The 56505-nt window shown below is 71.6% G+C and carries 51 protein-coding genes and 1 pseudogene (1 of these 52 only partly in view); 18 read left to right on the top strand and 34 right to left on the bottom strand.

The features are described from left to right. Together ACFYNO_RS20550 and xseA are read left to right on the top strand one after the other, a co-directional pair. On the top strand, window positions 1-355 hold the 3' portion of the coding sequence (locus ACFYNO_RS20550) for an APC family permease (RefSeq protein WP_388014057.1). 1043 nt of this gene lie to the left of the window's left edge; the window shows 355 of its 1398 coding nt (coding positions 1044-1398); its start codon lies beyond the left edge, outside the window; the stop codon is at window positions 353-355. A gap of 10 nt (window positions 356-365) precedes the next feature. Then, window positions 366-1583: an exodeoxyribonuclease VII large subunit gene (xseA, locus tag ACFYNO_RS20545; protein ID WP_388013966.1), complete on the top strand. Its 1218-nt coding sequence runs from the start codon at window positions 366-368 to the stop codon at window positions 1581-1583. Between the two features lie 7 nt (window positions 1584-1590). Here xseA and ACFYNO_RS20540 read toward each other — a convergent pair whose 3' ends face one another. Further along, entirely contained in the window at window positions 1591-2073 is a 483-nt protein-coding gene (locus tag ACFYNO_RS20540) for a GNAT family N-acetyltransferase (RefSeq protein WP_388013963.1), read from the bottom strand. Window positions 2074-2143: 70 nt separating this feature from the next. On the opposite strand from ACFYNO_RS20540, the gene ACFYNO_RS20535 reads away from it, so the two are divergent. Together ACFYNO_RS20535 and ACFYNO_RS20530 are read left to right on the top strand one after the other, a co-directional pair. Then, complete coding sequence (locus tag ACFYNO_RS20535) at window positions 2144-2398, top strand: exodeoxyribonuclease VII small subunit (RefSeq protein WP_388013960.1); 255 nt, start codon at window positions 2144-2146, stop codon at window positions 2396-2398. Window positions 2399-2521: 123 nt separating this feature from the next. Next, window positions 2522-3130: a malonic semialdehyde reductase gene (locus tag ACFYNO_RS20530; RefSeq protein ID WP_388013957.1), complete on the top strand. Its 609-nt coding sequence runs from the start codon at window positions 2522-2524 to the stop codon at window positions 3128-3130. 78 nt (window positions 3131-3208) lie between these two features. Here ACFYNO_RS20530 and ACFYNO_RS20525 read toward each other — a convergent pair whose 3' ends face one another. Then, on the bottom strand, window positions 3209-3691 hold the full coding sequence (locus ACFYNO_RS20525) for a DUF4245 domain-containing protein (RefSeq protein ID WP_388013954.1): 483 nt from the start codon (window positions 3689-3691) through the stop codon (window positions 3209-3211). A 269-nt stretch (window positions 3692-3960) separates the two neighbouring features. Here ACFYNO_RS20525 and glpX point away from each other — a divergent pair, with 269 nt between their 5' ends. Then, window positions 3961-5001, top strand: coding sequence for a class II fructose-bisphosphatase (gene glpX, locus ACFYNO_RS20520; protein ID WP_388013951.1), 1041 nt, complete (start codon window positions 3961-3963; stop codon window positions 4999-5001). A gap of 64 nt (window positions 5002-5065) precedes the next feature. Here the strand turns inward: glpX and ACFYNO_RS20515 are convergent, their stop codons facing one another. Both ACFYNO_RS20515 and ACFYNO_RS20510 read right to left on the bottom strand, forming a co-directional pair. Next, the gene (locus tag ACFYNO_RS20515; protein ID WP_388014054.1) at window positions 5066-5434 is read right to left on the bottom strand and encodes a WhiB family transcriptional regulator; all 369 of its coding nucleotides are present in this window, start codon (window positions 5432-5434) and stop codon (window positions 5066-5068) included. 351 nt (window positions 5435-5785) lie between these two features. Beyond that, window positions 5786-6520 carry a DUF1707 domain-containing protein gene (locus ACFYNO_RS20510; protein WP_388013948.1) on the bottom strand — a complete coding sequence of 245 codons (735 nt, stop codon included), beginning with the start codon at window positions 6518-6520 and terminating at the stop codon, window positions 5786-5788. Between the two features lie 99 nt (window positions 6521-6619). On the opposite strand from ACFYNO_RS20510, the gene ACFYNO_RS20505 reads away from it, so the two are divergent. Continuing rightward, on the top strand, window positions 6620-8287 hold the full coding sequence (locus tag ACFYNO_RS20505; RefSeq protein ID WP_388013945.1) for a fumarate hydratase: 1668 nt from the start codon (window positions 6620-6622) through the stop codon (window positions 8285-8287). On the opposite strand, the gene ACFYNO_RS20500 is transcribed toward ACFYNO_RS20505, so the two are convergent. From ACFYNO_RS20500 to ACFYNO_RS20485, 4 genes are all read right to left on the bottom strand, one after another. Then, a complete protein-coding gene (locus tag ACFYNO_RS20500) occupies window positions 8256-9512 on the bottom strand; it encodes a hypothetical protein (protein ID WP_388013942.1) in 1257 nt (418 codons plus the stop codon). The two genes, ACFYNO_RS20505 and ACFYNO_RS20500, sit on opposite strands and share 32 nt — an antisense overlap. Next, entirely contained in the window at window positions 9509-9832 is a 324-nt protein-coding gene (locus tag ACFYNO_RS20495) for a nuclear transport factor 2 family protein (RefSeq protein WP_388013939.1), read from the bottom strand. Before ACFYNO_RS20495 ends, ACFYNO_RS20500 begins: the two co-directional genes overlap by 4 nt. A 61-nt stretch (window positions 9833-9893) precedes the next feature. Further along, window positions 9894-11321: an ATP-binding protein gene (locus ACFYNO_RS20490; protein WP_388013936.1), complete on the bottom strand. Its 1428-nt coding sequence runs from the start codon at window positions 11319-11321 to the stop codon at window positions 9894-9896. 342 nt (window positions 11322-11663) lie between these two features. Further along, window positions 11664-11936, bottom strand: a complete 273-nt coding sequence (locus ACFYNO_RS20485) for a hypothetical protein (RefSeq protein ID WP_388013933.1) — start codon at window positions 11934-11936, stop codon at window positions 11664-11666. A gap of 213 nt (window positions 11937-12149) precedes the next feature. On the opposite strand from ACFYNO_RS20485, the gene ACFYNO_RS20480 reads away from it, so the two are divergent. The 3 genes from ACFYNO_RS20480 (at window position 12150) to ACFYNO_RS20470 (ending at window position 18317) form a co-directional block, all read left to right on the top strand. Further along, on the top strand, window positions 12150-15128 hold the full coding sequence (locus ACFYNO_RS20480) for a BTAD domain-containing putative transcriptional regulator (protein WP_388013930.1): 2979 nt from the start codon (window positions 12150-12152) through the stop codon (window positions 15126-15128). A 487-nt stretch (window positions 15129-15615) separates the two neighbouring features. Continuing rightward, window positions 15616-16377 (top strand): class I SAM-dependent methyltransferase, encoded by a 762-nt coding sequence (locus tag ACFYNO_RS20475; protein ID WP_388013928.1) that lies wholly within the window; start codon window positions 15616-15618, stop codon window positions 16375-16377. A gap of 56 nt (window positions 16378-16433) precedes the next feature. Beyond that, a complete protein-coding gene (locus ACFYNO_RS20470; RefSeq protein ID WP_388013925.1) occupies window positions 16434-18317 on the top strand; it encodes a SpoIIE family protein phosphatase in 1884 nt (627 codons plus the stop codon). A 10-nt stretch (window positions 18318-18327) separates the two neighbouring features. Here ACFYNO_RS20470 and ACFYNO_RS20465 read toward each other — a convergent pair whose 3' ends face one another. The 5 genes from ACFYNO_RS20465 to ACFYNO_RS20445 all read right to left on the bottom strand — a co-directional run bounded on the left by ACFYNO_RS20465 (window position 18328) and on the right by ACFYNO_RS20445 (window position 23734). Next, window positions 18328-19101, bottom strand: coding sequence for an SDR family NAD(P)-dependent oxidoreductase (locus ACFYNO_RS20465; RefSeq protein ID WP_388013922.1), 774 nt, complete (start codon window positions 19099-19101; stop codon window positions 18328-18330). Next, on the bottom strand, window positions 19092-20393 hold the full coding sequence (locus tag ACFYNO_RS20460) for an FAD-dependent oxidoreductase (RefSeq protein ID WP_388013917.1): 1302 nt from the start codon (window positions 20391-20393) through the stop codon (window positions 19092-19094). Before ACFYNO_RS20460 ends, ACFYNO_RS20465 begins: the two co-directional genes overlap by 10 nt. 18 nt (window positions 20394-20411) lie before the next feature. Further along, entirely contained in the window at window positions 20412-21353 is a 942-nt protein-coding gene (locus ACFYNO_RS20455) for a decaprenyl-phosphate phosphoribosyltransferase (RefSeq protein WP_388013914.1), read from the bottom strand. Then, window positions 21350-22582, bottom strand: coding sequence for a hypothetical protein (locus ACFYNO_RS20450; protein ID WP_388013911.1), 1233 nt, complete (start codon window positions 22580-22582; stop codon window positions 21350-21352). Before ACFYNO_RS20450 ends, ACFYNO_RS20455 begins: the two co-directional genes overlap by 4 nt. Before the next feature lie 189 nt (window positions 22583-22771). Then, the gene (locus tag ACFYNO_RS20445) at window positions 22772-23734 is read right to left on the bottom strand and encodes a LysR substrate-binding domain-containing protein (RefSeq protein WP_388014051.1); all 963 of its coding nucleotides are present in this window, start codon (window positions 23732-23734) and stop codon (window positions 22772-22774) included. Between the two features lie 166 nt (window positions 23735-23900). On the opposite strand from ACFYNO_RS20445, the gene ACFYNO_RS20440 reads away from it, so the two are divergent. Together ACFYNO_RS20440 and ACFYNO_RS20435 are read left to right on the top strand one after the other, a co-directional pair. Next, window positions 23901-24452, top strand: coding sequence for a peroxiredoxin (locus ACFYNO_RS20440; RefSeq protein ID WP_388013908.1), 552 nt, complete (start codon window positions 23901-23903; stop codon window positions 24450-24452). Window positions 24453-24457: 5 nt separating this feature from the next. Beyond that, window positions 24458-24994: a carboxymuconolactone decarboxylase family protein gene (locus ACFYNO_RS20435; protein ID WP_388013905.1), complete on the top strand. Its 537-nt coding sequence runs from the start codon at window positions 24458-24460 to the stop codon at window positions 24992-24994. A 6-nt stretch (window positions 24995-25000) separates the two neighbouring features. On the opposite strand, the gene ACFYNO_RS20430 is transcribed toward ACFYNO_RS20435, so the two are convergent. The 6 genes from ACFYNO_RS20430 to ACFYNO_RS20405 form a co-directional block, all read right to left on the bottom strand. Next, complete coding sequence (locus tag ACFYNO_RS20430; RefSeq protein ID WP_388013902.1) at window positions 25001-25702, bottom strand: HNH endonuclease; 702 nt, start codon at window positions 25700-25702, stop codon at window positions 25001-25003. 26 nt (window positions 25703-25728) lie between these two features. After that, window positions 25729-27051, bottom strand: a complete 1323-nt coding sequence (locus tag ACFYNO_RS20425) for an AAA family ATPase (RefSeq protein WP_388013899.1) — start codon at window positions 27049-27051, stop codon at window positions 25729-25731. A gap of 9 nt (window positions 27052-27060) precedes the next feature. Further along, complete coding sequence (locus ACFYNO_RS20420; RefSeq protein ID WP_388014048.1) at window positions 27061-28452, bottom strand: AI-2E family transporter; 1392 nt, start codon at window positions 28450-28452, stop codon at window positions 27061-27063. A gap of 181 nt (window positions 28453-28633) precedes the next feature. Continuing rightward, complete coding sequence (locus ACFYNO_RS20415; RefSeq protein ID WP_388013896.1) at window positions 28634-29425, bottom strand: transglycosylase SLT domain-containing protein; 792 nt, start codon at window positions 29423-29425, stop codon at window positions 28634-28636. Between the two features lie 361 nt (window positions 29426-29786). Beyond that, on the bottom strand, window positions 29787-31121 hold the full coding sequence (locus tag ACFYNO_RS20410; RefSeq protein WP_388013893.1) for a PhoH family protein: 1335 nt from the start codon (window positions 31119-31121) through the stop codon (window positions 29787-29789). Between the two features lie 182 nt (window positions 31122-31303). Further along, window positions 31304-32098: an isoprenyl transferase gene (locus tag ACFYNO_RS20405; protein ID WP_388013890.1), complete on the bottom strand. Its 795-nt coding sequence runs from the start codon at window positions 32096-32098 to the stop codon at window positions 31304-31306. Between the two features lie 410 nt (window positions 32099-32508). Between ACFYNO_RS20405 and ACFYNO_RS20400 the strand changes: the two genes are divergently transcribed. Next, window positions 32509-34152 carry a chitinase gene (locus tag ACFYNO_RS20400; protein ID WP_388013887.1) on the top strand — a complete coding sequence of 548 codons (1644 nt, stop codon included), beginning with the start codon at window positions 32509-32511 and terminating at the stop codon, window positions 34150-34152. Window positions 34153-34261: 109 nt separating this feature from the next. Here the strand turns inward: ACFYNO_RS20400 and ACFYNO_RS20395 are convergent, their stop codons facing one another. Further along, entirely contained in the window at window positions 34262-34957 is a 696-nt protein-coding gene (locus tag ACFYNO_RS20395) for a prepilin peptidase (protein ID WP_388013884.1), read from the bottom strand. A gap of 73 nt (window positions 34958-35030) precedes the next feature. Between ACFYNO_RS20395 and ACFYNO_RS20390 the strand changes: the two genes are divergently transcribed. After that, entirely contained in the window at window positions 35031-36245 is a 1215-nt protein-coding gene (locus ACFYNO_RS20390; protein ID WP_388013881.1) for a pyridoxal phosphate-dependent aminotransferase, read from the top strand. A gap of 204 nt (window positions 36246-36449) precedes the next feature. On the opposite strand, the gene ACFYNO_RS20385 is transcribed toward ACFYNO_RS20390, so the two are convergent. Continuing rightward, window positions 36450-38276 (bottom strand): phosphoenolpyruvate carboxykinase (GTP), encoded by a 1827-nt coding sequence (locus ACFYNO_RS20385; protein ID WP_388013878.1) that lies wholly within the window; start codon window positions 38274-38276, stop codon window positions 36450-36452. Between the two features lie 266 nt (window positions 38277-38542). Between ACFYNO_RS20385 and ACFYNO_RS20380 the strand changes: the two genes are divergently transcribed. Continuing rightward, window positions 38543-39298, top strand: a complete 756-nt coding sequence (locus tag ACFYNO_RS20380; protein ID WP_388013875.1) for a hemolysin III family protein — start codon at window positions 38543-38545, stop codon at window positions 39296-39298. Here the strand turns inward: ACFYNO_RS20380 and ACFYNO_RS20375 are convergent. The 3 genes from ACFYNO_RS20375 to ACFYNO_RS20365 all read right to left on the bottom strand — a co-directional run bounded on the left by ACFYNO_RS20375 (window position 39194) and on the right by ACFYNO_RS20365 (window position 41310). Next, a complete protein-coding gene (locus ACFYNO_RS20375) occupies window positions 39194-39628 on the bottom strand; it encodes a hypothetical protein (RefSeq protein WP_388013872.1) in 435 nt (144 codons plus the stop codon). The genes ACFYNO_RS20380 and ACFYNO_RS20375 overlap by 105 nt on opposite strands. Window positions 39629-39814: 186 nt before the next feature. Further along, complete coding sequence (locus tag ACFYNO_RS20370; RefSeq protein WP_388013869.1) at window positions 39815-40633, bottom strand: hypothetical protein; 819 nt, start codon at window positions 40631-40633, stop codon at window positions 39815-39817. Window positions 40634-40644: 11 nt separating this feature from the next. Further along, complete coding sequence (locus tag ACFYNO_RS20365; RefSeq protein ID WP_388013866.1) at window positions 40645-41310, bottom strand: papain-like cysteine protease family protein; 666 nt, start codon at window positions 41308-41310, stop codon at window positions 40645-40647. A 257-nt stretch (window positions 41311-41567) separates the two neighbouring features. Between ACFYNO_RS20365 and ACFYNO_RS20360 the strand changes: the two genes are divergently transcribed. Next, window positions 41568-42503, top strand: coding sequence for a hypothetical protein (locus ACFYNO_RS20360; protein WP_388013863.1), 936 nt, complete (start codon window positions 41568-41570; stop codon window positions 42501-42503). Here the strand turns inward: ACFYNO_RS20360 and ACFYNO_RS20355 are convergent. After that, a complete protein-coding gene (locus ACFYNO_RS20355; RefSeq protein WP_388013860.1) occupies window positions 42500-43378 on the bottom strand; it encodes a GNAT family N-acetyltransferase in 879 nt (292 codons plus the stop codon). The two genes, ACFYNO_RS20360 and ACFYNO_RS20355, sit on opposite strands and share 4 nt — an antisense overlap. Window positions 43379-43411: 33 nt before the next feature. Next, window positions 43412-45442 carry a thioredoxin domain-containing protein gene (locus ACFYNO_RS20350; protein ID WP_388013857.1) on the bottom strand — a complete coding sequence of 677 codons (2031 nt, stop codon included), beginning with the start codon at window positions 45440-45442 and terminating at the stop codon, window positions 43412-43414. A gap of 231 nt (window positions 45443-45673) precedes the next feature. Between ACFYNO_RS20350 and ACFYNO_RS20345 the strand changes: the two genes are divergently transcribed. Further along, entirely contained in the window at window positions 45674-46240 is a 567-nt protein-coding gene (locus tag ACFYNO_RS20345; RefSeq protein ID WP_388013854.1) for a Uma2 family endonuclease, read from the top strand. A 303-nt stretch (window positions 46241-46543) separates the two neighbouring features. Here the strand turns inward: ACFYNO_RS20345 and ACFYNO_RS20340 are convergent, their stop codons facing one another. From ACFYNO_RS20340 to ACFYNO_RS20320, 5 genes and pseudogenes are all read right to left on the bottom strand, one after another. Next, window positions 46544-46855 carry a hypothetical protein gene (locus tag ACFYNO_RS20340; RefSeq protein ID WP_388013851.1) on the bottom strand — a complete coding sequence of 104 codons (312 nt, stop codon included), beginning with the start codon at window positions 46853-46855 and terminating at the stop codon, window positions 46544-46546. Between the two features lie 293 nt (window positions 46856-47148). Beyond that, the gene (locus ACFYNO_RS20335; RefSeq protein ID WP_388014045.1) at window positions 47149-47736 is read right to left on the bottom strand and encodes a transposase; all 588 of its coding nucleotides are present in this window, start codon (window positions 47734-47736) and stop codon (window positions 47149-47151) included. After that, window positions 47736-48221 carry a winged helix-turn-helix domain-containing protein gene (locus ACFYNO_RS20330; protein ID WP_388013848.1) on the bottom strand — a complete coding sequence of 162 codons (486 nt, stop codon included), beginning with the start codon at window positions 48219-48221 and terminating at the stop codon, window positions 47736-47738. Before ACFYNO_RS20330 ends, ACFYNO_RS20335 begins: the two co-directional genes overlap by 1 nt. A 512-nt stretch (window positions 48222-48733) precedes the next feature. After that, window positions 48734-48883 (bottom strand): hypothetical protein, encoded by a 150-nt coding sequence (locus ACFYNO_RS20325; protein ID WP_388013845.1) that lies wholly within the window; start codon window positions 48881-48883, stop codon window positions 48734-48736. A gap of 88 nt (window positions 48884-48971) precedes the next feature. Beyond that, a pseudogene (locus ACFYNO_RS20320) lies at window positions 48972-49127 on the bottom strand (DUF255 domain-containing protein); the annotation flags it as partial. Here ACFYNO_RS20320 and ACFYNO_RS20315 point away from each other — a divergent pair. Beyond that, on the top strand, window positions 49080-49712 hold the full coding sequence (locus tag ACFYNO_RS20315; RefSeq protein WP_388013842.1) for a trypco2 family protein: 633 nt from the start codon (window positions 49080-49082) through the stop codon (window positions 49710-49712). The pseudogene ACFYNO_RS20320 and the gene ACFYNO_RS20315 overlap by 48 nt on opposite strands. Continuing rightward, a complete protein-coding gene (locus ACFYNO_RS20310) occupies window positions 49636-52905 on the top strand; it encodes a trypsin-like serine protease (protein ID WP_388013839.1) in 3270 nt (1089 codons plus the stop codon). Before ACFYNO_RS20315 ends, ACFYNO_RS20310 begins: the two co-directional genes overlap by 77 nt. A 26-nt stretch (window positions 52906-52931) precedes the next feature. Here the strand turns inward: ACFYNO_RS20310 and ACFYNO_RS20305 are convergent, their stop codons facing one another. Genes ACFYNO_RS20305 through ACFYNO_RS20295 form a run of 3 tightly spaced genes read right to left on the bottom strand, consistent with a single transcriptional unit; the run spans window position 52932 to window position 56132 of the window. Next, entirely contained in the window at window positions 52932-53888 is a 957-nt protein-coding gene (locus ACFYNO_RS20305; protein WP_388013836.1) for a hypothetical protein, read from the bottom strand. Then, a complete protein-coding gene (locus ACFYNO_RS20300) occupies window positions 53869-54981 on the bottom strand; it encodes a DUF3696 domain-containing protein (RefSeq protein ID WP_388013833.1) in 1113 nt (370 codons plus the stop codon). The genes ACFYNO_RS20305 and ACFYNO_RS20300 overlap by 20 nt, the downstream gene beginning before the upstream one ends. Beyond that, window positions 54978-56132: a DUF262 domain-containing protein gene (locus ACFYNO_RS20295; RefSeq protein WP_388013830.1), complete on the bottom strand. Its 1155-nt coding sequence runs from the start codon at window positions 56130-56132 to the stop codon at window positions 54978-54980. Before ACFYNO_RS20295 ends, ACFYNO_RS20300 begins: the two co-directional genes overlap by 4 nt. Window positions 56133-56505 lie beyond the last annotated feature (373 nt).

Raw genomic sequence — 56505 nt, 5'->3', positions numbered from 1 at the left:
GCTGCTGGCGGCCCTGGTCACGCTGGGCGCGGCCGGCTGGGCGGCCGCGCGCAGCAACGGGCTGGACCAGCTGACCTCGGTGGTGGACATCGGCGCGCTGACCGCCTTCGTGCTGCTGCACGCCTCGGTGATCGGCTGGTACGCGGTGCGCAACCGCTCCCGGGACCGGCTGCGCCACGTACTGCTGCCGGTGGTGGGGATCGCGGTGCTGGTGGCGGTGATCTGGCGGGCGAGCCACGCGGCGCAGCTGGCGGGGGCGCTCTGGCTGCTGGTCGGGCTGGCGGTGCTTTGGCTGCAGGGCGCGGGGCCGGTGGCGCCCGGACGGCCGGGGGGCGCTGTCCGGCGTCGGCGCTAGCCTCGTACGCATGGCCAACCCCAGCTCACCCGAAGCCCCGATTCCGGTCGGCAAGGTCTCCCAGCTGATCGGCGGCTGGATCGACCGGCTCGGCGCGGTCTGGGTGGAGGGCCAGATCACCCAGCTCAGCCGCCGCCCGGGGATGCAGTTCCTGACCCTGCGCGACCCGGAGCAGGACGTCTCCCTGGTCGTCACCTGCTTCCGCTCGGTGATCGAGCCGCTGGCCGACACCCTGCACGAGGGCTCCCGGGTGATCGTGCACGCGAAGCCGGAGTGGTACGCGGGCCGCGGCACCCTCTCGCTGCGGGCCGCCGAGATCCGGCTGGTCGGGCTGGGCGAGCTGCTGGCCCGGCTGGAGCAGCTGAAGCGCCGGCTGGCCGCCGAGGGCCTGTTCGACGCCGAGCGCAAGCGCCCGCTGCCGTTCCTGCCGCAGTGCGTGGGCCTGGTCACCGGCCGGGCCTCGGCGGCCGAGCGGGACGTGCTGGAGGTGGCCCGGCGGCGCTGGCCGGCGGTCCGCTTCGAGGTGCGCAACGTGCCGGTGCAGGGCCCGCAGGCGGCCGCCCAGGTGGCCCGGGCGGTGCGCGAGCTGGACGGGCACCCCGAGGTGGACGTGATCGTGGTGACCCGCGGCGGCGGCAGCGTGGAGGACCTGCTGCCGTTCTCCGACGAGCAGCTCTGCCGCACCGTCGCCGAGCTGCGCACCCCGGTGGTCAGCGCGATCGGCCACGAGCCGGACCAGCCGCTGCTGGACTTCGTCGCCGACCTGCGGGCGGCCACCCCGACCGACGCCGCCAAGCGGGTGGTGCCGGACGTGGGCGAGGAGCAGGCCCGGGTCCGGCAGCTGCGCGACCGGGCCCGGCGCACCGTCACCGACCTGGTGCGGCGGGAGCTGTCCGGCCTGGCCGGGGTGCGCAGCCGACCGGTGCTGGCCGCCCCGCACCGGCTGCTGGACGAGCGCTCGGCGGAGCTGACGGCGCTGGCGGAGCGGGCCCGGCGGACCCTGGGGCACCGGCTGGACCGGGCCGAGTCCGACCTGGGCCACCTGGCCGAGCGGGTGCTGGCGCTCTCCCCCGCCGCCACCCTGGAGCGCGGCTACGCGGTGCTGCAGCGGGCCGACGGGCACGTGCTGACGGACCCTTCGGTGCTGGCCCCGGGCGAGGCGCTGCACGCCCGGGTGGCGGGCGGCGGCTTCGAGGTGACGGTGGCGCGGCTGCCCGAGCAGGGCTGAGGGCGGGTCAGCTCCCGCTTCCGCCGCGCTTGCGGGAGAGCGGCACCGAGTGCTCGGTGAAGCCCAGGCTCCGGTAGAGCGCCTGCCCGTCGGCCGTGGCGTGCAGGTCCACCCGGGAGGCCCCGCGCTCGTCGAACCAGGCCAGCAGCGCCTCGGTGCAGGCCCTGGCGTAGCCGCGCCGGCGGGAGGCCGGGTCGGTGCAGATGTTGAAGACGAAGCCGAACAGCCCCTCCGGGTGCCCGGGGGCGGGCAGCCGCTGCTCCAGGGTGCCGACCGCGCAGGCGGCCAGCCGGCCGGGCGCGGCCGGGTCGTCCACCACGAAGACGCCCATGGTGGTCTCCGGCCCGCCCAGCCGCTCGCGCAGCACCCGCTCGGCCGTCCGCTCCCAGGGCCCGGGCCGGGCCTCCCCCTGCATCGCCTCGAACATCAGCAGCCGCAGCCTGACCAGCTCGGGCGCGTCCTGCGCGGTCCCCTGTCGCACGATGATCATGGACCGCACCCTAGGGCCGGCCGGCCCCGGCCGCACCGGGTTTGTCGGGTCCACCCCCTACCCTGGCCCCATGGCTGACGAGGACGCGAAGACCACCGCAGGGACCAGCGCGGAGCTGGGCTACGAGGAGGCCCGCGACGCCCTGCTGGACGTGGTGCGGCGGCTGGAGGCGGGCGGCACCGGGCTGGAGGAGTCGCTGGCACTCTGGGAGCGCGGCGAGGAGCTTGCCAAGGTCTGCCAGCGCTGGCTGGACGGCGCCCGGGCCCGGCTGGACGCCGCACTGGCCGCCGAGGAGGCCCCGGCCGGTGCCGCCGAGGGCGAGTAGGCGCTCGAAGTGTGGCGCACGCCACACCGCCTCCCGGGAATCGTTGAAAATTCACCCACGTTCGATCCCGGTGGACGCGGCAGCCGCGCCCGCACCGAGCCCGAACCCCGGAGGCACCGCAGCATGAGCACCAACGAGACCCTCGCCCTCGACGCCGCCGCCCAGGACCTGCTCTTCCGCGAGGCCCACACGGTCAGCGCGTTCACCGACGAGCCGGTCTCCGACGAGCAGATCCAGGCGATCTACGACCTGGTCAAGTACGCCCCGACCGCGTTCAACCAGCAGCCGCTGCGCGTCGTCCTGGTCCGCACCCCCGAGGCCCGCGAGCTCCTGGTCGGCCACCTGATGGACGGCAACAAGGCCAAGACCTCGGCCGCCCCGCTGACCGCCATCCTGGTCGCCGACAACGAGTTCCACGAGGAGCTGCCGACCCAGTTCCCGGCCTTCCCGGGCGCCAAGGACGCGTTCTTCAGCGAGCGCTCGGTGCGCGAGGGCTCGGCCCGCCTGAACGGCGCCCTGCAGGCCGCCTACTTCCTGGTCGGCGTGCGCGCCGCGGGCCTGGCCGCCGGCCCGATGACCGGCTTCGACGCCGAGGGCATCAACAAGGAGTTCTTCCCCGAGGGCGACCACTCGGTGCTGCTCGTGGTGAACATCGGCAAGCCGGCCGCCGAGGACGCGTGGTTCCCGCGCGGCCCGCGCCTGGCCTACGACGAGGTCGTCACCACCGTCTGACCGCCTGTCGCGCGAAACGGCCGAGGGCCCGCCTCCGTGGGGGAGGCGGGCCCTCGGCCTTGTCCGGGCGGGCGGCGGTCAGGGCTGCAGGGCAGCGGCCAGCTGGTCCAGCTCGTCGTAGGAGGCGCTGCCGGCCACCACGGTGGTCGCCTTGCCGCTGGTCTCGGCCACCGAGCGGTAGTGGTCGCCCTGGTAGCGGGCCCACGGCTGCCCGCCGATGGTGGACCTGCCGTCCGGGGCGTAGCCGGAGACCACCTGCTTGAGCAGGTCGGTCTGCGAGGCGTCGCTCTGCTCCACCGAGGCGTACTTGCCGTCGGGGGTGACGAAGCCCAGGTGCCAGCCGGCGTGGCCGTCGGCGTCGGTCTGGTAGCTCACCGAGGTGGCCCGCCACTTGTCGGAGAGCCCCTGCGGCGCCAGCAGCGGGTAGGGGGCGGCGCGCTTCGCCGAGGCGAAGGCGGCGGAGTAGTCGACCACCTTGACCGGGTCGCCCTTGCTGCTGTGCGGGATCGTCACGTACGCCACCACGGCCACGCCCATGACGGCGAGCATGGACAGCACCATGTCCCGCACCGTCTGGCGCCCTCTCGAACCACTGTTGCCTGCCACCCCGCCATGGTGACCCATCGGGCCGCCCGCCCCGCGCACCGGGGTGCCGTTCCCGGCGTTCCCGGCCGAAAAGCACCCGTACCAGTGCGGAACCGCAGGTCGGCGGGACCCGCGCCACAGACACCCGTCGGGGGCCCGGATACGATCGGGGGACCCTCACTTGCAGCGATCGACCCTCCGTGGTCGTCCGCTGACTGGCCGTCGCGTACAGAGAGGTAACGACGATGACCACGCAGCACCCCTCCCACCTGCCCCGTTCGCTGGAGGTGGCCCCGGAGGCACCCGACCGCAACCTGGCCCTGGAGCTCGTCCGGGTCACCGAGGCGGCCGCGCTGGCCGCCGGCCGCTGGGTCGGCCGGGGCGACAAGAACGGCGCCGACGGCGCCGCCGTCCGGGCCATGCGCACCCTGGTCTCCACCGTCTCGATGAACGGCGTCGTCGTCATCGGCGAAGGGGAGAAGGACGAAGCCCCGATGCTCTACAACGGCGAGCGGGTCGGCGACGGCACCGGCGCCGAGTGCGACGTCGCCGTGGACCCGGTGGACGGCACCACGCTGACCGCCAAGGGCATGAACAACGCCGTCGCCGTGCTCGCGGTGGCCGACCGCGGCACCATGTTCGACCCGAGCGCGGTCTTCTACATGGACAAGCTGGTCGCCGGCCCCGAGGCCGCCGAGTTCGTGGACATCACCGCCCCGCCGGCCGTCAACATCCGCCGGGTCGCCAAGGCCAAGGGCATCGCGGTCGAGGACGTCACCGTGGTGGTGCTCGACCGCCCCCGGCACGAGCGGCTGGCCGTGCAGATCCGCGAGGCGGGCGCCCGGATCAAGTTCATCTCCGACGGCGACGTCGCGGGCGCCATCATGGCGGCCCGCGAGGGCACCGGCGTGGACCTGCTGATGGGCATCGGCGGCACCCCGGAAGGCATCATCGCGGCCTGCGCGATGAAGTGCATGGGCGGCGTCATCCAGGGCCGGCTCTGGCCCAAGGACGAGGCCGAGCGGCAGAAGGCGCTGGACGCGGGCCACGACCTGGACCGGGTGCTCAGCACCGACGACCTGGTCAGCGGCGAGAACGTGTTCTTCGTGGCCACCGGCATCACCGACGGCGAGCTGCTGCGCGGCGTGCACTACCGCCAGGAGACCGCCACCACCAGCTCGCTGGTGATGCGTTCCAAGAGCGGCACGATCCGTCAGATCGACTCCACCCACAAGCTGTCCAAGCTGCGGGCCTACAGCGCGATCGACTTCGACCGCGCCAACTGACCGGCGCGGTGGCCGGCCGCCGCCCCCGCTGCGGCGGCCGGCCCGCCACGCCGGCCGTCGGGTCTCATCCGGCTATCCGGTTGCGGCCGCGGCGGGCCGGCACCAGCTGCGCCGTCTCGGCGCGCAGCTCGGCCGCCCGCCGGCGCCGGCGGGCCAGCACCACCCGGCGCTCCGCCGCGGTGAGGCCGCCCCAGACGCCGTAAGGCTCCGGCTGGGCCAGCGCGTGCTCCCGGCAGGAGAGCAGCACCGGGCAGCCGGCGCAGACCTGCTTGGCGTGCTCCTCGCGGGCCAGCCGGGCCGCCGTCGGCTCCTTGGAGGGGGCGAAGAACAGCCCGGCCTCGTCCCGCCGGCAGGCCGCCGCGGTGTGCCAGGGGTTCTCCTCCAGCGGATCGAGCCGCAGCGCAGCTGACCCGTCGGTGGGCGCCGGCCGCAGGTCGCGCCGGCCGGCGGCGCGCCCGGCAGCAGGGGTGCGAGGGCGCACGGCAGCGGTGGTGCTGGGCTCGATCGGGTGCAGCACGGCGACTCCTGGGACTGCTCGGGGGTTGGCCCTCGCCACCCGCCGGCCGCCGCCCCGCAGGGCGCTCCGCGTGCTCCGCGGCGGTCGTTTCTGACCGCAGCCGTTCAAGTGACGACGTGCCCCAGGAATTACCCAGCGGATTCCGGGTTCATGCACACCGTGGTCGTCTGGCGACAGCCTGCACTCGGACCAACCATCGGTGCGGGTGCGGCAGTTGATGCAGCGTCCAATCCGGTGTCGGCGCAGGTCAGCGGCGTCCGAACCGGTTCAGCGGCGCAGCTGGTGGCGCGTCCACTCCTTGAGCTTCTTCCCCTTGCGCGCCTTGGCGTCCGCACCGCCGAAGATCGCCGAGCCCTTCACCCGCACCACCGGCGCGTGCGGGTCGGGGGCGGTCTGCTCGCGCACGTCGAAGCCGCCGAAGATCCCGAAGCCGGTGCCGACCAGGGTGACGTTCTCCGGCACCCGGACCGAGACCCCGCCGAAGAAGGCGTTGACCGTGATCTCCACCTCGGGCGACTCGAAGACCGCGTCGGTCAGGTCGATCTCGATCCCGCCGAAGATCGCGGTGGCCCGGATCACCGAGCCCACCCGCCAGCGGCCCTTGCGGGTGGCCCCGCCGAAGACGGCGACCATGTCGGTCGGCTCGTTCCGGGCCGGCGGCAGCGGCACCGGCGCCGGGCGCGGAGCGGGCGCCACGACCGCCTCGCCGGCCGCCACCGGGTGGCTGGGCAGGTCGCGGGTGAGCGGGACCAACTCCCCCAGGGTCTTGGCGCCGTAGGCGGCCTCGATCCGCTCCGCGTGCTCCTCCACGGTCAGCCGGCCCTCGGCGTAGGCGTCGCGGAGCAGTTCGGCGATCCGCTCGCGGTCCGCGTCCGAGGCCCGCAGCTCGGCCTCGGCCACCCGGGTGACCGGCACCGGCGGTTGCTCCGGCTTCGCCAGCTGCACGGGGCGGTCGGACGGCGGCTGCGGCTGCTCCGGCTGCTGCGGAGAGGAAGTGTCCACGGTCACAGCCTAGGGGGTGTGCCCACGGGACCGGGAGGCAAGTCCTACGCTGGAGGGCGCTTCGCCGACGCAGCACCACCACATCGTGAAGGACCTCAGATGGCACCCACGCCGGACTTCGCCTACTCCGACCTGCTCCCGCTCGGGGCCGACCCGACCCCGTACCGCAAGCTGACCTCGGAGGGCGTCAGCACCTTCGAGGCGGACGGCCGGACCTTCCTCAAGGTCGAGCCGGAGGCGCTGCGGCTGCTCACGGCCGAGGCGATGCACGACATCTCGCACTACCTGCGCCCCGCGCACCTGGCCCAGCTGCGGCGGATCCTGGACGACCCGGAGGCGAGCCCCAACGACCGCTTCGTCGCCCTGGACCTGCTGAAGAACGTCAACATCTCGGCCGGCGGCATCCTGCCGATGTGCCAGGACACCGGCACCGCGATCGTGATGGGCAAGCGCGGCCAGCACGTGCTGACCGCCGGCGGCGACGAGGCCGCGATCGCCCGCGGCGTCTTCGACGCCTACACCAAGCTCAACCTGCGGTACTCCCAGATGGCCCCGGTGACCATGTGGGACGAGAAGAACACCGGCTCCAACCTGCCGGCCCAGATCGAGCTCTACGCCACCGACGGGGACGCCTACAAGTTCCTCTTCATGGCCAAGGGCGGCGGCAGCGCCAACAAGTCGTACCTGTACCAGGAGACCAAGGCGATCCTCAACGAGTCGTCGATGCTCTCCTTCCTGGAGCAGAAGATCCGCTCGCTGGGCACCGCCGCCTGCCCGCCGTACCACCTGGCGATCGTGGTCGGCGGCACCAGCGCCGAGTTCGCGCTGAAGACCGCCAAGTACGCCTCCGCGCACTACCTGGACAACCTGCCTACCGGCGGCGACGCCAGGACCGGCCACGGCTTCCGCGACCTGGAGCTCGAGCAGAAGGTCTTCGAGCTGACCCAGAAGATCGGCATCGGCGCCCAGTTCGGCGGCAAGTACTTCTGCCACGACGTCCGGGTGATCCGTCTGCCGCGGCACGGCGCCTCCCTGCCGGTCGCGATGGCCGTCTCCTGCTCGGCCGACCGCCAGGCGCTGGGCAAGATCACCGCCGAGGGCGTCTTCCTGGAGCAGTTGGAGACCGACCCGGCGAAGTACCTGCCGGAGACGACGGACGAGCACCTCGACGACTCCGTGGTGCGGGTCGACCTCAACCGCCCGATGGCCGAGGTGCGGGCCGAGCTGTCCAAGTACCCGGTGAAGACCCGCCTCTCGCTCACCGGCACCCTGGTGGTGGCCCGCGACATCGCGCACGCCAAGATCAAGGAGCGCCTGGACGCGGGCGAGGGCATGCCGCAGTACCTGAAGGACCACCCGGTCTACTACGCCGGTCCGGCCAAGACCCCCGAGGGCTACGCCTCCGGCTCCTTCGGCCCGACCACGGCCGGCCGGATGGACTCCTACGTCGACCAGTTCCAGGCGGCCGGCGGCTCCATGGTGATGCTCGCCAAGGGCAACCGCTCCAAGCAGGTCACCCAGGCCTGCGCCACCCACGGCGGCTTCTACCTCGGCTCGATCGGCGGCCCCGCGGCCCGGCTGGCCCAGGACTGCATCAAGAAGGTCGAGGTGCTGGAGTACCCGGAGCTCGGCATGGAGGCGGTCTGGCGGATCGAGGTGGAGGACTTCCCGGCGTTCATCGTGGTGGACGACAAGGGGAACGACTTCTTCGCCGAGGTCACCGACGGCCCGCTGATCACGGCGATCCGGGTCCGCTCGGCGCAGTAGCCGCCGGCTGGGGCGGCAGCCAGGACGCGGTGACCTCGCCGGCCCCCGTCCCCTTGTTCGAGGGGTCGGCGGTGTCGGTGACGGTCACCGTGACCGGGTAGTCGCCCTCCGCGCGGTAGCGGTGGCTGCCGCTGACGGCGAACGGGCCGCTCCCGCTCACCCGGCCCTCGGCCGCCGGTGTGCCGTCGCCCCAGTCGATGGTGGCGGTGTACCGGTCGGCGGTCACGGTCGGGTCGGGCACGGTGAAGGTCGCCACCGGCCGGCGCACCGCCAGCAGCGGAAGGACCCTCAGCTCACGTCCCGTCACCGTGATCGGCGGCGCGGTCCACTCGACCGTGGCGTCGGTCAGGTGCTCGATGCCCAAGGGGTCGGTCCAGCTGGTCCGCACGGTGTCGGCGCCCAGGGCCGTGCTCCGGTAGCCGAAGGCCGCCGTGCCGTCCGGCTGCAGTGCCGCGTTCCCGCCGCGGCCGGCGTTCGGACCGGTGAGCACGTTGAACGCGACGGTGCCGCCGCCGGTGTAGCGGGTGCCGGTGGCCGCGTTGCCGACGGTCGCGGTGATGGTGGCCGTCCGGCCCGTCTGCACGTGCTGGTCCCCAGGGGCCAGCACCAGCACGAAGGGCGTCTGCCAGTCGACGGTGACGGCGGCCTGGTCCGTGACGCACGCCGAGTCCTCGACCTCGGCGGTCACACTGTCGCGGGTCAGCGCGAAGCTCGTGTACTGGAAGTCGGCATGCCCGGCTCCGGGGCCGTCGGCTGTGACGGGCACCGACCCGCTCGCCGCCCCCTTGAACTCCACCGTCCCGGGCAGCACCCCGCCGTCCGGCACGGTCACGGTCGCCCGCAGGGTCGCCGGGTAGCCGGCGTAGGCCGGACCCACGAGCGCGAGCGCGACGGTGGCGGCGGGCAGCCAGGTCACCGTCACCGGAGCCGCCCGGTCCTCCCCCACGCTCGCCTGCACCTGCTCGGTGACCCCGCGGTCCTGGGAGAGCTCGAGGTCGGCGTCCCCGGCGGCATCCGTCCAGCTCGACGCCACCTGTCCCTGGCCCACCACCGTCCAGTCCACCTTCACCTGCGCCGCCGGCTGCCCACCGGCCGCCACATGCGCGTGGAAGGTCGCCCACCGCCCGGCGATCACCGTCTGCGCGGCGGGCGTGGTGGCCACGGTGTACTGCTGCGGCGCGGCGGGGACCACCAGGAGCACCGCCGCGACGGCCGCGCCCTTCATGCCTGCCCGGTCTCGAACCGGGTCACCTTCCCGCCGTCCACCTGGAACCGCCAGGCGGTCCGCATCTCCCCCCACACCTCGTTCCGGAAGTTCGCCACCAGCGCCCGCCCGCCGTCCCCCTCCGACTGCACCTCCATGTGCCCGCGCGCCGCGAAGATCTCCCGCTCCACCCAGTCGTCCAGGTCCCGGTCCGACCCGTCGTCCGCCATCGTCGCCCCGGGCGCGAGCAGCGAGTCGAACGCCTCCCGGTCATTGGCGTTGATGGCGGCGACGACGGCCCGCACGGTCGGATCGGTCAGCTTGGCGACGGAGATGGTCATACGAGTGCTCCTCAGGTAGGCCCCCTGCCATGACACCGCGTCACGACTCGGGGGGCGAGGATCACCGCGCTTGCCAGGCTGCGATCAACTCCTCCGGCCCAACCCGGCGGACTTCCTGCGCCGTGCAGCCGCTCCGGGTCACGGCGATCAGCGGAGTGTCGGACTCCGCCCCGGGCAGGCGGGACCGGTGCACCATCAGCTCTGCGAGGTCATGGGAGTCGAAGGGCCGCCGTTCCAGCCACTTGATCGAGCCGACGGCCGTGACCCGCCCCGCGACCGGCGCACGGTCAGCCGCCACCAGGTCGATCTCCACGTCATTGGTCCGCGTCCAGTAGCCCCCCACGGCACCCGTCCCTTCCGGCAGGACGTCGGGCCCCAACCGGAGCAGCGCCTCGCGCACCACGGGTTCGATCGCCCGCCCGCGCCATGCCGTCCAATCGCGCTCGATCCGGTCCAGTACCAGGTCCCCGCGGCGCCGTTCGATCTCCGGGAGGTGGGGCCCGAGGAAGCGCAGCCAGAACCGCAGGTGCGGATCGGACACCTGGTAGCGCGATTCCCTGGCCGGTCGGGTCGACAGGGGGGCCGCCACCGACACGATCCGTTTGTCCGCGAGGATCTTGAGCGAACGGTTCAGCGACCCGGCCGCCAGCCCGCCTGCCGCGCGCCCGATCATGGAGAAGGTCCGCTCGCCCGAGCCCACGGCCGTGAGCACCTGCCGCGCCTGCACCTCGGCCGGGAACTCGGCCGCGAGCGAGCGCTCCGCGCTCACCAGCAGCGCGGACGTCGGGTCCCGCACGGCGTCTGCCAGGTACTCGTGCACGGTCGCCCCGGTCGGCCACTCCTCCAGGATCAGCGGCAGGCCCCCGCTCACCAGGTAGGCGTCGAACGCCTCGGCCGCCGGCAACCGCAGTATCCCGCCGACGGCTGCCGGGCTGAGCGGAGCGACCACCATCTCGGTGGCGCGCTGGTGGAACGGGCGTCCGTACTCGTTCAGCGCCTCCATCATCGCGAGGTCCGAGCCGATCCCGATCAGCAGCACCTCGCGCCTGGCGAACTCCCGGTCGAAGAGCTTCTGCAGGGTGCCCTCGAAGCCGGGGTCGTTGGCGATCAGGTAGGGCAGTTCGTCGATGACGACGACGGCGGGACCGTCGGCCGGGAGCGCGTTGGCGAGCAGGGTCAGCGCCGCATCCCAGCTGCGGGGCGCCTGCTGCTGGAAGATCGCGGCCCCGGGGAGCGTGGAGCCGGCCGCCGCCTCCGTGAACAGCCGCAGGTCCTCGTCGGCGCTGGGCTGTGCCGATGCCGTGAAGAACAGGTACGGCACCCTGGCCTGCTCGATGAACTCCTCGGCCAACCGGGACTTCCCGACCCGCCGGCGCCCCCGCATGAGCAGGGCCCGCCCGGGGCGGCCGGCCCGGCCGCCTTCCCGGACGCGCTGGAGGATGCGGGAGAGCTGCTGGAGCTCGTCGTCCCGGCCGAGGAAGTCGTCCATGGGAGAGCCTAAGGTCTCAGGGAGGATAGTTTCATCAGTGATAGTATCATTGATGAGAGTGACCTGGGTCGCTTCTTCTTGTGCACATCCTCGAATCCAGTCGGCACAGTAGGCGTGCGGGCTCGTCCGAGGCGTCCCGCCTAGACCGGTGGCAAATGCATTCCCGGAAGTGGAATGCCTTCGTCAATCCATGTCGTGAAAAGTCGGATTCAGGGCAAAGCACCGTGAATCGTCGGACCACTGACATGTAATTGGCAGGCCCCAAGAAACAACCGAGCCCCCCGGGGCCGCGCGCCGGGGGGCTCTGTGTTCACAGCGTCGTCGGACATCCGACTGACGGATTCAGGCCAACTTCGGGAGGCCTTCGGAGGGCGCGGACTGCTGGTTGACGATCGAGCCGTGCGGCGTGGTGCCGGTCGGGGCACCCGTGGTGTTCGGGGTGAGGGTCGGCTCGGCGACCGGGGCGTTCGGGTCGACAAGAAGGTCCGGGGTGGTCGCTCCCGGCTCTATGTGCTGGTCGGCGGCCTCTGCCCCGGCGTGGATCGCGTTCTCCAGAGCAGCGTTCGCCTCGGCGGTCTGCTCGGGGGACTCAACCGGAGTCTCGATGTCGGCCATTGCCGCACCACCTCTCAGGGGTGTCTGTTACTGAACCGCCCCGGTCGGTCTAGCCGCGGCGTGGGGACAGTATCGTAGGGGTCGTTAAATGTCTTATAAACGGCCCTCAGGGTGCACACGCTGCCCCTTTTGCCCTTCCTGACCTGGCATCACGGCCAGAGCATGGGGGCCAGCACTTCGAGGTTCGTAGTGACAGGCCTTCGGGGGACCCTCATGGAGCTTCAGGCAACGCCGCACAGTGCCGTGCTGCGCTTCCAGGTGCTCGGACCCGTCCAGGCATGGCGCGACGACCACGTCCTCGCGCTCGGTTCACCGCAGCAGCAGGCCGTCCTCAGCGCACTGCTGCTGCACCGCGGACGTCCCGTCACCACCCAGGAACTCGTGGACGGTCTATGGGGCGACCGCCCGCCTCCCCAAGCCGTGGCGGCGCTCCGGACGTACATCTCCCGGCTGCGGACCGTCATCGAGCCGGATCGGGAGACCCGTGCGCCGGCGCGACTCCTGGTGTCGGTGCGCGACGGGTACGCCCTGCACATCCCCGACAGTTCGCTCGACGCCTCGCGTTTCGACACTCTGCTCGCCGAAGCGGGCCAGAACCGTCAGGACGGCGATCTGGAGCAGTCGCACCAGTTGCTCAGCTCCGCCATCGGGCTGTGGAGCGGCCAGCCGCTCGCCGGACTTCCCGGTCCGTTCGCCGAGGCGCAGCGGCTCAGCCTGATCGAGCTCCAGATCGCGGCTCGCGAGGAGCGCTGCGCGGTGGCCCTGGAGATCGGGCTGCACGCCGAGATCGTCTCCGAGCTGAATCACCTGACCGCCGAGCACCCGCTGCGCGAACGCCTTCGCGAGCTGCTGATGTTGGCGCTCTACCGAAGCGGCCGCCAGGCCGAGGCGCTCAACGTCTACGCGGCGACGCGCAAGCTGCTGATCGAGGAACTCGGTGTGGAGCCCGGGGCCGGGCTGGCCGCAATGCACTCACGCATCCTGTCGGCGGACCCGGGTCTGATGACCTCCGTCGCTGAGCCCCGCGGTCAGTCCTCCGAAATCGTCACTCCCGCCCCTCCCGCCCAGCTGCCGGCCGACGTCTCCGACTTCAGCGGCCGCTCCGACCTGGTCACCGACCTGCGCGGGCTGCTCAGCAGCGCCTCCGGCCAGGCCGTCGTGGTCACCTCGCTGGCCGGCATCGGCGGCGTCGGCAAGACCACCCTCGCCGTCCACGTCGCGCACAGCGTGCGCTCCGAGTTCCCGGACGGCCAGCTCTACGTCGACCTCCGTGGCGTCAGCGCCACCCCCGCCGACCCGGCCGTCGTCCTGGGCGACTTCCTCTTCGCCCTCGGCACCACCGAGCCGCCGGAGTCCTTCGAGCAGCGCGCCGCGCTCTACCGTTCGACCCTGGCCGAGCGGCGCATGCTGATCCTGCTCGACAACGCGCACGACGTGCAGCAGGTCACGCCGCTGATCCCCGGTGTGGCGGGCTGCGCGGTGCTGGTCACCAGCCGCTCCCGGCTGGCCGGCATCCCCGGCGCGCACCTCTTCGACGTCGAGGAGCTGACGCCCACCGAGGCGCTGCAGCTCTTCGGCGCGATCGCCGGGCAGCACCGGATCGAGGCCGAGCCCGACGCCGCGATGGCCGTCGTCACCTCCTGCGGCTTCCTCCCGCTCGCCGTCCGGATCGCCGCCGCCCGGCTGGCCAGCCGTCCGCGCTGGACGGTCGCCGACCTGGCCCGCCGGTTAGCGGACCAGCGGCGCCGGCTGGACGAGCTGCAGCTGGGCAACCTCGCGGTGGAGACCACCCTGGGCCTCGGATACGGGCAGTTGAGCCCCGCCGAGGCCCGGGCCTTCCGCCTGCTCGCGCTGGTGGACTGCCCCGACCTGCCGCTCTCTGCCGTAGCCGCGCTGCTCGGCACCTCCGAGGACGAGGCCGAGGACATCGCCGAGGCGCTGGTCGAGGCCAACATGCTGGAGTGCTTCACGCCCGGCCGCTACCGGTACCACGACCTGCTGCGGCTGTTCGCGCAGAAGCAGCGGGAGAAGGTCGCGGACCTGGCGGACACCCAGGCGGCGCTACTGCGGCTGCTGATGCTGCTGGTATCCACGGTGCGCAATGTGGCGCAGGTGCTGGAGCCCGACGACCAGTTGATCGAGCCGCTCCAGGTGGCCGCCGTCACGGCCGAACAGCTGACCGAGCCGGAGGCGGCCCGTGGTTGGCTCCGCTCCGAACTCGACCTGGTGCTCGGCGCGATCGACCAGTCCATCGAGCGCTCACCCGAGCACCTGCGTCTCGCGATCGACCTCCTGGTCAGCCTGAACACGGTGGTCGAGGAGCCGACCTACGCGAAGCAGATCCGTCAGGCCATGGCCTCCGCCGACACGTTGGCGACCGAGTGCGGTGACGACCGGGCGCTGGCCAGGGTCCGCTACGTCCTCGCCTTCTTCGCCTACCTCACGGGCGAGTTCTCCGACTCCGAGGCCTCGCTGCGGGAGTGCCTGGCACTCCTCGGTGACCGGGAGCCGGGGCTGCGCTCCGCGGCGGGGAGTCTGCTCGGCGCCATCCTCAACACGACCAGCCGTCCCGCCGAGGCGCTCCCCTTCCTCGAGCAGGCCCGCGACCTCGCCGCCACGCTCTCCGCCATGGGCAGCGCGGCCCGCATCCAGGGCAACATCGCCCGCAGCCACATGACCCTCAAACAGTGGGACTCCGCCGTCGAGTCCGCCACCTCCGCCGTGGCCATCGCCCGCACCTCCGGCAACGTGCGCTGCCTGGCCGACACGCTCTACCAGTTCGGCGTCGTCCTGCGCGCCACCGGTTCGCCGGCCGAGGCCTCCGTCCAGCTCCGCGAAGCCCACCAGCTCTACCAGGAGCAGCAGCAGCGCCTCTGGGAAGGCCTCTCCCTCGCCCGCCTCGCCGGCTGCCTGCTCGCCGACGACCAGCCCGCCGAGGCCTGCGCCGCCGCCGAGGAGGCCGTCCGGATCGCCGTGGAAATGGATGCCGCCTACTGCCAGGGCCTGGCCAGCGCGGCACTCGGCGAGGCGCTGTTGCGGCTGGGCACGCCCGAGCGCGGGCTGGCCTGCCTGGGCGAGGCCCACGAGGTGTTCACCAGGCTCGGTGTGCCCGAGGCCCACGCAGTCCGGAACCTCATCGACGAGCAGCACACCGAGCCCCTCACCCCTTCCCCCGTACCCCCCGCGCCGTGACCACCGGTCCGGTGCCGCGGGCCCCCCGGAAGCCCGCGTCCCCCCGTACCCCGGTGTCCCCCCGTTCCCCCCGGAAGCGCACCCATCCCCTGGTGAGTGGAGCCCCCGCAGCCCCCCGGCTGCGGGAGCACCGCTCTGCGCTTCCCCGGCGCTGAGATGACTGTCGCACCCGGGGATTGACGTTCGATAAACGCCGGTGGGGGCGCGCGACAATCTCCCGCACCACCCCCGGCCGCCCCGCTGTGACCCCGTGAACGCGGCGTGCCGGGGCCCGATTCGTCGGATCGCGCACGAGTTGGCCGGAAACGGCCTCCACTCCACCGTGATCGCGCATATTCTCAGAGGCCAGGTGGCACGTGCGGCTGACCCGTGCCAAGCACAGGCGCCCGGCCATGCCGTGGCGCGACCGGACGGGCCGGCACATGGAGCGGGACGGAGCGGGCGAGGGTCCACAGGCGGTGCAGCGCGGGAAAGGTGCCTCTCAATCGTGACGACGGGACAGATATCGGACCCCGCCCGGGGCGAGCAGGGCGGCGCCCGGGCCGAGGCCGGGTCGGCTCCCGGCCGCCGCCGGACCGCGCGGGCGCTGCAGGCGGTGGCCTTCGACGCGATCGGCGACCGGTACAGCGAGGCCTTCCCGGCCAAGGAGGGCCAGCTGGCCGCCGGCCGCAGACTGCTGGAGGAGCTGGCGCCGGGCTCCCGGGTGCTGGACATCGGCTGCGGCACCGGCGATCCGACGGTCCGCCAGCTCGCCGAGGGCGGGCTCGATGTGACGGCGATCGACCTGAGCGACGCGATGCTCTCGCTGGCCCGGCGCAACCTGCCGCAGGCCGCCGCCTACCACCGGATGGACCTCTACGATCTGGCCACCGTGCGCGCGGGCACCGCCTGGGGACTGCCCGAGCTCGGACCGGCCGGGGCCGGCTGCTTCGACGCCGCCACCGCCTTCTTCTCGCTGATCCTGCTGCCGCAGCACGAGATCCGGGTGGCCCTGGGCCGGATCCGCCGACTGCTGCGCCCCGGCGGCCTGCTGGCCCTGGGCCTGGTCGAGGCCGACCTGGACGACTGCCCGATGGCCTTCCTCGGCCACCCGCTGCGGATCAGCGGCTTCCTCCGCGAGGAGCTGGCCGAGGTGCTGCACCGCAGCGGCTTCACGGTGGAGGAGCTGAACGGCCAGCCCTACGCCCCCGCCTGCACCGCGCTGCCGCCGGAGGAACAGCTCTTCCTGCACTGTCGCCGCAGCGACTGAGCCACCCGCAAGCACCCGTCCCTCGACCAGCCCTCGACCAGTAAGAACAGGCAGCCGTGCGCGACCTTCCCCCTCCCCAGGCCGGCCGCTCCCCCGCCGTGCCGACGCAGCGCCACCCGCCGCCCGGCCCGCAGCAGGACCACGACGAGCAGGGCGACCACGCCCCGGCCGTGCAGCGCCCGCTGAACCTGCGGGTCCGGCAGGCCGTGGAGGAACGACTCGCCTACCTCAACGGCGCCACCCGGCTGATCACCACCAGCCTCGACCCGGTCGCCACGGTGCGCACCCTGACCGGCGTGCTGGTCCCGGAGCTGGCCGACGCCGCCCTGGTGCACCTGCGCAGCTGGGCGCCCGGGGCGACCCGCGGGCGCGATCCCGAGCCGCCGCTGGAGCTGTCGCTGCACCGGGCCGAGGGCACCCGGCTGGGCAACGGGCGGGGCCCGGTGACGGTCCGTCGGGGCGGGCCGCTGGACCGGCTGATCCGCGGCGGGCTGCTGCCCGGCCCGGTGGTGCTGGGCAGCGCCGAGGGCGAGCGGCTGCACCCGGTACTGCTGGAGCTGTACGGGGCCCGGGCGCTGGCCGGGCTGGCCCGCGGCACCGCCCTGCTGGTGCTGCCGCTGCAGGGCCGCACGGCCGCCACCTCGGCCCAGCGCCGCCGCGGCCGCACCGCCCAGCGCGACGACGAGTCGCTGCTCGGCGTGCTGGTCCTGGTCCGCCGGCCACCGCGGCGGAGCAAGGAGCCGGCCCGGTTCGACGCCACCGACACCCGCACCGCCGCCCACCTGGCCACCGTGGCGGGCCTGGCGGTGGACACCGCCTACCGCTACACCCGGGAGTCGGAGATCGCGGACGGCCTGCAGCGCAGCATGCTGCCGACCCACCTGCCGCAGCCGCACGGGGTACGGCTGGCGCACCGCTACCTGCCGGGCGAGAGCGAGTCCCAGGTGGGCGGGGACTGGTACGACGCGATCCCGCTGCCCGGCAACCGGGTGGCCCTGGTGGTCGGCGACGTGATGGGCCATTCGCTGACCTCGGCCGCGGTGATGGGCCAGCTGCGCACCAGCGCGCAGACCCTGGCCGCGCTGGACCTGCCGCCGCACGAGGTGCTCTACCACCTGGACGAGCAGGCGCAGCGGCTGGGCCGCGAGGAGCACCTGGCGACCTGCGTCTTCGCGGTCTACGACCCGATCGCCAACCGGGTCGTGGTGGCCAACGCGGGCCACATGCCGCCGGCCCTGATCCATCCGGACGGCCGGGCCGAGCTGCTGGAGAACCTGCCGGCGGGCGCGCCGATCGGGGTGGGCGGGGTGGACTTCGCCTCCGAGGAGCTGGACGCGCCGCCCGGCTCGGCGCTGCTGCTCTTCACCGACGGGCTGGTGGAGAACCCGCGCCGCCCGATCAGCACGGGGCTGGAGCGGCTGCGGAAACGGCTCTCCAGCACCCACCAGCACTCGCCGGAGCAGATCTGCCAGGAGGCGCTGCGGATCCTGCCGAAGGACGAGCGGGCGGACGACATCGCGCTGCTGGCGGCGGCCTTCGACGGCATCCCGGCGGAGGACGTCGCCTACTGGTACCTGCAGCCGAAGAACGAGACCCCGGGCCGGGCCCGCCGGCTGGCGGGCCACGCGCTGCGCCGCTGGGGCCTGGAGGCGCTGGCGGAGAACACCGAGCTGATGGTCAGTGAGCTGGTGACCAACGCGGTGCAGCACGCCAAGAAGCCGGTGACGCTCCGGCTGGTCCGCACCTCGGTGCTGCGCTGCGAGGTGGGCGACGACAGCCCGGCGCTGCCGCGCCGCCGCAAGGCCGGGCCGCAGGAGGAGCGCGGCCGGGGCCTGGAGCTGGTCGCCAAGTGCGCGGACGGCTGGGGTGCGACCCGGCTGGGCGGCGGCAAGGTGGTCTGGTTCGAGCAGCGGCTGCCGGGGGCGCTGCCCCCGGCCTGACCAGCGGCCGTCAGCGCTCCAGCCGGCGCCAGAGCGGCCTGGGCATCAGCCGCAGCCCGGCCGAGAGCACCGCGAGCTTGCGCGGCACCCAGACCACGGAGGCCCCGGAGCGCACCGCTCCGGCCACCGCGGCGCCGACCTCGGCGGGGGTGGTGGCGGCGGGCGCGGGCGGCATGCCGTCGGTCATCCGCCCGATCACGAAGCCGGGGCGGACCAGCAGCACCCGTACCCCGCTGCCGTGCAGCGAGTCGGCCAGGCCCCGGGCGAAGGCGTCCAGGCCGGCCTTGGCGGCGCCGTAGACGAAGTTGGCCCGGCGCGGCCGGACCGCGGCCACCGAGGAGAGCACCACGATCAGTCCGCGCCGCTGGGCCCGCAGGTGCGGCACGGCGGCCAGCAGGGTGGTGACGTGGCCGGTGAGGTTGGTGTCGATCAGGGTGCCGGCCGCCCGCGGGTCGGCGTCCAGCTCCTGCTGCGGGGTGAGCACCCCGGCGGCGGAGACCACCAGGTCGATCGGCCCTTCGGCGAACAGCCCGTCGATCAGCCGCTGGTGGCTGTCCAGGTCGGTGGCGTCGAACGGCACGGTGCGCACGGTGTAGGGCAGTGCGGCGCCGGTCTCGGCCATCCGGGCCTGGTCGCGGCCGGCCAGGATCACCTCGGAGCCGGCCGGGGCGTCCAGCGCCCGCAGGATCTCGTGGCCGATCTCGCTGGCGCCGCCGAGCAGCAGGATCCGCCCGGTCCGCACCGGTGCCGCCGTGCGCTCGCGGCTCATCGCGTTCAGTGACACAGTCCCAGTCTCCGTCCCAGGTCGGATCGCATCGTTTCATCCGGGTCGAGCCGGGCGCGCGCGGCGCGCCAGTCGGTCAGCGGCCCGTACATCGCCTCGAAGGCGGGCCGGCCCAGCCGGGCGTCCTTGGCCAGGTAGATCCGCCCGCCGGCCTCGGCCACCCGCCGGTCCAGCCGGTCCAGCGCGGCGCGCAGCCCGGGCCCGCCGGCCGGCAGGTCGACGGCGAGCGACCAGCCGGGCAGCGGGAAGGAGAGCGGGCAGCCGCTGCCCGGGCCGAACCGCTTGACGGTGCCGAGGAAGGGCGCGGCCCCGGCCCGCCGCAGCTCGGTCAGCACCTCGGCCAGCACGCCGTGCTGACCGTCCGGCACCGCGAACTGGTACTGCAGGAAGCCGCGCGGCCCGAGCGCCCGGTTCCAGTCCCGGACGGCGTCCAGCCGGTGGAAGAAGGCGCTCAGCGACTGGGTGCCGGTCCGCTCGCGCGGCGCCTTGCGGTACCAGAGGCTGTTGAAGGCGCGGGCGGTGAGCGGGGTGAACGGTCCGACCGGCAGCCGGGGTGCCCGCGGTCCGGGCGCGGGGTCGTAGTCGAGCCCGTCCGGCTCGTCCAGGTGGTCGCCGAGGTCCACGATGCCGCGGCCGAGCGCGGGGCCGGTGGCCGTGGTGTCGATCCAGGCGACGGTGTAGCGGCTGCGGGCGCCGTCGAGCTCGGCGAGCAGCGCGTCCAGGTCGCCGGCCCGGCGGGAGCTGACGGTCAGCCGGGTGCCGCTGATCGGGATCAGCCGGACGGTGGCGGCGAGCACCACGCCGGTCAGGCCCATCCCGCCGACGGTGGCCCGGAACTCCTCCTGCCCGGGCGTCAGGTACCGCAGCCGCCCGGTGCCGTCGAGCAGTTCGACGCTCTCCAGCCAGTGCGCCAGCGAGCCGTCGGTGCGCTGGTTCTTGCCGTGCACGTCGGCGGCGACGGCGCCGCCCAGGGTGAGCCGGGCGGTGCCGGGCAGCACCGGGAGCAGCAGTCCGCGCGGCACGGTGGCGGCCAGGATCTGCCGGAAGGTGGCCGCGCCGGCCGCCCGGACGGTGCCGCCGCCCTCGTCCAGGCGGATGCCGTCGCCGGCGGGGGCCAGCACCAGGCCGCCGGTGTTCTGCGCGGCGTCGCCGTAGCTGCACCCGGCGCCGCGGGCGAGCGCGCCGCGCGCCGGGCGGGCGGCCAGCAGTTCGCCCAGCGCCTCGGGCCCGACCGGCCCGCGCACCTCGGAGCGCGAGCCGGTGCACCGGCCGAAGCCGTCCAGCAGCCTCATCTGATCAGGCCTTCCTCATCAGGTCGTCCCGGCGATGAAGAGCACCAGCCAGAGGAGCTCACAGGCCAGCATCACCCGGTCCCGGGTGATCAGGTCCTCGACCCGCCCGAGCTCGGCCCGCCCGGTCAGCCAGTCGAACCGGAGCAGCGCCCCGGCCAGCGGGATCGCGGTGAGCAGGTGGCAGTCCACCGCCCAGGGCGAGCCGTTGAGCACGGCCCAGCCCAGGTAGGCGCCGATCGTCGCCACGCCGATCCCCCGCTGGGCGGCCCGCAGCCCGGCGGGCGTGTAGTGCCGCAGGCTGGGCCGGTGCGCGGCGGCGGCCGGGCCGAGGCCGGCCAGCTCGGTGTACCGCTTGGCGACCGCGACCAGCAGCGCGCCCAGGCTGCAGACCAGCACGAACCAGCCGGAGGGCGCGACCCGCGCCGCGGCGGCGCCGCCGAGCGCGCGCAGCACGAAGCCGGAGGCGACCATGGTCAGCTCCAGCACCGGCAGGTGCTTGAGGGTGCCGGAGTAGAGGAAGGACATCGCCAGGTAGCCGGCCAGGCAGAAGGAGAGCCCGGCGCTGCCGACCAGCGCGGAGCCGGCCAGCGCCAGCAGCACGCAGCCGGCCGCCACCAGCAGCGCGTGCCGCTCGGCCAGGTCGCCGCAGGCCACCGGGCGACTCCGCTTGGCCGGGTGGCCGCGGTCCCGTTCGGCGTCGACCACGTCGTTGACGAAGTAGACCGCGCAGGAGGCCAGGGTGAAGACCGCGAAGGCGATCAGCGCGGGTTCCAGGCCGACCACCCGGCCGCGGTCGGCGCCGGCCACCGGGGCGGCGAAGACCAGCAGGTTCTTCGGCCACTGCCGGGGCCGCGAGGTGCGCAGCACCGCGCGCGGCCAGCCGATCGTGCGGGCCGTGGAGGCGGTGGCGGGCACCGGCTCCAGCTCGGGGGCCGGCAGTACCGGCGGCCCCGCGGTCATCGGGCGTAGACCGCGGTGAAGTCGCGGCTGGTCGGCTCGAAGTACCGGTCGGCGGGCCGCTCCTGGTCGGGCAGCAGCTTGTTCGGCGCGGGGGCGGCCGGGTCGGCGGTGGGCGCGTAGTAGTTGAAGGACATCCAGGCCGGGTTGATGTCCAGCTGCATCGCGGTGACGCAGCCGGCCTGGTGCAGCAGCTCGGCCAGGGTGCGCACGGAGAGCGCGGGGCCGTAGGCGTAGACCAGCCGGCCGTCGGCGGTGACGCCGGCGCCGGAGCGCCAGACGAAGAACTTGCCGCCGATGGTCAGGCCCCAGCCGCTCTCGATCGCCTCGTCCACGTCGCCGGCCACCTGGCCGCCGGTGATGATCGGGCGCAGGTTCTGCCGGACGCCGACCACGTCGGGGGTCAGCTGGACGTCGCCGCCCCAGGTGCCGACGGTGGTGTGGCCGTCCTTGTAGAAGACCAGCGAGGCCGCGCCCTGGGCCAGCGTGCCGTGGGTGACGCCGTTGAGGTAGAAGCCGCCGCGGGCCTCGCCGACCTTGAAGCCGCCGTTGAAGCTGGCCAGCAGGCCGGCCCGGGCGTCGGCGGGGATGTTCGGCGGCACGCCCCAGTTGTCCGGGCCCGGGTCGTCGGTGCCGGGGTGCAGCTGGAACCGGACCAGCCGCTGGTCCATCGAGACCACGGCGGCCACGTAGGAGGTGTGCTCGTTGTCGGGGCGCAGCATCGCGGCCTGCACGGCCGGCACGCCCTGGGCGGTGCCGATCACCTTCCAGGCGCCCTCGCCGGGCAGCGGGTCGCCGGCCGGGGAGGTCAGCGGGGCGAGCTGGATCGGGCTGGTGGTCGGGCCCTGGGCGTGCTTGCCCTCGGCGGCCTGGGCGGCGCCGGAGACGGCCTGGGCCGGGGTGGGGCCGGCCGGGCCGAGCGCGATGGTGGGGCGGCCGCCGACCTTGGGCGGGTTCATCTTGTACTGGGCCGTCTCCAGTCCGGTGACCAGCGGGCCGAGGTGGTGGTCGCGGGCCCACTCGGCGACCCGGGCGAGGTTGCTGTCGTTGCCCGGGGCGAGCAGCGCGCCGCCGAGCGACCAGCTGAACCAGGTCAGGAAGACGGCGAAGAGCGCCAGCACCACCTTGACCGGGCGGCGGCGCCAGAGCCGGCGCAGCAGGCCGGGACGCCGCTCCGGGGGCGGTGGGGTGGTCTCGTCCGGTTCGACTTCGGTTTCGGTCTGCGCTCCCACGCCGCTGTCTCCCTCGCACTGCCGGAACTCCGATTCGGATCCAGCTCACCCCCGGGGTGGGGAGTCGGCGAGGCGACCGGGAAGTCGGTCGACCAGGGCTTGACGGACGGGAAAGGCAGGCACCTAAGTAGGATTGACTGATCGTCAGATGACGACACGACGGTGCAGAGTCACCCATACGGGGGCCTGCTAGTGGCTGACGATCCGCACCGGCAGGTCCCGCAGCACGGTCCGCAGCGAGTCCGCGAAGCGGTCGTACTCCGCCGAACGGGCCGAACCCGGGCGGGCCGCCAGCCCGATCCGCCGGCCCGGCGCGGGCTCGGCGAACCGCACCGCGGCCAGCCGGTCGGCCCGGCCGGCCTCCACCGCCAGCGCGGTGGCGGGCAGCAGGGTCACCCCGAGCCCGCCGGCCACCAGCTGCACCAGGGTGGAGAGGCCCGCCGCCCGGGTGGAGCTGCCGGAGAAGTCGGCGCCCACCTCCCGGCAGAGGTCCAGCGCCTGGTCGCGCAGGCAGTGCCCCTCCTCCAGCAGCAGCACGTCCAGGTCGAGCAGGGCGTCCCGGGGCAGGTCGGTCCGCCCGGCCAGCTCGTGCTCGGGCGGCGTGACCAGCACGAAGTCCTCGTCGAAGAGCGGGATCTCCCGGGTCGGCACCGAGCCGCCGGCCGGCAGCGCCAGCAGCAGCAGGTCCAGCCGCCCGGCGGCCAGCCCCTCCAGCAGCGAGCTGGTGCGCTCCTCGTGCACGTGCAGGTCGAGGTCGGGGTAGCTCTCCCGGACCAGCCGCAGCACGGTCGGCAGCAGGTAGGGCGCGACGGTGGGGATCACCCCCAGGTGCAGCGGGCCGGTGAACGGGCGCCGGGAGGCCTCCACCTCCTCGGTCAGGCTGTGCAGGGCGGCCAGCGCCCGGCGCGCGTGCACGGCCACCCGCTCCCCCAGTGGGGTGATGATGACCTTCCGTGTCGTACGCTCCACCAACTGCGCGCCGATCGCCTCCTCCAGCGCGGCCAGCGCGCCGGACAGGGCCGGCTGGCTGGTGCCGATGGCGGCCGCGGCCTCCCGGAAGTGCAGGTGCTCGGCGACGGCGAGGAAGGCGCGCAGCTGGGCGACGCTGGGAGTGCGGGGCTTGCTGTGGCCGGCGGGGTGCGGGGTATTGATAGCTCTCTCCGATCAGATGGATCGAGTCTAGCTATTTCCCTGATCAGTTGCCGCCATGCCAGGGTGGATCACGCCTGGAACCGTCGAACCATAGGCGTTCCGGGACCAGAAACCTGTAAACCCAGGCATCTATCTGAAGCCCGCTGACGCCCCAGGAGACGAGACCATGCTCACGATCGGTGACAAGTTCCCCGAGTTCGACCTCAAGGCCTGTGTCGACCTGGAGGCCTCGAAGGCCTTCGCCGACATCAACCACAAGACCTACGAGGGCAAGTGGAAGATCGTCTTCTTCTGGCCCATGGACTTCACCTTCGTCTGCCCGACCGAGATCGCCGCGTTCGGCAAGCTGAACGAGGAGTTCGCCGACCGCGACGCCCAGATCCTCGGCGTCTCCGGCGACTCGGAGTTCGTCCACCACGCCTGGCGCAAGGACCACGCCGACCTGCGTGACCTGCCCTTCCCGATGCTGGCCGACATCAAGCACGAGCTGATGCGCGCCTGCGGCGTCGAGGGCGCCGACGGCACCGCCCAGCGCGCCGTCTTCATCGTGGACCCGAACAACGAGATCCAGTTCGTCATGGTGACCGCCGGCTCGGTCGGCCGTAACCCCAAGGAGGTCCTGCGGGTGCTGGACGCCCTGCAGACCGACGAGCTGTGCCCGTGCAACTGGAACAAGGGCGAGGACACCCTCGACGCCGCCGCCCTGCTGGCCGGCTGAGCCCGATGGCCCTCGACGACCTGAAGTCCCGGCTGCCCGAGTACGCCAAGGACCTGAAGCTCAACCTCTCCGCGGTGATCGGCAACTCCGACCTGCCGCAGCAGCAGCTCTGGGGCACCGTGCTCTCCTGCGCGATGGCCACCGGCAGCAAGCCGGTGCTGGCCGAGCTGGAGCCGCAGGCCCGCGAACTGCTCTCCGAGGAGGCGTACACCGCCGCCAAGGCCGCTGCCGCGATCATGGCGATGAACAACGTCTACTACCGCACCACGCACCTCCTCTCGGACCACGAGGAGTACGCGAAGCTGCGGACCGGGCTGCGGATGAACGTCATCGGCAACCCGGGCGTGGAGAAGGTCGACTTCGAGTTCTGGTGCTTCGCGGTCTCCGCGATCAACGGCTGCGGCCAGTGCCTGGACTCGCACGAGCAGGTGCTGCGCAAGGCCGGCGTGGACCGCGAGACGGTCCAGGTCGCCATCCGGATCGCCGCCGTGGTGCAGGCCGTCGCGTCCGTGCTGGACGCCGAGGCCGCGCTCGCCTCCTGAGCCGCCTCAGCGGTTGACGGGGCCCCACTTCACCGAGTGGGGCCCCGTCAGCGCGTCCAGGCCCGCCACCGTCTCGGCGCCGAAGACCAGCGCCGCCCGCGGCGCGGTGCGCAGCCGCAGCATCTCGTAGAGCACGTCGGCGAACGGCTGCACGGCCAGCGCCTGTGCCACCTCGCGGGCCTCGGCCGCCTCCCGCTCCGCGGTCAGCCGGGCCAGGTCGCGCAGCATCGAGCGGCAGCGCACGTAGGCGTGCGCCCGGCCGCGCTCCAGCACCGGGCGGTCCAGGCCGAAGACCCGCACCGTCTCCCGCCCCTTCGGGGTGCGCGGCCGGTAGGCGCCGGTGGCCAGCACCAGCTGCAGGTGCTCGGCCGGCTCGTCGGTGGTCGGGTCGATCAGCAGCGCCTGCCCCTGCCGGTCCACCGGGTAGAGGTCGCGCTTCTGGTTGCTGTTGCAGAAGGCGCAGGCCCACAGGTGGTTGAGCCAGTCGAAGGCGCGCTGCGGGGCCAGCGCGATCGGCTGGAAGTGGTCGATGCTGGTGCCCTCGCTGTCCCCGCAGTACATGCACCGGGACAGGCCGGCCGACATCGCGATCAGGTGCACCGCCAGGTCGCGGCGGATCGTCCTGGCGTCCCGCCAGGACTCCCGGGCGCCCCCCCGGTGGGTGCCGATCCGCCCGGACCGGGCCGCCATCCGCTCGGTCAGCTCCACGGGTAACGGCGCCCGCTGCAGCGGGATCACCGCGGGCGCCCGAGCCGCGCCGACACCTCGTCCACCCGGGCCGAGAGCGAGCTCATCAGCGTGTCGGTCAGCTCCTGGTACTCGGCCAGCTCCGCGTCGTCCGCGTCGCCCGCCAGCACCCGGCCCTCCAGGTCGCCGATCCGGCGCCGGGCGTCCTCGGCCCGGGCCGAGTAGGGCGACTCCAGGCCGAACAGGTCGGAGAGCACCGCGTCGTCCCCGCTGCCGTAGACCACCCGGCGGTACAGCGCCTCGCCGACCGGCTGCGGCGGCTCGTCCTCCTCCGGCCCGGCTATCCGGATCAGCCCGCCGGGCGCGGCGGCCTGGCAGATGTACGGGCTGTGGGTGGAGACGATGAACTGCACCCGGGGGAAGTGCGCCGTCAGCCAGGGGCCGATCCGCTGCTGCCAGCTGACGTGCAGGTGGGCGTCCACCTCGTCGATCAGCACCACGCCGGGCAGCGTGACCGCCCCGGACTCGTCCTGCTCCAGCCGGCCGTAGCAGCTCTGGAACTGCCGGACCAGGTCCAGCACCAGCGCGGCCACCGTGCGGTAGCCGTCGCTCAGCTCGCGCAGCGGGAACTCGGGGCCGCCGCCGCGGTCCACCCAGAGCCCGTCGGAGTCCACCCGGGCCACCCGGAACCCGTCCGGCAGCAGGCCGTCGGAGAGCAGGTGGCCGACCACGTCCAGCGCCTCCTGGGCGCCGGGCCGGCCCTCCAGCCGCCGCACGTGCTGGTCGATCAGCCAGGAGACGCCCTCGGCGAGCGAGGCCTCCTCGTGGAACAGGGTGGCCAGCCGGCCGACCGGGCCGGCCGAGAGCATCAGCCGCTGGGTCTCCCCCGCGCCGCCGAACAGCCGGCGGAACGGGCCGTAGCCGGCGAAGAACCAGCCGCGCGGGTTCTCCGCCCAGGGGCCGCGCTCCGGGCTGGCCGAGCCGAACGCCTCCAGCTCGGGCCGCGGACCGCGGACCACCGGGGTGCCCGGCGCCTGCGGCAGGGTCCAGCGCAGGCCCAGCTGCAGGTCGTACTTGGGCGCCTTGCCGCTGCCGGAGAGCCTGTCCACCGACCAGTCCGGGCGGACGAAGGCCTGCACCCAGCCGGTCCGCTCACCCGCCGTCAGCCAGCCGGAGAAGTCGCTGACCAGGCTGCGGGCCACCGACGGGCCGCCCAGCGCCAGCGCCAGCGCGCGCAGCAGGGTGGTCTTGCCCGCGCCGTTGCGCCCGGCGAGCACCGTCCAGCCCGCCGCCGGCAGCTCCAGCTGCCGCACCTCCCGGACCGGGGTGAAGCCCCGCAGGCCCGAGATGCCCAGCCTGGTCACATACATGACGGCAGTTTAGGTCGCGAGGGGGACTTCCCGGGAGGGGTCGGCGTCGGCGGACTCCTGTGCCGGATGGGGCACCGGCTCCTGCCGGGCCTCGGCCGCGTCCTGGGCCGTCTCCAGGGCCACGAAGACCTCGTCGGCGGCCGCGTTGCGCCGCCGCAGGTGGCCGACCACGGTGTTGATCACGGCGATCAGCGGCACCGCGACCACCGCGCCGCCGATCCCGCCGATGATCGAGCCGGAGGCCACCCCGAGCACCACCGCCAGCGGGTGCACCCGGACCGCCCGCCCGAGGATCAGCGGCTGCAGCAGGTGGCCCTCGATCTGCATCACGGCGACCAGCACCACCAGCACCAGGCCGGCCGTCGGCACTCCCTGGGTGACCAGCGCGACCAGCACCGCCAGGGTGCCGGTGACCAGGGCGCCGACCAGCGGGACGAAGGCGCCCAGGAAGATGATCACGGCCAGCGGCACGGCCAGCGGCACGCCCAGCAGGTCGATGCCGATGCCGATGCAGAGCGCGTCGATGAAGGCCACCGCGACGGTGCCGCGGACGTAGGCGGTCAGCGTGGCCCAGGCCTTGGGGCCGGCCCCCGCCATCGCGTACCGGGACTGCTGCGGCAGTCCGCGCAGCACCCAACTCCAGATCCGGGCCCCGTCGTAGAGCAGGAAGTAGGTGGTGAAGGCGGCCAGCAGGGTCCCGGTGACCAGGTCGATCACGATGCCCACGGTGCTGAAGCCGAGCGAGGTGATCTGGTTGGTGTTGCTGCCGATGGCGCTCTGCACCTGGGTGGTGAAGTCCTGCAGCTGCTGGTGCGTCAGGTGGAACGGGCCCTTGACCAGCCAGTCGTGCAGCTGCCCGACACCCTTCTGGGCCTTGCTGGAGACGTCGTCGATGTTGCTGGTGACCTGCCAGACCACGAACCAGCCGACCAGCCCGATGCTGACCAGACCGGCCAGGAAGGTGCCGAGCGCGGCCAGCGACCGCGGCACCCCGTGCCGGCGCAGCCAGGAGACGGTGGGTTCGAGCAGCGCGGAGACCAGCACGCCGGCCAACACCGCGAAGGCCACCACCCGCAGCATGTCGACCACTTGGAAGACCACGTAGAGCGCGAAGCCGAGCACCACCAGCCGCCAGGTGGACTCCGCCGCCACCCGCAGGCCCCAGGGCACCGCCTCGGCCGGAGTGGCCGGGCGGGTCGGGTGGGGGTTGCGCGGGCGCTCGCGGATCGGCACCGGGGCCGGCTCGGGCACCGCCGCGGCCGCGGCCCGCCGCGGCGCGCGCGGCGAGGCGGACGGCTCGTGCACCGGCGGCAGCTCGTCCTGATCGGCCATGCTCGCCTCGGCCGCCCGCTTGGCCAGTGCCCCGGCCGCCCTGCCAGCCCAGCCGGCGACCGAGGACAGTACCCGGTCGCGCCGCTCGCCCCGTGCCATCTGCGTTCCGTCCCTCCGGTCGGCCGCACGTCAGGCACGGCGCTGCGGGAGTCACGCTACCCGCTGGACTCACCCGGATGGAGCATTGGGGCCGCAAACCGCCGAAGCCCCCGGCCGGAACGGCCGGGGGCGAGCGGAATTCGAGGACGACTCAGTACCAGCTGTGGGCCTGCCAGAACGACCAGGCGCCGCACGGGCTGCCGTAGCGGTCGTTCATGTAGCCCAGGCCCCACTTGATCTGGGTCGCGGGGTTGGTGCGCCAGTCGGAACCGGCCGAGGCCATCTTGGAGCCGGGCAGCGCCTGCACCAGGCCGTAGGCACCGGACGGGTTCATCGCCTGGTAGTTCCAGCCGCTCTCGCGCGACACGATGTTGCTGAAGCACTGGAACTGGGTGCTGTCGCCGATGATGCTCTGGGCGATCGCCTGGGCCGAACCGGGGCTGACCGAGACCGGCGTCGAGCTCGAGGACGACGAGGAGTCCGAGCTCGACGAGTTGGTGACGGCGAGCTGGGAACGGGCCTTGGCCCGGTTCGCGGCGGCCTGGGCGGCATCCGCGGCGGCCTTGGCCTTGGCGGCGGCATCGGCGGCGGCCTTGTCCGCGTCGGCCTTGGCCTGCGCGTCGGCGGCGGCCTTGACCCGAGCGGCCTCGGCAGCGGCCTTCTGCGCCGCGGCGGCGGCCTGCTGCTGCTGCGCGGTGGCCTGCTGGGCGATGTTGTCGCTGATGGCCTGCGCGTCGGAGGAGCCGGGGACGTCGGCGAGCAGCGTGGCGCCCGCGATGTCCGCAACCTGGGACGGCTTGGCCTCGCTGCCCGAGGCCATCCCGACCACGGCACCGACAGCGGTGACCGCGGTGGCGGAGGCCACGGCAACTCCCCGGACCGAGATCCGAGTCACATGGTTTCCTTCCAGCGTCGCCCCCGCGTGACCGTGAGGACGCAACATGCCCCTGGTCACTGTCCTCCGCCTGCTGTTGGTCACGGGAGGTACGGGCCCGGCGTCCGCCCCGGAGACCGGGACGGGCGTGGAGATCGGGCGGCGTACGGACCGGCCATATTCAGTTGACGCTTAACCAGCGGGCCGTACGCGGGGCCTGACAGAAACCACACCATGCCGAACGGGGACGCGGGTGCGCAAGTCCCGGTTGCGTGGCGAAGCTCACATGACGCCCTGAAAGGTGAATGGCCGGTTCACCGGACGGCCACCGGTCGGATGTGCTGACGATCCGCCCGGACCGGGTCAAAGCCCCGGTCCGGGCGGATCGTTCGCCGACGTGCCGCGCCGGGCGAGGCCCGGGCCGGGCCCGTCAGGGCTGGATGTCCTCCAGCATCTCGGTCACCAGAGCGGCGATCGGGGAGCGCTCGGAGCGTGTGAGGGTGATGTGTGCGAAGAGCGGATGCCCCTTCAGCTTCTCCACCACCGCCACCACACCGTCATAGCGGCCCACCCGCAGGTTGTCCCGCTGCGCCACGTCGTGGGTCAGCACCACCCGGGAGCCCTGGCCGATCCGCGAGAGCACCGTCAGCAGCACGTTGCGCTCCAGCGACTGGGCCTCGTCCACGATCACGAAGGCGTCGTGCAGCGAGCGGCCCCGGATGTGGGTCAGCGGCAGCACCTCCAGCATCCCGCGGGAGATCACCTCCTCGATCACCGCGGGCGTGGTGACCGCCCCGAGGGTGTCGAAGACCGCCTGGGACCACGGGCTCATCTTCTCCGACTCGCTGCCGGGCAGGTAGCCCAGATCCTGGCCGCCGACCGCGTAGAGCGGGCGGAAGACCATCACCTTGCGGTGCTGGCGGCGCTCCAGCACCGCCTCCAGGCCCGCGCAGAGCGCCAGCGCCGACTTGCCGGTGCCGGCCCGGCCGCCCAGCGAGACGATCCCCACCTCGGGGTCGAGCAGCAGGTCCAGCGCCACCCGCTGCTCCGCGCTGCGCCCGCGCAGGCCGAAGGCCTCGCGGTCGCCGCGGACCAGCTTGACCCGGCCGTCCACGGTGACCCGGCCGAGCGCCCGTCCGCGCTCCGAGCCGAGCACCAGCCCGGTGTGCACGGGCAGCTCCTCGGCACCGTCCACCGCGAGGGCGGTGTCGTGCGGCGCGCCGAACAGTTCGTCCACCTGGTCGGCCGGGACGGACAGTTCGGACATTCCGGTCCAGCCGGAGGTGATCGCCAGCTCCGCCCGGTACTCCTCCGCGAGCAGGCCGACCGCGCTGGCCTTGATCCGCATCGGCAGGTCCTTGGAGACGACGGTGACGTCGTACCCCTCCGCCTGCAGGTTGCGGGCCACCGCGAGGATCCGGGTGTCCGCCTCGCCACCGCCGATCCGGTAGCCCGCCGGCAGCACCGAGGGGTCGGAGTGGTTCAGCTCGACCCGGATCGAGCCGCCGATCTCCCCGACCGGGATGGGCTCGTCCAGCCGCCCGTGGCGGATCCGGAAGTCGTCGAGCAGGCGCAGGGCCTGGCGGGCGAAGTAGCCCAGCTCGGGATGGTGGCGCTTGGCCTCCAGCTCCGTGACCACGACCACCGGGAGCACCACCTCGTGCTCTTCGAACCGGGTCATGGCGAGCGGATCCGCCAGGAGCACGCTGGTGTCGAGGACGTACGTGCGCCGGTCTGGTGTCCGGCGGCTCTTGGTACTGACCACTAGGCCTCCAGGGCGGGTGACCCTGCGTCACCCGCGGCTCACCGGCCCCCGTGCCCCTGTTGGTCAGGGTGCCGGTCTGGCAGTTATATGCCCTGACGAGGCGTCGGACATGCCCCGCAAAGCCAAGACGTTGATCAGTGCACGTGAATTCTTGGTGAGCCGCGCCGGGCGTGCGTCCGAGGTCAGCCGCCGTAACGGCGGTGTCGCTGTTCGTACGCGCGCAGGGCGCGCAGGAAGTCGACCTTGCGGAAGGCCGGCCAGTAGGCCTCGCAGAAGTAGAACTCGCTGTGCGCGCTCTGCCAGAGCAGGAAGCCGCTCAGCCGCTGCTCCCCGGAGGTCCGGATCACCAGGTCGGGGTCGGGCTGGCCCTTGGTGTAGAGGCGCTCGGCGATGTGCTCGACGTCCAGGATCTCCACCAGCTCCTCGATCGAGGTGCCGCGGTCGGCGTGCTCCTGCAGCAGCGAGCGGACGGCGTCGGCGATCTCGTGCCGGCCGCCGTAGCCGACCGCCACGTTGACCGTGATGCCCTCCAGGTGGGCGGTGGCCTCGGCGGCCTCCTTGAGGATCCGGGCGGTGTTGCCCGGCAGCAGATCCAGGGTGCCGATCGGGTTGACCTTGTAACGGCGCGCTGCGGCCAGGCCGGTCACCGCGTCCTCGATGATCCCGAGCAGCGGGACCAGCTCCTCGGCGGGGCGGGAGAGGTTGTCGGTGGAGAGCATCCAGAGGGTGACGACCTCGATGTTGGTCTCGTCGCACCAGCCCAGGAACTCGGTGATCTTGTCGGCGCCGCGCTGGTGGCCGTAGGCGGTGGTGCCGCCGGCCGCCTTGGCCCAGCGGCGGTTGCCGTCCATGATCACGCCGACGTGGTGCGGGGTCCGGCCGAGGTGCACCTCGACCCGCTGGCCGTAGAGGCGGTACATGCCGCCGAGCACCGTGCGCAGCCCCGGTGTGCGCTCGACGAGATCGCGCAGGCCCATCACTATCTCAGCCCCTCCGGCTCTGACCCCCTTGGTCCCCCAGCCCTGGCTGCCACGGGTCCCGGGGCAGCGTACTCCGGCACCCCCGGGAGCCGGAAAGCCGCAGGTCGCACCGGGGTCCGGCGGATCGCCGGAAGGGCTCCGGAAGGCGCTCTCGAAACGGCATCGGCACGGACACGAAGAGGTCTCCGGATTCTTAAAGAATGCGTAAGCAACCGGCGAATGCTTGACGCATGCCAATGGTCTAGTCCAGCTTGTTCGACAAGCAGTTGCGGGTTCAACCGGAGAGTCCGACCGGGGCCCGAACTCACTGCGGGCAGTTGCGTTTCCTCAGGTACGTCCCTCCCCCACACGGGGCCGCCGCGACCCCCACCGCGGCGGCTCCTCTCCTCCTCTCAGGAGAGCACCACATGACCCGTACGGTCTCGTCCTCGCACCGCCGCCCCCGCCGCGCGCTCCCCGCGCTGGCCGCCGGCACCACCGCCCTCGCCCTGGCCGGCACCGGCCTCGCGCTCTTCGCCGGCGGCGCCAGCGCCGCGGTCGGCAACCTGGTCAGCAACGGCGGCTTCGAGAGCGGCCTGAGCGGCTGGACCTGCTCGGGCACCGCCTCCGCGGTCTCCTCCCCGGTGCACGGCGGCACCGGCGCGCTGCAGGCCGCGCCCAGCGCCGGGGACACCGCGCAGTGCACCCAGACCATTCCGGTGCAGCCCAACTCCAGCTACACGCTGGCTGGTTGGGTGCAGGGACCGTACGTCTACCTGGGTGCCACCGGCACCGGCGGCACCGACCCGAGCACCTGGTCCAACCAGACCTCCTGGAACCAGCTCTCCACCAGCTTCACCACCGGGGCGAGCACCACCAGCGTCACCATCTACCTGCACGGCTGGTACGGGCAGGGCGCCTACACCGCGGACGACATCACCCTGACCGGCCCGGCCGGCAGCTCGACCCCGACCCCGACGCCCACGCCGACCCCCTCGGCCTCGGCCTCGGCCTCGGCCTCGCCTTCGCAGAGCGCCACGCCGACCCCCACGCCGACGCCGACGCCGACCAAGAGCGCCACCCCGACCCCGACCCCGACGCCCACGCAGAGCGCCACCCCCACGCCGACCCCCACCCCCACCGCCACCCCGACCGGCGGCACCGGTGGCGGCGGCAGCCTGCCGAAGCACCTGATCACCGGCTACTACCAGGACTTCGACAACGGCGCGACGGACCAGAAGATCTCCGACGTCCAGTCGAACTACGACATCATCGCGGTCTCCTTCGCCAACGCCACCACCACGCCGGGCGCGATCGACTTCTCCATCGACCCGACCCTGGCGAAGAACCTGGGCGGTTACACCGACGCCCAGTTCAAGGCGGACATCGCCGCCAAGCACGCGGCCGGCAAGAAGGTCATCATCTCGGTCGGCGGCCAGAACGGCGCCATCACGGTCGGCGACTCGGCCTCGGCCGCCAACTTCGCCAACAGCGCCTACTCGATCATCCAGAACTACGGTTTCGACGGCGTCGACATCGACCTGGAGAACGGCATCAACGCGACCTACATGTCGCAGGCGCTGCACACCCTCGCCACCAAGGTCGGCAGCGGCTTCGTGCTCACCATGGCCCCGCAGACCATGGACATGTACACCACGACGGCCGGCTACTACCAGCTCGCGCTGAACACCAAGGACATCCTCACCGTCGTCAACACCCAGTTCTACAACTCGGGTTCGATGCCCGGCTGTGACGGCAAGAACTACAACCAGGGCACCGAGGACTTCATCACCTCCCAGGTCTGCTCCTACGTCCAGGGCGGCCTGAACCCGGCCCAGATCGGCATCGGCGTCCCGGCCTCCAGCTCCGCGGCGGGCGGCGGCTACGTCAACTCCACCGTCGTCGACAACGCCCTGGACTGCCTGGCCACCGGCACCAACTGCGGCACCTTCGTCCCGCCGGCCAAGTGGCCGACCATCCGCGGTGCGATGGCCTGGTCCACCAACTGGGACGCCAAGAACGGCAACGACTTCTCCACCAACGTCGGCAACCACGCCCACGGCATGCAGTAACCACCCCCTGAGCCGCACCTCCGGGGTGCGCCCGGCCTCTTGAGGGAGGGGCCCGCCACACCCCCGCGGGGCCCGCCACACCGAGCAGGTGCGGCGGGCCCCGCGCCGTTCACCCCGCCGCCAGGACCCCGACCAGCGCGCCCAGCAGCATGCACGGGCCGAACGGCAGGGGGTCCTTGGCCTTGGCGCGGCCGGTGAGGAGGAGGACGGTGCCCCAGGCGGCGGCGAGCAGGAAGCCGGCGACGGTGCCCTGGAGGAGCGGCCGCCAGCCGTACCAGGCGAGCAGGGCGCCGAGGGTGGGGGCGAGTTTGACGTCGCCCCAGCCGAGCGGGCCGAGCAGCGAGAGCAGTCCATAGAAGAGGAGCAGGGCCAGCGCGCCGAGCAGGCAGCGGGTGAGGGTGCCGGCGCGGTGGTCCAGCAGGGCGGCGAGGGCCAGCAGGACGGCAGTGCCGCCGGCCAGTGGCAGAGTGAGGGCGTCCGGCAGCCGGTGCACCGCGCCGTCGACGAAGGCGAGCAGCACGCCGAGGAGCGCCACCCAGACCAGGGCCGGCCCGATCGGCCAGCAGACGGCCGCGCCGACCGCCGCGCCGGTGGCCGCCGCGACCAGCTCCACGCCCAGCGGGGCCGGCCCGAAGGCCGCCGCGCATCCCGGGCAGCGACCGGTCGGCGGCAGCCAGACCGGCGGGCGCCCGCAGGCGCAGTTCCGCGGCGCCTCGCCCCGGGGCACGGACAGCCGCGCGGCCGTTCCCCTCAGCACCGGTGCCGCCGCCAACCCGCCCAGCGCTGCCACGCTCTCCGCGATCACGCCCACCCCTTTACCCCCGGCCCGTGAGACGGAACACACGCGTCGCGGGCCCGCCGACCCGTACAGTTTGCCCATGCAGGTCACCCAGTCCAGCAAGCTCGCCAATGTCTGCTACGACATCCGCGGCCCGGTGCTCGACGAGGCGATGCGCCTGGAGGACCAGGGGCACCGCATCCTCAAGCTGAACACCGGCAATCCGGCGGCCTTCGGCTTCGAGGCCCCGCCGGAGATCCTGCAGGACATCCTGCGCAACCTCGCCAACGCCCACGGCTACGGCGACTCCAAGGGCCTGCTCTCGGCCCGCCGCGCCGTGGTGATGCAGTACGAGGAGCGCGGCCTGCACGGCCTCACGGTGGACGACGTCTTCCTCGGCAACGGCGTCTCGGAGCTGATCCAGCTGGCCATGACGGCGCTGCTGGACGACGGCGACGAGGTGCTGGTGCCCGCCCCCGACTACCCGCTGTGGACCGCCTCGGTCAGCCTGGCCGGCGGCACCGCCGTGCACTACCGCTGCGACGAGCAGTCCGAGTGGTACCCGGACCTGGCCGACATCGAGGCCAAGGTGACCGACCGGACCCGGGCGATCGTGGTGATCAACCCCAACAACCCGACCGGCGCGGTCTACCCCCGCGAGGTGCTGGAGGGGATCGTGGAGATCGCCCGCCGCAACAGGCTGGTGGTCTACGCGGACGAGATCTACGACAAGATCCTCTACGACGACGCCGAGCACGTGCCGCTGGCCACCCTGGCCCCCGACCTGTTCTGCGTCACCTTCAACGGCATGTCCAAGGCCTACCGGGTGGCCGGCTTCCGCTCCGGCTGGATGGTGCTCTCCGGCGACCGGCACCGGGCCCGCAGCTACATCGAGGGCCTGAACGTGCTGGCCTCGATGCGGCTGTGCGCCAACATGCCGGCCCAGCACGCGGTGGCCGCGGCGCTCGGCGGCCGGCAGTCGATCAAGGACCTGATCCTGCCGGGCGGCCGGCTGCTGGAGTCCCGGGACGCCGCCCACCGGCTGCTCAACGAGATCCCCGGGGTCAGCTGCGTGAAGCCGAAGGGCGCGCTCTACGCCTTCCCGCGGATAGACCCCGCGGTCTACAAGATCAAGGACGACGCCCAGATGGTGCTGGACCTGCTGCGCTCGCAGCGGATCCTGATCGTCCAGGGCACCGGCTTCAACTGGCCGGAGCCGGACCACTTCCGGCTGGTCACGCTGCCGCGCCCGGAGGAGATCGAGGACGCGGTGACCCGGATCGGCGACTTCCTCGCCGGGTACGTCCAGGTCTGATCCACGGCTCTCCTCGCTGCTGCCGGCTGCTGCTGGCTGCTGGCTGCTGGCTGCGCCGAAACTCCGACGGCCGCGGTCCACAGCGCGGCGGTCCCTGTGATCCTGGTCGGGGAGGGACCGCCGCACCGAGGGCCGCGGCCGTCGGCGCTGACTCGGTGAGGGTGTGCCGAGTCGGCTATTCAGCAGGTTTCGGTGCGGTCGGCCTCAGCCGAGCCGCTTCACCAGCGCCCGGTACTCGTCCCAGAGCGCCTCGGGGGTGTGCTCCCCGAACAGCTCCAGGTGCGCCGGGATCAGCGCGGCCTCCTGGCGCCAGATCTCCGGGTCCACCGAGAGCAGCAGCTCCAGGTCGGCGTCGGAGAGCTCCAGGCCGTCCAGGTCCAGCGCGTCCTTGGTGGGCAGCACGCCGATCGGGGTCTCCACGCCCTCGCCGGCGCCCTGCAGGCGCTCGACGATCCACTTGAGCACCCGGCTGTTCTCGCCGTAGCCCGGCCAGACGAAGTTGCCGTCGGCGTCCTTGCGGAACCAGTTGACGTAGTAGATCTTCGGCAGCTTCTCGGCGTCCGCCTCGGCGCCCAGCTTCAGCCAGTGCGCGAAGTAGTCGCCCATGTTGTAGCCGCAGAACGGCAGCATCGCGAACGGGTCGCGGCGCAGCTCGCCCACCGTGCCCTCGGCGGCCGCGGTCTTCTCGGAGGCGATGTTGGAGCCCAGGAAGACGCCGTGCTGCCAGTCGAAGGACTCGGTGACCAGCGGGACGGCGGTGGCCCGGCGGCCGCCGAACAGGATCGCCGAGATCGGCACGCCGGCCTGGTCCTCCCACTCCGGCGCGATGGTCGGGCACTGCGCGGCCGGGACGGCGAACCGCGCGTTGGGGTGGGCGGCCGGGGTGCCGGACTCCGGCGTCCAGTCGTTGCCGCGCCAGTCGGTCAGGTGCGCCGGCGGCTGCTCGGTGAGGCCCTCCCACCAGACGTCGCCGTCGTCGGTCAGCGCGACGTTGGTGAAGACGGTGTTGCCGTACAGGGTGTCGATCGCGTTGGCGTTGGTCTCCGTGCCGGTGCCGGGGGCGACGCCGAAGAAGCCGGCCTCCGGGTTGATGGCGTAGAGCCGGCCGTCGGCGCCGAACCGCATCCAGGCGATGTCGTCGCCGATGGTCTCCACCTTCCAGCCCGGGATGGTGGGCTGGAGCATGGCCAGGTTGGTCTTGCCGCAGGCGCTCGGGAAGGCCGCCGCGATGTACTTGACGTCCTGGTTCGGGGCGGTGAGCTTGAGCACCAGCATGTGCTCGGCCAGCCAGCCCTCGTCCCGGGCCATGGTGGAGGCGATCCGCAGCGCGTAGCACTTCTTGCCGAGCAGCGCGTTGCCGCCGTAGCCCGAGCCGAAGGACCAGATCTCCCGGCTCTCCGGGAAGTGCGAGATGTACTTGGTGCTGTTGCACGGCCACGGGACGTCGGTCTCGCCCTCGGCCAGCGGGGCGCCGACGGTGTGCACGGCCTTGACGAACTCGCCGTCCTCGCCGAGCTGGTCGAGCACGGCCTGACCCATCCGGGTCATCACGCGCATCGAGACCGCGACGTAGGCGGAGTCGGTGATCTCGACACCGTAGGCAGCCAGCGGGGAGCCGACCGGGCCCATCGAGAACGGCACGACGTACATCGTGCGGCCCTTCATCGCGCCCCGGAACAGGCCGTTCTCGCCGGAGAAGATGTCGCGCATCTCCGCCGGGGCCTTCCAGTGGTTGGTCGGGCCGGCGTCCTTCTCCTGCTCGGAGCAGATGAAGGTGCGGTCCTCGACGCGTGCCACGTCACTCGGGTCGGAGGCGGCGTAGTAGGAGTTGGGCCGCTTCTCGGGGTTGAGCTTCTTGAAGGTGCCCTGGGCGACCAGCAGGTCGGCGAGGCGCTGGTACTCCTCCTCCGAGCCGTCGCACCACTCGATGCGGTCCGGCTGGGTGAGCTCGGCGATCTCGTTGACCCACTGCGCCAGGCGGGCGTGGCGGGTGGGGGCAGCCGTGCTGACGGCAGAGTTCTCGTACGACACGATCGCTCCGTTTCACGCCTGATCGACCGTGATCAGGCGTCCGGGGGTTGAGGGTGGTTACACCGTAGCTCCGCCTCGCAACCGGGAATTTGGCTCTGCGTACTCCTTGCCGCAAGTTTTGCTACACCATGGCCAAAAACTGGCAGATCTGCGGCCATCAGCGACACTCGTCAACGTTGCCCCGATCACATCCAACCGCTCCACATTGTCCAAAAGTGACGCGAGCCACTTCCTACTTATTGGTAACCTACGCAGCCGTAGGTAGCATGACGCTCATGACTGCGGATCAGCACGATGGGGTCCCCGCGCCGCTCGGGGCCTGCGGGGTAGTAGGGGAGAGCAGCGGTCCGGCGGCGGTCGGTGGGGCGGTGACCGCCTCCGCCGCCGAGCAGAAGCCGGCCTGGCGCGGGTGGCTGCACGCCGGCATGTTCCCGGCCTCGCTGGCCGCCGGGATCGTGCTGATCTGCCTGGCCGACACGACGCAGGCGCGGATCGCCTGCGCGCTCTACTCGGCCACGGCCTGGCTGCTCTTCGGCGTCAGCGCCGTCTACCACCGCTTCACCTGGGGCCCGCGCGGCGAAGCCGTGCTGCGGCGGCTGGACCACGCGAACATCTTCCTGATCATCGCGGGGACCTACACGCCGTTCACCATCCTGCTGCTGCACGGCGGGCGGCAGCAGCTGCTGCTCTGGCTGGTCTGGGGCGGGGCGCTGGCCGGGATCGCCTTCCGGGTGTTCTGGGTCGGCGCGCCGCGCTGGCTCTACACCCCGTGCTACCTGGCGCTCGGCTGGGCCGCGGTCTTCTTCATGCCCGACTTCCTGCACACCGGCGGCGTCGCCGTGATCACGCTGATGATCGTCGGCGGTCTGCTCTACAGCATCGGCGGCGTGGTGTACGGGCTCAAGCGGCCGAACCCGTCACCGCGATGGTTCGGATTCCACGAGGTCTTCCATGCCTTCACCCTCGGGGCCTTCATCGTGCAGTACGTAGGTGTCTCGCTGGTGGCCTACACCGTGGCCTGAGACGGCGTGGGCCGGGACGCGCTGGCCCGGGGTGCCGTGGCCCGAGGCCGCGTAGCCGGCCCGGCGGTCCGCCGCCCGGGTACGCAGCTCGCGGGCCCGGGCGCAGCGGTCGCAGTGCGCGGCGTCCGGGCGGCCGTCCTGGTGGTGTTCGGCGGGGTGGACGAGATGTCGGAACCGGCGGCCCACGTGGACCATCACCAGCAGCACCTCGACGCCCGCGACCGCCCAGACCAGCGGCGCGCCGCCCCCGAGATAGGCGGCCACCACCGCGAGCGCGGCGCCGACCACGGCGACCGTGCCCCAGAACTGCAGATCCTGAGCATCCTTCACGGCCATCGCCACCTCTCCCCAGCCTGACCCAGCGGCACATCCTATCTACCGACAGTCACGGGGCGTAGTCGATCCCGGGCGAACAATGCATCAATGTTTCATCAACTCCCGGTGCCGCCGGCCATTGACAGCCGAAGTGCCCTCGCGGCCCGCCCGCGAGGGCACTTCGCACGCCCCGGGGGGCGGCTACCCGCGCGCTCTGCGGCGCCTGGCGGCAAGGCCCGCGCCGGCCAGTGCGGTCACGCCCAGTGCACCGGCGGCGGTGGCGGGGCCGACCGCCGTTCCGGAGCCGGCGGCGGCCTGCGGCGTCGTGCTGAAGCCGCCGCCGAGGCCGGCCCGGTCGTAGGCGGAGCCGGGCAGCTTGTCTCCGTACCGCTGGCGCACCAGCTTCTGGTACTCCGCCAGGCTCACCCCGCCGTTGCCCACCGAGGCGCGGGCCTCGGCGTCCAGCGGCAGCACCCGGCCGCCGCGCAGCACGTACCAGGCGTTCAGCTGCGGCTCGCGGAAGACCGTGCCGCCGCCGCCCGCCGCACCGCGGGCCGCGTAGTCGGTCTCGTCGCTGCCGGAGGCGATGTTCACCACGTGCCAGCCGCCGTCCTGCCGCACCGCCCAGACCGAGGCGGTGCGGCCGTCGGCGGCGGCCACCTCGGTGGCGGTGAACTCGGCGCGGGCCACCGGGGCCCCGGCCGTGCCGGCGACGAAGGACGGATCCAGGGTGTAGACCGGCACGGTCGAGCCGACCGGCCGCGGGGCCGCCGCCGCGGCCGCGTTCGCCTCGGCGGCCTGGCTCATCGCCCCGTTCGCACCGGCCGGTGCGCCCTCATGGGCGAAGAACCGGCCCACCTGGTCGAGCACGGCCGGAGCCTGCACCGCCGCGTGCGCGGCGGCCAGGTCGGCGGGGGCGGTGGGGGCCGCGGGGGCCTCGGCGGCGGCCAGCGGGGCGGCGGCGAGGGTGGCCGCGAGGGCCAGCGCGGCCACTGCAAGGAGCTTCTGACGGTTCGTCATCTCAGGCCTCCTCAGGCGCCGATGCCGTACAGCGAGTGGGTCCAGGAGAACGAGCCGTTGCTCACGTAGTAGTTGTAGTCGGCCCAGTTGTAGCGGTAGTCCGACGGCCACGGGTCGCCCCAGTAGACCCAGTTGTTGCCGGCGTCGTAGCCGTACAGCACCTCCATGTGGCCGCCGCCGGAGGACCACTGGATCCGGGTCTCCACTGGGCGGTTGCTGTTGATCTCGTTCTGCACCGTGGAGTAGTACAGGTACCCGTTGACGTAGGAGCCCGGGTTGATGCCGATCCAGCTCAGCGCGTTCTGCACGTCGCCCAGCGCGGCCTCGCTGTTGGGGCAGGAGGAGTTGATCGAGCGGCCGAAGGCGGCGTTGCAGAACTGGTTCTGGGTGTAGCTGTAGCCGAACCAACTGGCGATGGTGTCGCCGCTGGCCGCCCAGCACCAGTTGGAGTTCTGCTGTTGCTGCATGCTGATGTTGAGGGTGCGCCAACTGCCGCTCGCGGCGGCGGAGACGGACCCGGGGGCGGCGGTGCTGGTGCTGTTCCGGGGGGCGGTGGTGCCGGCGGCTTGGGCCGGCGAACCGGTGGCGACGGTGAGCGCCGGGCCGAGGGCGGCCAGTGCGGCGGTCGCGAGCGCCCGGCGCAGCCGGGTGCGCCCGGTGGTGCGGGTTCGGGACATGGCGTTTTCCTCCGTGCGATGGCGGCAGGGAAGGGAAGTGGGGGACACGCGGACCCGGCGCGCCGTCCGGATCGGCGGCGGGTGACGACGAGCATCCGGTCCTTGACCAGCCCTGGTCAATACACCGCGGGGAGCCCCGGAGCGGGGTGTGAACGGCGCCCCGCGGCTGTGAACGCGCGAGCGTCCTGCCGTCCGGAACGGTGACAAGGGCCCACCAAGGTGTGAATATTCACCACCAGCACGTAGGAGGCCCCGCCATGCCGCGCACCGCACCCGCCGTCCCGCCGGAGCTCCTGGCCGCCCTGCGCACCGGCCCGTTCCACCTCGCGCTGCGCACCGCGATCGGCGTGCGCGGCCTGGCCCTGCACCGGGTGCAGCAGCACCTGGAGCGGCGCGGCGTGCGGGTCGGGGTGACCAGCCTGAGCTACTGGCAGCAGGGCCGACGGCGCCCCGAGCGGGCCGAATCCCTGCGCGCGGTCCGGGCGTTGGAGGAGGTGCTGGAGCTCCCGGCGGACTCGCTGACCCGGCTGCTGGGCCCGCGCCGGACCGCCGTGCGGCCCACGGTGCCGGTCCGCCCCTACCGCGACCTGATCTCCCCCGCCGACGCGGTGGACGACCTGCTCGCCGAGCTGCCCGGTCCGCGTGACACCGGCGTGCACACCGTCACCCACATCGAGCGGATCCGGATCGGCGCCGACCGGCGGCTGCTGCGCCGCGACTCCCAGCACGCGGTGCGGGCCCACCGAGCGGGCGTGGACCGGTACTTGGCGATCTACCAGGGCGATCCCGGCTGCGACGTGGGCCTGGTGCGGGTCCGGGCCGAGGAGAACTGCCGGCCCGGACGGATCCGCCGCGACCAGTCGGCGCACCTGGTGATCGCCGAACTGCTGCTGGACCGGCGGCTGAACATCGGCGACACCCACCTGCTCGGCTACGGCTTCGACGACGCACCGGCCGCCGGGCCCAGCACCGAGTACGTGCGCGGCTTCAACTCCGGCACCGGCCAGTACGTGCTGCAGGCCGCCTTCGACCCGGCCGCCCTGCCGGTGCGCTGTCACCGGTTCGCCAGCGCCGGGCCCGGCGCCCATCCGCACGAGAGCGAGGAGTTGACCCTCGACGGGCAGCACTGCGTGCACCTGGTCGGCACCGGGCTCGGCCCCTGCCTGCTGGGCATCGGCTGGTCCTGGGACTAACGCACCGTTCCCTCGAAGAACTTGAGCGACACCGTGTCCTCCACCGGCCGGTAGCCGATCTTCTGGTAGATCGAGTTGGCGGTCGGGTTGGCCAGGTCCGTGTAGAGCAGCACCTGTCCGGCCCCGCGGTCCCGGCCGACCTGGGAGATCCCGGCGGTCACCGCGCTGCCGTAGCCGTGGCCGCGCAGCACGGGCGGGGTGTAGACCGGGCCGATCCGGACCATCCCGCCCAGCACCGCGGAGACCGCCGCCATCGCCGCCGGCTCGCCCGACTCGTCCTCCCAGAAGAAGAGTTCACCGGCCGCGATCCGGCCCCGCAGGTACTGCGGCACCTGCTGCGCCCGGTGGTCCACGTCCACGAAGAAGGCCGTCAGCCAGACCAGCGCCAGATCGAAGTCCTGCTCGGTGACCTGGCGCAGCCGCCCCGCCACCGGCGGCACCGCCAACTCGCCGAGCCGGTAGAGGCGCTGCTCGACCTCCACCTCGACGGTGCCGCCGGTCCGCTTCGCCCAGCAGTCGGCGAAGGCCCGCGCCTGCTCCACCCCGCCGCCGACCCCGGTCAGCACCGGACTCCCGGCCAGCGCCGCCTCCAACTGCACCGCGGCCTCGGCCGGCATGCGGCTCAGCCGCAGCGGGAACGGCGGGGTCTGCACCCAGGCCCCCGCCACCGGCGCGTCCGGACCGGGCCGCCACCAGCCGAAACCGGGCGGCTGCCCGGGATCGCCCTCGGTGGCCCCGCCCCGGGCGAGCCGGTCGGCGAGGGTGAGCAGCACGGTGTTCTCCGCCGGGTGGGCGGAGAGGAACGCGCCCGCCTGCTCGCGGAACTCGTGCACGGAGTGGCTGAAGGTCCAGGTCATCTCCAGATCCTGTGCCATGCCCCGGACCGTCGCACCCGAATTAACCCATGCTCACTCCTGCCTGGCCCCCACCTTCGCGGCCAGCTCCGCCGGATCGGCCGTCGGCGCCTCGCAGGCGAAGTGCCGGCAGACGTAGGCCGCCGGCGCCCCGCCGAGCAGCGGCCGGTCCGCCAGCAGCGCCACCTCCGCGGCCCCCGCCTCGCCACGGGCCACCACGGCGCCCGGCGCCGTACCGAGCAGCGCGGTGCGGTGCAGCGCCGCGGTGCGCGGGTCCTCCGCCGGGCCCACCACGGCCACCTCGCGCGGCCCGTCCAGCAGCGCCTCGGCCGCGGCCAGCCCCCACCCGATGAACCTCGGCGCCCGCCCCGCCAGCGCACCGACCACGCCCAAGGCCCGCTCGGCGGCGGTGCGGTGCAGCTCCGAGCCGGTGTAGGCCGCGTAGCTGAGCAGCGCCTGGGCGGCGGCGGACCAGCCGGAGGGCGTGGCATTGTCGGTCGGATCCTGCGGCCTGCGGATCAGCTCCTCCGCGTCATCCGCCGTGTCGTACAGGCTCCCTGACTTCTCGTCGGTGAACTTCAGCAGCACCACGTCCAGCAGCCCGCCGGCCAGCTCCAGCCAACTCGCCTCCCCCGTGACGGCGTACAGCGCCAGGAAGCCCTCCGCGACATCCGCGTAGTCCTCCAGCACGCCCGCGTTGGCGCCCGCCCTGCCGTCCCGCGAGGTGCGCAACAGCCGTCCCTCGGGCTCCAGATGGACGGCCAGCAGCAGATCCGCCGCCCGCTCGGCGGCGGCCACCAGGTCCGGGCGGTCCAGCAGCGCCCCGCACTCGGCGAGCGCCGCGATGGCCAGCCCGTTCCAGGCGGCCACCACCTTGTCGTCCCGGGCCGGCGCCGGCCGCTCCGCCCGCGCCGCCAGCAGCGCCGCCCTGACCCGCTCGTCCAGCTCGCCGGCCGGCAGTTGCAGCACCGAGGCGCCGTGCTCGAAGGTCCCCTCCGCCGTCACCCCGAACAGCTCGGCCGCCGCGGCCCCGCCCTCCTCCCCCAGCACCGCCGCCAACTCGGCCGGCGTCCAGACGTAGTAGGCGCCCTCCTCGGACTTCCCGGTCCGCTCCGCCACACTGTCCGCATCCAACGCGGACGCGAACCCGCCCTGCTCCGTGCCGAGTTCGCCCACCATGAAGTCCGCGGTCTGCAACGCCACCCGCCGGGCCAGCCCGTCCCCGGTGGTCCGCCACAGGTGCAGGTAGACCCGGCAGAGCAGCGCGTTGTCGTACAACATCTTCTCGAAGTGCGGCACCACCCACGCGTCGTCCACCGAGTACCGCGCGAACCCGCCGCCGAGCTGGTCGTAGATCCCGCCCCGCGCCATCGCCTCCGCCGTGCGCACCACCTGCTCCAGCGCCGCCTGCGACCCGGTCCGCGCATGGTGCCGCAGCAGGAACTCCAACACCATCGACGGCGGGAACTTCGGCGCCCCGCCGTACCCGCCCCGCACCGGATCGAAGCTCCGGCTCAACCCCACCAGCGCTTCCCGCACCTCCCCCTCCCCCGGCGCGGGCACCCCGCCCGCACCCGCGTACACCCCGGCCCGCTCCGCCAACTCCGCCCGGATCCGCCCCGCGACCTCCGCCACCTCATCCCGCCGCTCCCGCCAGGCGGCGTCCACACCCTCCAGCACCTGCCGGAAGCCGGGCATCCCGTGCCGCGGCTGCGGCGGGAAGTACGTCCCGAAGTAGAACGGCTCCTTGCCGGGCGTCAGGAACACCGTCATCGGCCACCCGCCCTGCCCGGTCGCCGCCTGCACCGCCTCCATGTAGACGGCATCGACATCGGGCCGCTCCTCCCGGTCCACCTTGACGGCGACGAACCGCTCGTTGAGGTAGGCGGCGAGGTCGGCGTCCTCGAAGGATTCGTGGGCCATGACGTGGCACCAGTGACACGCAGCGTAACCAACTGATAGCAGAACGGGTACATCACGCCGTTTCGCTTCCTCGAACGCCTCGGGTCCCCACGGCCACCAGTCGACCGGATTGTCAGCGTGCTGAAGCAGATAAGGCGAGGTCACACCAGCCAACCGGTTCATGAGACCCAGCCTCTCACGCCGACACGGCCCTGCCGGTTCGGCCCGCAAGCCCCCGCCCTACTTGGCCGATTTGCACTCATGCGCCATCACGTGGTGAATGCGGATCGCCCCTTTTGCACTCAGGTCGCCCTGCGGACGCTGGAGGTTCTGCCCCGACCCAAAGCCGGTGCCCGACTGGAAGCGGGCAGTACGCTGAGTCGAGCAGCACCGCATCCTCGAAGGAGGTACTTCATGACCGCCGAGATGGTGGCGCCCGCGTGGATGCACACGCAAATCGGCGCGGAGCAGTACGACTCCTGGTCCGAGGAACAATGCGCTGGCATCGAGATCGTGGACGGGATGGTCGTCGTGAGCCCGAGCGCCTCCAAGCGGCACAACCGGCTGGCTCGACTCCTGGCCAATGCCCTGGACGCCGCCGCGGGCCCGGACTGGAACGCCGACACGGACTTCGACGTCCGCTTGCAGGACGTGCCGCTCACCAACCGCCGCCCGGACATCACCGTGTACCGGGCGGAGACCATCGACTTCACACCCACCCGCCCCGAGCACGTGCTGCTGGTCGTCGAGGTCGTATCCCCGGGGTCAGAGACCACCGACCGGATCGTGAAGGTGGACCAATACGCCAAGGCTGGCATCCCCTTCTACTGGCGCATCGAGCAGTCCGCCACCGGCGTTCCGGTCGTCTACACCTACGTCCTCGACCCGGCCAACAGGGCCTACCGGGACGGCGAGGTGTTCACCGGTACGGTGAAGGCCACCGCGCCTTTCCCTGTCACGGCCGACCTTGGGGCCCTGTGAGTAACGAGGAATCGCCCGCGCCCTGGCGCCTCCGACGTCCTGTGGGCTAATTCATGTCCGCAACCGGGGCCTCCAGGCAGCGGCCCCAGCTCGGTCCGGACCGTCCTAGGCGGTTCGGAGGGAAGGTGCAGCGCTTCAACCAGATGCCGACATGCACGTTCTCGCCGAGAACGAGCCGCGTGGGGAGATGCCCCGCTTCATGCGCGTCACCCTGATGGCGTCGCGTCGTTACTCAGGTTGAACTCGTGATGTCGGGCCCAGCATCCACCGGTTGGCGGGTGGCAGTGGGAGCCGAGGTACCACTCAGCAGCAGGCGCTTGGGCTGTCGATCATCAGGCCCATTGCGGTGAGAATCTCCGCATGGCCGAGGAAGTGCAGGGCGACCTCCAAGCCGCCGTCGGCTCCTTCATAGGCAGCCATACCAACCGAGGACACTGCCCCACCGCCTTTGATATGACCTGGCTCGAGCCCGTGCAGAGCGCAAAGCCGCTCGTGTGCCGCCGAAAGGTAGGCCGCCCAGCCGTCGTAGTCCGCAAGGTCCAGGCCGCTCAGCTGGCCGAGCCAGGCATCAACATGAGCCCGAAGAACGACCTCCGGCTCGCGGAAGTCGTGCACCCATCCACACCGCTGCCCGACGCCTCCGTCCGCTCGTACAACCCGGTAGAAGCCCTCCAGCCACGCTTCGGCGGCTCCACGGTGGCTCTCGCACACGGTGACCGTCACAGCCGGGCCCGAACCAACGACAGCGTCCTCGGCAGACTTGAACCCATCCATGACGACCACGGGGGCTTCATCGCAACGATGAATAGCCCGCAAGACCTCATTCACTTGCAACCCCCTGACCGAACTGGCGATCCGCGCAAGGCTAGAGCACCTACCCGCCAGGGCAACAGGCACCTCGCATCCGGTCAGGACAACGCGATGATCAGGCCGGTCTCTGCCAGACAGCCGTCGATAAGATGAGGCCGGTACTGAATCTTCCGAAGGCCGCGCCTGACTGTCCGCACGAGGTGATCCGGATCCGCGAAGGCGACGTTGGCCAGGAACCCTCGCCGCAGGAGCGACCAGATCCCCTCGACCGGGTTGAGGTCCGGTGCGTAGGCGGGCAGCTGATAGACAGTCAGCCAGTCCTGGGCGGCGATGAACTCCTTCATACCGGCTGCGAGATGGGTGTTCAGGTTGTCCCAGATCAGCACGATCGGGCCGTCGAGCTGGTTGTGGGCCGCGACGATCAGGTCACGATAGTCGCTCCAGGCGAAGCTCTTGCGCCCCTTGCGCTTGCCCTGGCCGTCGTCCAGCCGGGGCCGGTAGATCAGCCGCGACCGCTCGCCGGACTTGTAGCAGGTCAGGGCGGCGATCGAGACCCGCCGGCGGGAGCGGCCGCGTACCCGAACAACGGGTGTGCGGCCGCGGCGTCCCCAGGTCCGGGCCCGTGGTGGCGTCATCGACACCCCGGCCTCGTCCTCGAACACCAGCCAGGCCCCGGTCGCCGCCACTAGGCTTTTACCTGCGGCCACACCTGCTTCTTCCACACCTCGACCGCACTGTCGTCGCGCTCGATCGCGCGGCGGATGGGTTGCTGGCAGGTCCAGCCGTTGCGCCGCAACAGCTTCCACACGCCCTGGACCGTATAGGAGACGTGGAACCGTCGGCCGATCACAGTCTTGATCCGCGCCAGCGTCCACCGCTGGTCCTCCCAGCCGTGCGCCAGCGGGCCCTTCTCCAATTCGCGCTCAAGCATCGCGAACTGGCTCTCGCCCAGCCTCGGTAGTGACTGCGGTCCCTTCGATTCCAGGGCCGCCGAGCCGCCTTCCCGCCAGGCCCGGCGCCACCGCTCGACCGACCGCACCGTGACCCGGAAGTCAGTGGCGATCACCGTGTTGCTGTCACCACGCTCGAACCGCTCAGCGGCATCAAGCCGCACCCGCTCCCGGCGCTGCTGTTCCTGGGCAGTGAACCCGCCCCCCTGCGCGTATCGCACGACGAGGGCATACCCACGGCGCGATGGCTCTCAGCCCTACGACAACGCGAGTTCAATCTGAGTAAGTACTTGCCGGCAGACCTAGAGGAATGGCTCCACGGTCACGCACGCCGAACCAACTCTTCGCCCTACGAAGTGATCAAGGAAGCCCTTGAAGCATACTTGGGAGTCTCACGGACCGGGACCTGACGATCTGTCGCATGCCAGAAGGCAAAGCGTACGGCTCCGCGAGGTCGGCATGCGGGCGTGTCATGAGACATCGAAACGGTGGGGAACAGGTCAACCACTCCTGCCAGCAGCCGGCGTACCTGCGGCTGGGCACGGCGGCGGAGAACCGGGCCGACGGGGTCGCGCCGACGCGATCCAGGCGGCCCCCTCACCGACCTCCGCGACCCGCCGGACGTACCCGCGGGCGGCTCTGGCTGGCGGCTGAGCCTCTCGCAGGTCGGCTGTGCCGGACCCGCAGATCACCTTCACTGCTGTGTCGGCCGCGGCCTGCGGCCGACAGCCTCCTACTCCTCAGCGGCGACAGCGGGTTCGCTGCCCTCCAAGCGCTGGCGGATGCTGGCGTACCGCTCGGGCGACCATGCGGGTGAGGCGGCCAGTTGCTCCTCGACCCAGGCGTCCATATCTCTGCCCAACTGCTCATCGTGCGTATCCACGTCACTACTCCTTGGAAGCGCACCAGTTCAGGCACTCTTGCTTCTCTACCTACACAGGCACCAGTTGATGTTTCGTCAGAAACGGTAACCAATGGCAGGATGCGTACCCCATCGAGAGGAGGATGGGTACGTCCCGCCTTGCCGCTTCTGACATCGCCTCCTCTCCCCACTCCCACCAGTCCACAGGATTGGTGGCGTGCTGCTGGAGATAAGGCGACTGGGCGTGCACCAGTCGATTCACCATGAGGGCAGTATCCCCCAGCCCACCGACTCGCCGTGCGGAGTGTTCAGCCAACACGCCGAGGAGCTGCAGCTCGGCACCTGCGCCGACGCTCTACAGCGGCCCGACGGATTCAGCCTGCCGTTGGCAGCCTGGCCCACACCACTGGCGCCCGCGGACTCACGAGAGTTGGTGAAGGCGGCCACTGACGAGGCGGTCACGGGTAGGCTCGGCACTCCGGAGTATCGCGGTAGGGGCAAGAGATTGAGCGAGCCGTTTTCTGAAATCGAACTCACGCAGGCAGTCGCCGTACTGCGGCAGCAGCTGGTCGCTGCCGCGACAGCAGTCAGTGACCAGGAACCCATCTTCGAGGTTCGGGACCTGACCATGGAGTTCTCAGTGGAACTGCGCAAGGACGCCCAGGCCAAGGCGGGGTTTCGAGCCTGGGTGGTCTCCGGCGAGAGCGGCGTCGCCGTAAGTGGGAACCGGGCGCACCGGGTCACACTCACCCTTGCGCCGAAGAACGCGGCGGATGGCGGCAGCTGGATCATCGGCAACCCCGAAGCCGCCGACCTTACGGAGTTCAATGGCGAGCGGCAGCTCCCATAGGGGCGGGGAGCCACTCTCGGGTTCTGTTCCGTGGCCGGAGATCGCAATCGTCGAAGGCGGGAGTCAGGGCACCGGCCGCCTACTTGGGGCCAGGCTCGTTCTGACCGCGGCGCATCTGCTGGGCGACGGGCGAGTGCGGGCCACGGTTCCCCGCGGCCTGGGGACCCGCACCTGCCAGGTGCTCTGGAACGGTGCCGACGAACGATGTGATGCGGCGCTGCTGCTGGCGGATTCAGACCTGGTTGGCGCCGAGCCCGGAGCCGTTCAGTGGGGCGAGCCGGGAGACACCGACCCGTGGCCCGGGTGCGTGGTTCTCGGTTTTCCTCGTCCGCAGCGCAGTGGGAGGCAACCCGACACGGAACAGTTCGTCGGCACGCTCAAGCCCGGATCATCCATCGTTCGGGGACGCTACGTGATCGACGGGGACCACTCCGCCCCGCAACCGGTCGCGGGCGGCTCTCCGTGGCAGGGCATGTCCGGTGCACCGGCGACCTTGCGGGGCCATGTGATCGGAGTGGTCACCCAGGACCCGGCCGGCTGGGGGCACAGTCGGCTGGAGGCCGTCCGGGCCCGGACCCTGCTGGAGAACGGCGAGTTCTGTAACCTCGTCCATCAGCACACGGGGCGTCGCCCCGTACTCCGCGTCCTGGCCCGGGCGGCCGGCGGCGAAGAGGGCACCGACCGGGCCGGTGGGTTCCGCTGGGATCGGGTCTCGGACCTGTCGGCCACGGACTTCGAAGTGCACCCGGTGCGCCGGGAAGCCGGATTTCCGAGGATGGTGGAATACGTTCCGCGAAGCTTCGAAGGGGACCTGGAGGTCTGTCTCACAGAAGCTTCGAAGGGCGGTGGGTTCGTTCTTCTGACCGGCCCTTCGGCAGCGGGCAAGACCCGCTCGGGCTTCGAAGCGGTTCGCCGTACGCTGCCCGATCGGCTACTGTGCCGCCCTTCGGGTGCTGCGGACCTGCGGGCGCTCGTCGATGCCCACCTGCCCGACGCGAAGCACCTGGTGTGGCTTGACGACCTGGAAAGGCATCTGCACAACGCAGGTCTCACTCCCGAACTGCTGGCGCACCTCCAGCGGCGGGGCACGGTCGTCGTAGCGACCCTACGGTCCCAGCTGTATGCGGAGCTACTGGAGCAGGACGGCGTCACCGGCTCCTTCGGGGAATCCTTGTATGGGCCCCGGGCGGCCGGTCGCGTCCTGCGTCAGGCCCGTCACGTACCCGTTCCGCGTCGATGGTTCGGGTCGGAGCGGGACAGGGCATCGAAGGTAGACGACCCGAGGATCATCGAGGCCCTTGCGGCGGGTGAGCAGTACGGACTCGCCGAATATCTGGCCGCTGGTCCGCAGTTGGCCAAGCTGTGGGAAGCGGGAGCCAGCCACCGGCCTCGAGGAGCCGCCCTGGTGGCTACCGCTGTTGACCTCGCGCGCACCGGTCTCACAGGTCCGCTGCCGATCGATGCCATCGAGGAACTGCACACCGACTACCTGCGCCGGATGGGCGGTGCTGTGCTGCGCCCCGAGCCATTGACGGAGGCCTGGAAGTGGGCGAGTAGTGAATTCCTCGGCGTCACAAGCCTGTTGGTGCCATCTGAAGGTGGTGGCTGGCGCCCCTTCGATTACCTGGTCACCGAGGTCAGCCGTGTTCAGGGGCGGTCCGACGTGCTGGGCGACGCCGTATGGCGCAAGGCGCTCGACCTAGCGGAGGGCCGGAACCGGTCCCTGCTTGCCTTGTCCGCACTGACAGCGGACCGTCCCGACATCGCGGCGGCGGCGCTGCGTCTCCCAGCTGAGTCGGGGGAGGTCGAGGCGATGGTGGGCCTTGCGGCCGTGCTGATCGAAAGTGGTGACCGCGAGAAGGGGGAGCTGTGGCTTAGGAAGGCGGCCCGCCAGGAGGACGGGACCGCCATGCTGAGCCTCGGCTCGTTCCTCGTATTTCACGGCAACCGGGAGGAGGGTGAGAAGTGGCTGGAGAGAGCCGTGGAAGCCGGCCGCGCTCAGGGGCTGAGGTTGCTCGGCGACCTGGCCGCGCAAGACGGTGAGGACAAGACCGCGGCAGAACTATGGAGACGGGGAGCGGAGCGGGGCGATGACGAGTGCGCCGTGAAGTACGGCAACCTGCTGCGGCAGCAGTACCTCACGGTGGACAACCGAGGTGCATGGTTGAAGGAGTCAGCTGATCGGGGCCTCTCCGCCGCAGCGCTGGCATTCGCTGGCTGGCTTGCCTACCGGAAGCAGAAGGACGCAGCGGCTTATTACCTGGTTCGGGCACGGGAAGGCGCCTTGGCCGCTGCGGAGGACGGCAATCCTGACGCCATGATCACCCTCGGCACCGTGTTGGCGTGGGAGGGTGATCCGGAAAGCGCTGAATCGTGGTTCCGCAAGGCCCGCCAGCGCACCCCCTTGTTGATGCCCGACTGGCGGCTGGTCCGCGCGGAGGCCGATAGGGGCGGGCTCCAGGTCATGGCGGTGAGCAAGACCACCGAGGAACGGCTAGCGCCTGGGCAACTCTCAGACGTGATGCAGGGATTGTGGCCACTTGATTGTCAGTACTGCGGGCTTTCACTGGGGAGGGGGGTGCCAGCGCTTCGCGTGTTCGAACAACCGTGGGGAGCCACCGCCAGCCTGTACCACCTGGGGATGTGCCACTACCCCGAATGGACTGATAACGACGGCACCCGCCGTGACAGCAGCCTCGGCATCTTCAAGATCATTGGCCCGTCAGAGCCTCGTCTGACTTGGACTGCGAGTGCGGCTCGCACACCTCAGGTTGTGCTGGACGACAAGAATCCAGTGATCATGATGGTGAACGCAGGCATTGAATCCGTCGAACTGGCCCAACGCGACGACGGCCAGTGGCGAATGGCGCCGTCTTACATTCACCAGCAGCAAGGGATGGTGCCTGCTGACAGTGCGCTCAACACCGTTCGCGGAGTCGCAACTGTGCTTCGGGGAAAGCTGACCGTGAGACTCGGCGTTGAAGAGTGGTCGTCCAGGGTCTCGCGTGACATGAAGCGCTTGATCAAACGCCAGGGCGGAGTGCTGCTCTTCATTACGTCAGGCCTGCCGCCTGTGAAGCCGAACGAGGCAGTCCTGAATCTGGCCTTGTCGGCACCTGACGTCGTTGCTGGGTGGGTACCGGTGCTCCAGAATGAACGCGGGTGGCGACGCTGGAGAAGCGGCCTTGGCTGACACCCCGGCCACGGCCCCACCTGCAGTCAGGTGCCCAGGTGCTCGGTGAAGATACCGATGAGGACGCGGTTGCCGTGTTCGGGGATCGGGAGTGAGAAATGCACCCGGTCGCGGTCCCACAGGCGCTTGCCGTGCCATTCGCACCGGTAATCGTGTCCCTTGTAGGTGACCAGGCGCTGATCCCAAGCGCTGGCGTTCTTTCGGGTCTGGGGGCTCTCGGGGGAGATATCGAGCCCGCGGGCGGAGAAGACAGCCATGACCTGGTTCTGGTCACCCTTGTGGCGGGTCAGAACGTCCGCGAAGTCGTCACTGATGGCGCCCAGGAGATCCACGAGCCAGGACCTGACGTCCTCGTAACTTCCATCGAAGTGGCGAAACGCCAGATCGTCCGCGTAGACCAAGCCGGGGAACGCGCGATCCGCCAAGACGAAGAACTCGCGTTCGGGAACTTGCTCCCGGCCGATGACCCCCCGCCAGAAGAGCGGCGCAGCCCCGGGATCAGTGAGTAGGTGGAGCTCGACCGGCCCTGCATCGCTCTCCACTGTGGCCCAGCCCGCCGGGCGAGGGCCGCGCGGCACGATCAGGCAGGACATGGAGCGTCCAGTGCGCGCGCGGGCCACCACGTGCCCCAGGCCGAACGACGGCTCAACGGACATGCCGCCGATGCGCACGGTGGGTGAGAGGTCCTCCTCGACGGGTTCGATCGCACGGCACTTGTCCAGGAGACGGGCGAGCCGGACACGGTCGTCGCGCGGGACACGCCGGTCTTGGGTATAGGCGAGGTCCGCCAGGGTGACCTGCTCCCAGCACTCCACGCTGTAGGCGGGGATCATGACGGCAGCCTGCCGGCCGTCCGCGAAGGGAGCCAAAAGCTCCGCGAACAGATGGACCAGGTGGCCGAGTTCGTCGTCATCGGCGTCACGCCAATCGAGACTGTCCTCGTCGATCACCACCCGGTAGTCGTCATCGGCGCCGCCTGGCATGGGCCAGCCCTCCGAGATCGGTCTCGATCTGATCGAAGAACCCGGCCGGCCAGCGGTCCAATTCGCCGTGGTCGCTGACTCGCACTGTTTGAGCCCCAGCCTCGTCGAAGTAGTGGACGACCATGTCCTGCGCAGCCAGTGAGTGGTCTTGGGCTACCGCGAGACGGGCGCCATTGAGGACGTGGTCGCTGTGGGTCTCCACCACAACGTGGACGCCGCTACCTGCCACCTGAGCCAGGAACCGGCCCAGCCGGGACTGTCCTGCAGGATGCAGGTGGGCCTCAGGGTTCTCCACCAGCAGCATGTCACCGGGCGAGGCCAGGACTCCAGCGACGACGATCGGCAGGGCGTAGGACACTCCGAAGCCCGTGTTCGACGGTCGAATCACGTGGCGTTCGCGATCGCTCTCCTCGAACCTGATGGTGCTTGCCAGCGTGCCCGGGGCGACGCGGGCCTCGATCGCCACCGGACGGATGATCTGCGAGGCCCACGCCTCAATGTGCTTCAGCGGTGATACGACATCGACTGAAGGATGTCTCAAGGGTTCTCGCACCTCGCGCCGCGGGCCAGACGCGCGTGGCCCTGACACCATAGCCAGTACCTGAGCAGTGAACTCGCCGTGCACCCCGACCTGGATCCGATCGGGCTCCTGCGGAGACAAGGACAGCACGTCCCGAGGGCCGAGCCGCTCCGCGCACAGGTAAGTGAACCCTCCTTCAGTGACGCCGATCCCGGGTACCACCCTGTCCGGGACCTGTGCGCATGTGAGATACAGCGCGTCGGGGTCCTCAGGGACATCGAAACGGAACGACCAATCCTCACCGGTTTGATCGCTGAAGAAGCCGACCTCGATCACCGACTCGGTCGCGTCCCGGTTCAACACGTCGTAGATGGTCCCGAGTGCTAGGTCGAACGGCCCGTTCAGGTGGAGTGCACGGTCAGGAGCGGTGGACGCGTGCCGAGCCAAGAGGATTGCTTGCAGGACCGTGCTCTTCCCGCCACCGTTGACACCGGTCAACACGGTCAATGGCCGCAGCGGAAGCGTCACGTCGCGAAAGCACTTGAAATTCTTGATCGTCAGCTGGCTGATCACAGACCCGCCCTCGCATCCTCGGCGGCCGCCTCAAATCGGTAGCTCACACGTCGACGGTCCGAGGTCGAGGAGGTAACCGAGTTGAGGTACTCGATATCGACAGTCATACGCTGACGCGCCGCATCAACGATGTCATGTTTACGGCCTGAGAGGTCGTCAAGCTGGTATGGCGCCAGAGCAATCGACCAGGTTTCAAACAATGCCCGGTTAATAGGGCTACGCTCCTCGGAGCCCATCGGCCACTTACGGAAGGCACGTCCCCCGAAGACCTCGTAGGCGTTGGCCATCGCGCTGACGAAAGCATGTTCCAGTGCGTCGACGCGGGAGTCCGAGCACTGCTCGGGGTCGTCCAGCAACTGGGTGGCATGCATGAGGAAGTTCTCCATCACCGGCAGCTCCATGTAGGCTTTCAATCCGAGCAACCAGAACGCGGCGAACCGCAGAGCCATCTCGCGGTCGTTCATCCGGATGTGATCGGTCAGACCGTTCGTCGCCAGCGCAAACTCACTGCTGTGTGTCATACGGCGCAGGATCTCGCGGCTGCGCGGCTTGGACATGCAGTGGCGAATCTCCTGGGCATTGAGAGGCGTACCGCCGGTGTTGATGCGCTTGAAAATGTCGTACATGACGTCCGCTGGCGTGGTCGGATCAATCACGTTGATGATCAGCTGAGTGTTGTAGATCCGACGCTGCCACTGCACGGCAAGGTCAGAGAACCGACGCCCTTCAACGTCTTTAAGGTACTCAAGTCCCTTGAGCGGAAATCCGCGGCCGCGGACGAATTCATGCAAGGTGGACAGGCGCTGCAATCCATCGACCACGTGGAAGGCCCCATCGCGGTCCTCCGCGAAGTAGAACGCCGGGAGAGGGATATTCAACAACAGCGACTCAACTAGCAGGGACTTCTGGTTGTCCTTCCATACCTGGCCACGTTGAAAGTCGGGGGCAAGTTCCAGCGCATCTTCATCGATCTGATCGAGGATGTTTCGAAGCGAGAAGGTGCTGGTAGTGACACGAATCTGAGCCGGATTCCAGGGCCGTTCAATAACAGGCCCCCCAGTACTGGAATCCTCCACCTCAACGCCCGTCGCCAGGCCTTCGAATACATCCTCCACCACGTCTGGCCCAGCATGCGCACCCTGCGAAGTCATGAGGGCATCCTACGGGTCCTGCCCCCGGTCCGGGCCGGACCTGCAACCGAACAACCGACTCAGAAGCAACTGACACGGATCGTGTGGGCCATTCGCTCTGCCCCACGATGGTCATCGGCTGCGCCGACCTTCGACTGCTATCCCGCGCTGGGCAAGGCGGCCGCCGTCCTCGACTCAGGCGTTCAAGCCCTACCCGAGCCGCTCATCGTCTGCATCCATGTCGCTACTCCCCGGAAACATCCGAGGTCAGGACTACTGGTTCTGTTCAGTCACTAGCACCGCTGGCATGCCGCGTACCCGACGCTCAGGGGGGGGGGGGGGGGGGGGGGGGGGGGGGGGGGGCGGGCGGGGGGGGGGGGGGGGGGGCGGGCCC

This window comes from Kitasatospora sp. NPDC006697 (assembly GCF_042869935.1).
Lineage (GTDB): Bacteria > Actinomycetota > Actinomycetes > Streptomycetales > Streptomycetaceae > Kitasatospora.
This window is presented reverse-complemented; position numbering and strand designations above follow the sequence as displayed.

Coding starts and splice junctions, on each gene's coding strand:
- ACFYNO_RS20370 (WP_388013869.1), bottom strand. CDS start 40,633: ATGACGAACCGTCAGAAGCTCCTTGCAGTGGCCGCGCTGGCCCTCGCG.
- ACFYNO_RS20540 (WP_388013963.1), bottom strand. CDS start 2,073: ATGATCATCGTGCGACAGGGGACCGCGCAGGACGCGCCCGAGCTGGTC.
- ACFYNO_RS20435 (WP_388013905.1), top strand. CDS start 24,458: ATGGCCCTCGACGACCTGAAGTCCCGGCTGCCCGAGTACGCCAAGGAC.
- xseA (WP_388013966.1), top strand. CDS start 366: ATGGCCAACCCCAGCTCACCCGAAGCCCCGATTCCGGTCGGCAAGGTC.
- ACFYNO_RS20485 (WP_388013933.1), bottom strand. CDS start 11,936: ATGGCCGACATCGAGACTCCGGTTGAGTCCCCCGAGCAGACCGCCGAG.
- glpX (WP_388013951.1), top strand. CDS start 3,961: ATGACCACGCAGCACCCCTCCCACCTGCCCCGTTCGCTGGAGGTGGCC.
- ACFYNO_RS20455 (WP_388013914.1), bottom strand. CDS start 21,353: ATGACCGCGGGGCCGCCGGTACTGCCGGCCCCCGAGCTGGAGCCGGTG.
- ACFYNO_RS20535 (WP_388013960.1), top strand. CDS start 2,144: ATGGCTGACGAGGACGCGAAGACCACCGCAGGGACCAGCGCGGAGCTG.
- ACFYNO_RS20525 (WP_388013954.1), bottom strand. CDS start 3,691: ATGGTGCTGTCCATGCTCGCCGTCATGGGCGTGGCCGTGGTGGCGTAC.
- ACFYNO_RS20345 (WP_388013854.1), top strand. CDS start 45,674: ATGACCGCCGAGATGGTGGCGCCCGCGTGGATGCACACGCAAATCGGC.
- ACFYNO_RS20295 (WP_388013830.1), bottom strand. CDS start 56,132: ATGACTTCGCAGGGTGCGCATGCTGGGCCAGACGTGGTGGAGGATGTA.
- ACFYNO_RS20360 (WP_388013863.1), top strand. CDS start 41,568: ATGCCGCGCACCGCACCCGCCGTCCCGCCGGAGCTCCTGGCCGCCCTG.
- ACFYNO_RS20495 (WP_388013939.1), bottom strand. CDS start 9,832: ATGACCATCTCCGTCGCCAAGCTGACCGATCCGACCGTGCGGGCCGTC.
- ACFYNO_RS20350 (WP_388013857.1), bottom strand. CDS start 45,442: ATGAACCGGTTGGCTGGTGTGACCTCGCCTTATCTGCTTCAGCACGCT.
- ACFYNO_RS20500 (WP_388013942.1), bottom strand. CDS start 9,512: ATGAAGGGCGCGGCCGTCGCGGCGGTGCTCCTGGTGGTCCCCGCCGCG.
- ACFYNO_RS20415 (WP_388013896.1), bottom strand. CDS start 29,425: ATGTTGCGTCCTCACGGTCACGCGGGGGCGACGCTGGAAGGAAACCAT.
- ACFYNO_RS20305 (WP_388013836.1), bottom strand. CDS start 53,888: ATGCCAGGCGGCGCCGATGACGACTACCGGGTGGTGATCGACGAGGAC.
- ACFYNO_RS20505 (WP_388013945.1), top strand. CDS start 6,620: ATGGCACCCACGCCGGACTTCGCCTACTCCGACCTGCTCCCGCTCGGG.
- ACFYNO_RS20380 (WP_388013875.1), top strand. CDS start 38,543: ATGACGCTCATGACTGCGGATCAGCACGATGGGGTCCCCGCGCCGCTC.
- ACFYNO_RS20480 (WP_388013930.1), top strand. CDS start 12,150: ATGGAGCTTCAGGCAACGCCGCACAGTGCCGTGCTGCGCTTCCAGGTG.
- ACFYNO_RS20355 (WP_388013860.1), bottom strand. CDS start 43,378: ATGGCACAGGATCTGGAGATGACCTGGACCTTCAGCCACTCCGTGCAC.
- ACFYNO_RS20460 (WP_388013917.1), bottom strand. CDS start 20,393: ATGAGGCTGCTGGACGGCTTCGGCCGGTGCACCGGCTCGCGCTCCGAG.
- ACFYNO_RS20440 (WP_388013908.1), top strand. CDS start 23,901: ATGCTCACGATCGGTGACAAGTTCCCCGAGTTCGACCTCAAGGCCTGT.
- ACFYNO_RS20400 (WP_388013887.1), top strand. CDS start 32,509: ATGACCCGTACGGTCTCGTCCTCGCACCGCCGCCCCCGCCGCGCGCTC.
- ACFYNO_RS20310 (WP_388013839.1), top strand. CDS start 49,636: ATGGCGGCAGCTGGATCATCGGCAACCCCGAAGCCGCCGACCTTACGG.
- ACFYNO_RS20530 (WP_388013957.1), top strand. CDS start 2,522: ATGAGCACCAACGAGACCCTCGCCCTCGACGCCGCCGCCCAGGACCTG.
- ACFYNO_RS20365 (WP_388013866.1), bottom strand. CDS start 41,310: ATGTCCCGAACCCGCACCACCGGGCGCACCCGGCTGCGCCGGGCGCTC.
- ACFYNO_RS20490 (WP_388013936.1), bottom strand. CDS start 11,321: ATGGACGACTTCCTCGGCCGGGACGACGAGCTCCAGCAGCTCTCCCGC.
- ACFYNO_RS20405 (WP_388013890.1), bottom strand. CDS start 32,098: ATGGGCCTGCGCGATCTCGTCGAGCGCACACCGGGGCTGCGCACGGTG.
- ACFYNO_RS20390 (WP_388013881.1), top strand. CDS start 35,031: ATGCAGGTCACCCAGTCCAGCAAGCTCGCCAATGTCTGCTACGACATC.
- ACFYNO_RS20425 (WP_388013899.1), bottom strand. CDS start 27,051: ATGTATGTGACCAGGCTGGGCATCTCGGGCCTGCGGGGCTTCACCCCG.